This is a genomic window from Nocardia sp. CDC519 (assembly GCF_059509835.1).
The window spans coordinates 1505422-1560588 of sequence record NZ_CM183377.1; the positions used below are offsets into that span (position 1 = coordinate 1505422).

Genomic DNA, 55167 nt, shown 5'->3' on the forward strand with positions numbered 1-55167 from the left:
GGGCAACTGGCATTGGAACGTGTGGGGCAGCCTGCTCTACTTCGTCGCCTTCGTCGCGATCGTGTTCGGTGCTTCGCTGTTCGCGGTGAACGAGCGCGACGCCTAGCCCGAATATATGGACTACCCGAGTAGCCCTCCCTCGCCACTCGGGTTGTGGGTAGCAGACCTTGTCGGGAGGTCCGCGGCCCCTCGCACCGTCCGCCACTGCCCGGCGGACGGTGCGGTACTTTCCGGCCCGGTGCGAACTTTCGCACCGGGCCGGCGCCGTTCACGGGCGTCACCGGTGCGGGGCGGCTGGGATACCCTCGGGGCGTGAGCAGAACACCTTCCGGCGGTGCGGTGTCCGGACCGGAACCGGAAGCGAACGGCGCCGATCCCGGCGCGGTCGACTCCCCGGCGGAAGCCGGGCCCTCCCGTCGCCACCGGCCGCGCGCGATCGCGGCCCTGATGACGGCGGCCAATCAGCGCCCGGACGTGATCGGCGCGCTACGCAAGGCCCGCGAACAGCTCCCCGGCGATCCGTCCTTCGGTGATCCGCTCTCGGTCTCGGGTCCCGGCGGCCCGCGAGCGGTCGCGCGGGCTGCGGAGAAGTTCGTCGGTCCCCGTCCGAGTGCGGCCCGGGAGATCGGATTCGGCGCGCTTCAGGTCTGGCAGGCGGCGCTGGAGCGGGTGGGGCGCGGCCGGGGCAGCCAGGAAGTCACCGTCATGTTCACCGACCTGGTGTCGTTCTCCCGATGGTCGCTGTCGGCCGGTGACGAGGCCACCCTCGAACTGCTGCGCCGGGTGGCAAAGGCCATCGAGCCGCCCATCGCCCAACGGGGCGGTCAGGTGGTGAAACGCATGGGTGACGGCGTCATGGCCGTGTTCCCCACCGCTGACGCGGCGGTGAAGGCGGCCGTGGCGGCCAAACGGGCGCTGGCCGAGGTGAGCGTGGACGGCTATACCCCGCAGATGCGGATCGGCCTGCACACCGGCACACCGAGGGAGATCGGCGGCGACTGGCTCGGCGTCGACGTCACCATCGCGGCACGGGTGATGGAAGCGGGCGGCAACGGCCGCACCATGCTGTCGGAGGCCACCCTGCGCTCGGTTTCGCCGGGGGTGCTCGAAGAACTCGGGTACACGGTGAAGCCGTATCGGCGGGGGATGTTCGCCGCGCCGTTGAGCGGTGTGCCCGAAGACCTACGCATCTTCCGGCTCACCTCTGTTTGATCATTCGCGGCCGGGAACTTCGGGGCTCGCCGTTCAGATGAGCCAGACGACCGCGCCCACCGCCGCCAGTACCGCGCACACGCCAAGGGCGATGGCCAGTGGACGTGCTGTCTTCCAGGTCGTGTACGCCCCGCCGATGAGGAATCCGGCGAGAGCGAAGAGAAAGACCACGGCGACATTGGAGGACATGACGCCGATTGTGCCGTCTGTGGGCCGCGCGCCCGCAGTCGGGCCGTCCCGGCCGGGCTGTCGTCGGCCTCGGTACGGACCGGCTGCCTCGGGTGGGCCGTGATGCCGGCGGCGGCTTGTCTGCCGCCTGGCGGCGGCGTCTGCCGCTGTGCCCTCCCGCTACCGCCGGCCTTCTCGCCTGCGACGATGCGCCGCGGACGATAGCTCTCAATTAACAAGCACGCAAGCTTGATTTTTTCCTGACTGCCTGTGATGCTGGTGCCGTACGCGGATTCCGGGCGCCGTGGCGGTGGCCCGCGATCGCCGCGACGGCCCGACCCAGCGCGACAGGAGGCATACCGCTGATGAGTAGGCTGGCCGACGATCCGGACGTCATCCGGATCGGCAACTGTTCCGGGTTCTACGGCGACCGGTTGAGCGCGATGCGCGAGATGCTCGAAGGCGGCCCGCTCGACGTGCTGACCGGCGACTATCTCGCCGAACTGACCATGCTGATCCTCGGCCGGGACCGGATGAAGGATCCGAGCCTCGGCTACGCGAAGACCTTCGTCAAGCAGATCGAGGAATGCCTCGCACTGGCGCTGGAACGCAATGTCCAGATCGTCACCAATGCGGGTGGGCTCAACCCGGCCGGCCTGGCCGAGAAACTGCGCAAGGTCGCCGCCGAGCTGGGCCTGGATGCCAAGATCGCGCATGTCGAGGGCGACGATCTGTCCGGTCGCGCCGCCGAACTCGAGCTGGGCTCCCCGCTCACCGCCAACGCCTACCTCGGCGCGTGGGGCATCGTGGAATGCCTGAATTCCGGTGCCGACATCGTCGTCACCGGGCGGGTCACCGACGCCTCGGTGATCGTCGGCCCGGCCGCCGCGCACTTCGGCTGGGAACGCACCGACTACGACCGGCTCGCGGGCGCGGTGGTGGCGGGGCACGTCATCGAATGCAGCACCCAGGCCACCGGCGGCAACTACGCCTTCTTCACCGAACTCGAAGACCTCGGCCGCCCCGGATTCCCGATCGCCGAGATCCGCCGCGACGGCAGCAGCGTCATCACCAAGCATCCGGGCACCGGCGGCGCGGTCACCGTCGACACGGTTCAGGCCCAGCTCATGTACGAAATCCAGGGCGCGCGCTACGCCGGACCCGACGTGACCACCCGGCTCGACACCATTCGCGTGGAGCAGGAGGGCACCGACCGGGTGCTGATCAGCGGCGTGACCGGCGAAGCGCCGCCGCCGCAGTTGAAGGTCTCGCTCAATACGCTCGGCGGGTTCCGCAATGAGATGGAGTTCGTGCTCACCGGGCTCGATATCGAAGCGAAAGCCGAACTGGCGCAACGTCAGCTGGAATCCTGGCTGACCGTGCGCCCCGCCGAACTCGACTGGACCCTCGCCCGCCTGGACCGTCCGGACGCCGACACCGAGGAACAGGCCAGCGCCATGCTGCGCTGCGTGGTGCGCGATCCGGATCCGAACAAGGTGGGCCGGGCCTTCTCCAGCGTCGCCGTCGAGCTGGCACTGGCCAGCTACCCGGGCTGTAGCTTCACCACCCTGCCGGGCAACGGTTCGCCCTACGGCGTGTACACGCCGGGCTTCGTCGACGCGAGCGAGGTGCCACATATCGCCGTGCTGGCCGACGGCACCCGGGTCGATATCGCCCAGGCCTCCGACACCCGCGCGCTCGAGCCGGTGCCGACCCCGCAGCTTCCGGAACCCTTCACCGGCAACGACACTCGGCGCGCCCCGCTGGGCAGCATCGCGCTGGCCCGCAGCGGCGACAAGGGCGGCGACGCCAATATCGGCGTGTGGGTGCGCACCGGCGAGCAGTGGCGCTGGCTGGTGCACACGCTCACCGTCGAGCGGCTGCGTGAGCTGCTGCCGGAAACCGCCTCGCTCGAGGTCACCAGGCATGTGCTGCCGAACCTGCGGGCGCTGAATTTCATCATCTCCGGCCTGCTCGGCAAGGGCGTGGCCTACCAGGCCCGTTTCGATCCGCAGGCCAAGGGGCTCGGCGAATGGCTGCGCTCCCGTCATGTCGATATTCCGACCGAGTTGCTAGAGGGTGCCCGATGAGCGTCTGGGATACGCCGGAACGAAAAGAGTTGCGCGCCACCGTGCGCCGGTTCGTCGAGCGGGAGATCCTGCCCGACCTCGACGCCTGGGAGCGCGGCGGCGAACTCCCGCGCGAACTGCACAAGAAGGCGGGCGAACTCGGCTTGCTCGGCCTCGAGTTCCCGGAATCCGCGGGTGGGTCCGGCGGTGATGCGATCGAAACGGTCATTCTCTGCGAGGAGTTCCACCAGGCGGGCGCCTCCGGCGGCGCCTGGGCATCCTTGATGACCTGCGGTATCGCGGTTCCGCACATCATCGGGTCCGGCAATACCGAACAGATCGAGCGCTGGGTGAAGCCGACGCTGGCCGGCGACCTGATCGGTTCGCTGGCGATCACCGAACCGGGCGGCGGCTCCGATGTCGGGCACCTCACCACCTCGGCGGTCCGCGACGGCGACCACTACGTCATCAACGGCGCCAAGACCTTCATCACTTCGGCCTGCCGCGCCGATTTCGTGGTCACCGCGGTGCGCACCGGCGGGCCGGGCGCGGGTGGGGTTTCGCTGATCATCGTGCCCACCGATACGCCGGGCTTCACGGTGGCGCGCAGGCTGGAGAAGATGGGCTGGCTGGCCTCCGACACCGCCGAACTGTCCTATCAGGATGTGCGGGTGCCGGTGGACAACCTGGTGGGCGCGGAGAACACCGGATTCGCCCAGATCGCCACGGCGTTCGTCAGCGAGCGGGTCGGCCTCGCGGTGCAGGCGTACGCGCAGGCGCAGCGCGCGCTGGACCTGACCCTCGAATGGTGCCGCAACCGTGAGACCTTCGGCCGTCCGCTGATCAGCCGCCAATCGGTACAGATGACGCTCACCGAGATGCACCGCCGCGTCGACCTGGCCCGGGTGTACACCCGCGCACTGGTCGAGCGGCACACCGCGGGGGAGCAGAACCTGATCGCGGAGGTGTGCCACGCCAAGAACACCGCCGTCGAGACCGCCGAATGGGTGGCCAACCAGGGCGTGCAGCTGCACGGCGGCATGGGCTACATGCGCGAATCCGAGATCGAACGCATCTACCGCGATGTCCGCATCCTCGGCATCGGCGGTGGCACCAACGAGATCCTGACCATGCTGGCGTCGAAAGTATTGGGGTACCAGTCATGACGACCTTCCGATCCACCCTCGACCCGTCGTCGCCGGAATACACCGCGGCCGCGGAGGCGATGACGGGCAAGCTCGCCGAGCTGGAGGCCGAATTCGCCAAGGCCATCGCCGGTGGCGGCCCGGACAAGGTGGCAAGGCATCACAAGCGCGGCAAGCTCACCGCGCGTGAGCGCATCGAATTGCTGCTCGATGAGGATTCGCCGTTCCTGGAGCTGTGCCCGCTGGCCGCCTGGGGCAGCGAATTCCAGGTGGGTGCGTCGACCATCGCCGGTATCGGTGTGGTCGAGGGCGTCGAATGCATGATCGTGGCGCCGGATCCGACGGTGCGCGGCGGTACCTCGAACCCGTGGACGTTGCGTAAGACGTTGCGAATCAACGAGATCGTCAAGCAGAACCGGCTGCCGGTGATCTCGCTGGTGGAGTCCGGCGGTGCCGATCTGCCCACCCAGAAGGAAGTGTTCATTCCGGGTGGTGCGATGTTCCGCGATCTCACCCAGGCCTCGGCGGCGGGCATTCCCACCATCTCGCTGGTGTTCGGCAATTCCACGGCGGGTGGCGCCTACATCCCCGGCATGTCCGATTACGTGGTGATGGTCAAGGAGGGTGCCAAGGTGTTCCTCGGCGGCCCGCCGCTGGTGAAGATGGCCACCGGTGAGGAATCCGACGACGAATCCCTCGGTGGTGCCGAAATGCACGCCCGCGTCTCGGGTCTGGCCGATTACTTCGCCGCCGACGAGCAGGACGCCATCCGGCTCGGCCGCGCCATCGTGCGCAGGCTGAACTGGAAGAAGCAGGGCCCGCAGCCGCGCGCGGAGGTGATCTCGCCGCTGTACGACCCGGAGGAACTGCTCGGGATCGTGCCATCGGATCTGAAGATCCCGTTCGATCCGCGCGAGGTGATCGCCCGCATCGTCGACGGCTCCGATTTCGACGAGTTCAAGCCGATGTACGGATCGAGCCTGGTCACCGGCTGGGCCGAACTGCACGGCTACCCGATCGGCATCCTCGCCAACGCGCGCGGTGTGCTGTTCTCCGAGGAATCGCAGAAGGCCACCCAGTTCATCCAGCTGGCCAACCGGTCCAATACGCCACTGTTGTTCCTGCACAACACCACCGGCTACATGGTCGGCAAGGAGTATGAGCAGGGCGGCATCATCAAGCACGGCTCGATGATGATCAACGCGGTGTCGAATTCGAAGGTGCCGCACATCTCGCTGCTGATCGGCGCCTCCTACGGTGCGGGCCATTACGGCATGTGCGGGCGCGCGTTCAATCCGCGTTTCCTGTTCGCCTGGCCGAGTGCCAAGTCCGCCGTGATGGGCGGTGCGCAGCTGGCGGGCGTCATCACCATCGTGCAGCGCGCCGCCGCCGAGGCGAAGGGCCTGACCTTCGACGAGGACGGCGCCGCCGCGATGAGCGCGATGGTGGAGGCGCAGATCGAGGCCGAATCGCTGCCGATGTTCCTGTCCGGCCGGATCTACGACGACGGCATCATCGATCCGCGCGATACCCGCACCGTGCTGGGAATGGCGTTGTCGGCCATTCACACAGCCCCGATCCAGGGCGCCGAGGGCTTCGGCGTCTTCCGAATGTGAGGCGCTCGGCGATGACAACTCCGATTACCAATGTCCTGGTCGCCAATCGCGGTGAGATCGCGCGCCGGGTGTTCGCCACCTGCCGTCGCATGGGCATCGCCACCACCGCGGTCTACTCCGATGCCGACGCCGACTCCCCGCATGTGGCCGAGGCCGACGCCGCGATCCGGCTGCCCGGCAATACCCCCGGTGAGACCTATCTGCGCGGTGAGCTGATCATCGAGGCGGCACTGTCCGCCGGAGCCGACGCGATTCATCCTGGCTACGGATTCCTTTCCGAGAACGCCGTATTCGCGCGTTCGGTGCTGGATGCGGGCCTGGTGTGGATCGGTCCGCCGGTGGCCGCCATCGAGCAGATGGGCTCGAAGGTCGAATCCAAGAAGATGATGGACGCCGCCGGTGTTCCGGTATTGGCCGAACTGGATCCGGCCGAGGTCACCGAGGATCAGCTGCCGGTGCTGATCAAGGCCTCGGCCGGTGGTGGTGGCCGGGGCATGCGCGTGGTGCGTGAGCTGAGCGAGCTGCCCGGCCAGATCGAGGCGGCGCGGCGCGAGGCCGAATCGGCGTTCGGCGATCCGACGGTGTTCTGCGAGCGGTACCTGGAGACCGGGCGGCATATCGAGGTCCAAATCATGTCCGATACCGCCGGCACCACCTGGGCCGTCGGCGAGCGCGAATGCTCGATTCAGCGTCGTCATCAGAAGGTCGTGGAGGAAGCGCCGTCGCCGCTGGTCGAGAAGATCGACGCGCTGCGAGCTCAGGCGGCAGCGGAGCGTAACCACGCAGGGGCCGTGAGCGGCGCAGATGGACGCAGCATGCGGGACCGGCTCTTCGAAGCCGCGCGCTTGGCCGCCGAGGCGATCGGCTACGAGGGAGCCGGCACCGTCGAATTCCTGGCCGACGAGAAGGGCGATTTCTTCTTCCTGGAGATGAACACCCGTCTCCAGGTGGAGCATCCGGTCACCGAGCAGACCACCGGACTCGACCTGGTGCGGTTGCAGTTGCAGGTGGCGTCGGGGCTGCCGCTGCCGCCGGTGCAGCCTGCCAAGCGCGGGCATTCCATCGAGGTACGGCTCTACGCCGAGGACCCGTCCCATGATTGGCAGCCGCAGAGCGGGCCGGTGCACAAGCTCGACATCCCGTTCACCGCAGGTGAATTCACCGTCCTGGAACAGCCGGGTGTGCGACTCGATACCGGCGTGGTGGACGGTTCGGTGGTCGGCGTGCACTACGACCCGATGCTGGCCAAGGTCATCTCCTACGCCGAGACCCGCGCCGAGGCCGCACATCTGCTGGCCACCGCCCTGCAGCGGGCGAAGGTGCACGGCCTGGTCACCAACCGTGACCTGCTGGTACGGGTGCTGCGGCATCCGGCCTTCCTTGCCGGTGACACCGACACCGCATTCTTCGATACGCACGGTCTCGAGGCGCTGTCGGCGCCGCTGGTCAGCGAGGCCGACGAGGCGTTGTCCATCGTGGCGGCTGCGCTGGCCGATTCCGCGGCCAACCGTCGCGCCGCCCGCGTGGACGGCGGAATCCCCAGTGGCTGGCGCAATCTCGCCTCTGCTCCGCAGACCAAGTCATATGAGAGTCGCGTCAGCGGTACCCACGAGGTGCGCTACCGGTTCACCCGTACCGGTGTGCAGATCGAGGGCCATGAGGGTCTCGAGCTGATCGACCTGTCGCCCGAACGGGTGGTGCTCGGGGTTCCCGGTGAGCGCGGGCCGGTGCGCAGGCAGTTCGAGGTCTCCCGGTACGGCGATCTGGTCTGCGTCGACTCTCCGCTCGGCCCGGTCGCCGTGCGCAGGCTGCCGCGCTTCACCGACCCGGCCGATCAGGTGGCCGCCGGTTCGCTGCTCGCGCCCATGCCCGGCAGCGTGATCCGGCTCGGCGCCGCCGTCGGCGATCAGGTCGAACACGGGCAGCCGATCCTGTGGCTGGAAGCGATGAAGATGGAACACACCATCGTCGCCCCGGCCACCGGCGTCCTCACCGAACTCAATGTGACCGTCGGCCAGCAGGTCGAGGTCGGCGCGGTGCTCGCCGTGGTGGACGAGCCCTCGGAAGATCCGTCATGACCGGGTCAGGCCCGGAGGCGGCAGCGAAGCGTAACCACGTAGGGCCCCCGGTCATGACCAATTGGACACAGGAGTAGGGAATGAGCTTCATCGAATCCGACGAGCGCAAGGAACTGCGGGCCGCCGTCGCCGCACTCGCCTCGAAGTACAACTACCGCGACTACGTGCTTCCCAAGGCACGCGCCAACGAGCCGCTGGACGAACTGTGGGCCGAGGCGGGCAAGCTCGGCTTCCTCGGCGTCAACCTGCCCGAGGAGTACGGCGGCGGTGGTGCGGGCATGTACGAGCTCGCGCTGGTGATGGAGGAGCTGGCCGCTCAGGGCGCGGGCCTGCTGCTCATGGTGGTTTCCCCGGCCATCTGCGGCACCATCATCACCAAGTACGGCACCGACGAGCAGAAGGCGGCCTGGCTGCCGAAGCTGTCCGATGGCAGCGGCAAGATGGTCTTCGGCATCACCGAACCGGACGCGGGGTCCAACTCGCATCAGATCACCACCACCGCCCGCCGCGACGGCGACGACTGGATCCTCAACGGCCGCAAGATCTTCATCTCCGGCGTCGATCAGGCCGAGGCCGTGCTCATCGTCTCGCGTACCGAGGACCACAAGACCGGCAAGCTCAAGCCGGCGCTGTTCATCGTCCCCACCGACGCTCCCGGCTTCCAGAAGACGCCGCAGGAGATGGACATCATCGAGCCGGATCACCAGTTCACGCTGTTCCTCGACGACGTCCGCCTGCCCGCGAGCGCCCTGGTCGGTAAGGAGGACGCCGCACTCATGCAGCTGTTCGCCGGGCTGAACCCGGAGCGCATCATGGGTGCCGCGATGGCCGTCGGCATGGGCCGCTACGCCATCGACCGAGCGGTCGAGTACGCCAAGGAACGCACCGTCTGGAAGACGCCGATCGGCGCGCACCAGGGCATCGCGCATCCACTGGCGCAGGTGAAGATCGAGCTCGAACAGGCCAAACTGATGATGCAGAAGGCCGCCACCCTCTACGACGCCGGCGATGAGATGGGCGCCGCCGAGGCCGCCAACATGGCCAAGTACGCGGCGGGCGAAGCGAGTATCAAGGCTCTCGACCAGGCCATCCAGACCCACGGTGGCGCCGGTCTGACCAGCGAATACGGCCTGGCCGCCATGCTCGGCGCGGCACGCATCGCGCGGATCGCGCCGGTGAGCCGGGAAATGATCCTCAACTTCGTCGCCCAGCATTCGCTGGGTCTGCCGAAGTCCTACTGAGCCGAGCAATCATGACCGAGACAACCGATGCGCCGTTCGTGCGCTACGAGGTGGCCGACGGGTTCGCCACGCTGACCTTCGATTCACCGCACAACCGGAACGCGCTGTCGTCCAAGCTGGTTCGCGAACTGCTGGCCGGGATCGAGCGCGCAGTCGACGATTCCGCCGTGCGCGGCATCGTCCTCACCCACACCGGCACTACCTTCTGTGCCGGCGCGGATCTGAGCGAGGCCGCGAACTCCGATCCCGCCACCGCGGCCGATCAGCGCACCCGCCAGATGATCGACGTGCTGCGCGGACTGGTGGCCGCGCCGAAGCCGGTGATCGCGCAGATCGACGGCAATGTGCGGGCGGGCGGCATGGGCATCATTGCCGCCTGCGATCTGGTGGTGGCCGGTCCGTCCAGCAGTTTCGCGCTCACCGAGGTGCGGATCGGCATGGCGCCGTTCATGATCTCGTTGACTCTGCTGCCGCGGCTGAACCAGCGTGCGGCCAGTCGCTACTACCTCACCGGTGAGAAATTCGACACTGCGGTGGCGCAGGAGATCGGGCTCGTCACCATTGCCGCCGACGATGCCGCGGCCGAGGTCAAGCGGTTGTGCGGGGAGCTGCGCAAGGGCTCACCGCAGGGGCTGGCGGAATCGAAGAAGCTGGTCAATGCCGCATTGCTGGCCGGGTTCGATGCCGAAGCCGAGGAACTCGCGCAGCGCTCCGGCAGCTTCTTCGGCACCCCCGAGGTGATCGAAGGCATGACGGCCTTCCTGCAGAAGCGCCCACCCAGCTGGGCACAATAGGCCCATGGCGACACCCCACGAACCGAAGCAGGACCGCAGCCGGGCCACCCGGCAGCGGCTGCTCGAGGCGACCATCGACTGTCTGGCCGAGATGGGCTGGGCGGCCGCGACGGTGGCCGTCGTCGCCGAGCGCGCCGGGGTGTCGCGTGGGGCCGCCCAGCACCACTTCCCCACCAGGGAAGACCTGATCACCGCGGCGCTGGAGTACATGTTCGACACCAGGACCGAGCAGGCCAAGGCGGAGGCGGCGACCGTTGCCGCCACCGCCGTCGGTGTCGGGCGCACCGAGGCCGTGGTGGCGGGTCTGGTGGAGTCCTACACCAGCCCGCTGTTCAAAGCGGCCCTGCAGGTGTGGACCCACGCCGCCGCCGACCCGGCACTGCGCGAACGCATCGTCCCGCTGGAGGCGCGGTTCGGCCGGGTCTCGCACCGCCGTGCGGTCGAGGCGCTCGGCGTCGACGATGCGGATCCGGTGGCCCACCACCTGGTCCAGGCCACCCTGGACATGGCTCGTGGCCTCGGGCTCGCCGACGTGCTGACCGATGACTCCGCGCGCCGTAAGCAGATCGTCCACCAGTGGGCGGTGACGCTGCACGCGGCGCTGGAGAACGGGCGTGCGGTGTAGGCACCTGCCGAGCCGCCGGGTTCGGCGCGTCGGTTCGTCCGGTGCTCAGATCAGATACGGCACCAAGGCTTTCCGCTCACGCGGATAGTCGGCGAACTTCTCCCGGTACCACCGGTGCGTCGCCAACGCACGCGGCACCAGATTGCCCGCGGTGATCAGGAAGATGACCACACCGGCCAGCGACCACGTGAGCAGTGCGAAACCCGCCCAGGCCACCAGTTCGCCCAGATAGGCCGGGCTGCTCACGAACCGGAATCCGCCACCGAACGGGATGCGGTATTCGGTCGCGCCCGGATCGTTCTTGTCCCGCAGATTCCGCACGATCCATTCCGATCGGACCAACAGCGAGAACCCCGCGAGATAGACCACGACGCCGATCAGGAAGCGCGGATCGGTCAGCCATTGCGTCCCGTACTGGTCGAGATAGTCGTGGCTGAAGAAGGAACCGTTCAGGTAGCCGTGCACGGCCGTGACGAAAACGCCGGCCGACAGCACGGAAATGTTGAAACTGCTGCGCTTGCCGGGCACCTGCCGGATCGACAGCGGGAAGAACCAGCCGCGGTTGGCATAGTGCAACAGCCAGATTCCGGCCAGGACCAGCGGAACGGGCTCGAAGCGGTCCGGCCCGGTCAGGTAGAACACGGCGAAGACGATGGTGGCGGGAATCTCCATCAACCACCAGCCGAGCTTCGGGTTGAGATTGAAGCCGATATTCGCCGAAGCGAAGCGCCCGTACGGGCTCTGCACGAACAGCCCGCCCACGATGACGAACGCCGCGAAGACGAAGGCGATTGTCAGCACCGTGTCGTAAACGGTGTTTCCGGTGTACCAATCCATCGAGATCCTCGGTGTCGAGACGAAGCGGGGCCGGCCTCGGCCGACACCAACAAAGTAGAACACGTTCTAGTTTGTGTCGATACCCGGATCGCACGCCGCGCGGCGTCCGTGCCGTTCCGTTCGGTGCTGCGCTCCGGTCATCCGCCGGCGGAGCACGCGGCGTCGCCGCTCGACGGGCGCATTGTGACGCGTCGGAACGGGCGCCGCGCGACTGTTGCGATACTGCACAATTTTGGGTAACCGCACGTCCACGGCTGTTAACGTCGGCGGCGGAGGTGGCAGATGAGCGGGGAACTCGATGTCGACGTTCTCATCGTCGGTTCCGGGTTCGGTGGCAGCGTGTCGGCGCTGCGGCTGACGGAGAAGGGCTATCGGGTCGCGGTGCTCGAGGCGGGGCGGCGTTTCGCCGACCACGAGTTCGCGGCGACGAACTGGGATATGCGCAAATATCTCTGGGCGCCCAAGCTCGGCTGCTACGGCATTCAGCGCATTCACCGGCTGCGCGACTGTTTCATCCTGGCCGGCGCCGGAGTGGGCGGGGGATCGTTGAACTACGCGAACACCCTGTACAAACCAGGTCCCGCATTCTTCGCCGATCGGCAGTGGGCCGATATCACCGACTGGGACGACGAGCTGAGCCCGTTCTACGAGCAGGCGGCGCGAATGCTCGGGGTGGTGCGCAACCCGCATATGACGCCCGCCGACGACGTCATCCGGGCGGTGGCCACGGACATGGGCGTCGGCGAGACGTTCGTGCCCACGCCTGTCGGTGTGTATTTCGGCGAGCCGGGCAAAACCGTGCCCGACCCCTATTTCGGCGGAGTGGGACCGGACCGCACCGGCTGTATCGAATGCGGCGAATGCATGAGCGGCTGCCGGCACGGCGCCAAGAACACGCTGGTCAAGAATTACCTCGGCCTCGCCGAAAAGGCTGGGGCGCAAGTGCATCCGATGACGACGGTCACCGCGATCCGCCCCCAGCCCGACGGCACCTGGCTCGTCGACACCCACCGCACCGGTTCCTGGACCCGGCGCGGGAAGCGCACCTTCCGCGCCGGTCGGGTGGTGCTGGCCGCCGGCACCTGGGGCACCCAGCGGCTGCTGTTCACGATGCGCGACACCGGCGTCATGCCGAACCTTTCGAAGCGGCTCGGCGTGCTGACCCGCACCAATTCCGAGGCCATTCTCGGCGCCGGCCGCACCGAGGTCGACCCGAATATGGACATCACTCGCGGCGTCGCCATCACCTCGTCGTTCCATCCCACCCCCGATACGCACGTCGAACCCGTGCGCTACGGCAAGGGCTCCAATGCGATGGGCCTGTTGCAGACCTATCTCATCGACGGCGGCCACCGGATCCCGCCATGGGTGCGGGTGCTGCCGGTGGCATTGAAGCAGCCGATCCGCACCGTCCGCCTGCTGCGCACCCGGCAGTGGAGCGAGCGCACGCTGATTCTGCTGGTCATGCAGTCACTCGACAACTCGATCACCACCTACACCAAGCGCGGGTTGTTCGGCCGCAAATTCGCCAGCAAACAAGGCTACGGCGAGCCAAACCCCACCTGGATTCCCGCAGGTCACGAGGCCACCCGCCGCGTCGCCGAGAAGCTCGGCGCCACCGCTGGCAGCACCTGGCCCGACCTGTTCGACGTCCCGATGACCGCCCATTTCATCGGCGGCTGCGCCATCGGCGCCGACCCCGACCACGGCGTCATCGACTCCTACCACCGCGTCTACGGCTACCCCACGTTGAGCATCGTCGACGGCGCCGCCATCTCCGCCAACCTCGGCGTCAACCCGTCGCTGACCATCGTCGCCCAAGCCGAACGCGCTGCCGCCCTCTGGCCGAACAAGGGCGAACAAGACACCCGCCCACCCATGGGCACCCCCCACCGCCGCATCCCCCCGATCCCACCCCGCCACCCGATCGTCCCACCCCACGCCCCGGCCGCGCTGCGCCTGCCGATCGTTGGGTTCGGGCCGCAGCCCACCCCGAAACCCGGCGCGGTCGGCGCGTGATCCATCGGTGGTCGACCGGTGTGGATCCATCGAATTCCGCACCGCGACTGCGTGTTCGGTCGCTGGCTCGGGGGATACGGTTGAACGATGGAGCTCGAGTGCTTGATCTGCGCCAAGCATCGGGGTGCGGGCCGACTGGTCGGCCCGATCCTCTACACCGATGACCTGGTGGTGGTCAGCCACCGGCCCCTCACCGAAGGCGCACCGGTCCCGGGCTACCTGTTCGTCGAAAGCCGGCGGCACGCGCCGACGGTGGCCGATCTGACCGATACCGAGGCCGCGGCAATCGGCTGGGCGGTTCGCCGCTGCGCGCACGCGTTGCGCCACGAACTCGAACCCGAATTCGTCTTCTCGGCGATCGCCGGACGCAGCGTGGACCACTTCCATCAGCACGTATTCGCCAGGCCGACGGGTACGCCCGCGACGATCCACTGGTTCGACGTCGATTCCTGGTCCGATGGTCCCCGGATCGACGCGGCCGGACTCACTCGTCTCGCCGCCCGCCTATCAGCCCACTTCGTGGATCCGACCGGCGACGCCCGCTAGGCGTATCGCCCGAGTCACGGCTTCCTCTGCCGCCACCCGCTTCTCGAGTGGGTGAAACTCGAGCCACCGTCCAGGGCACTCATCGGGTTCCCTCCAACTCCCTGGATTCGATCGATGCCGATCCAGGGGTTGCGTGAACTACCGTCGATGTGAATACTTAGGCATGTGCCTAAGTATTCACGGGATGAGCCGGACGGGAGCCTGGACAGTGTGTTCCGGGCGCTGACCGATCCGACTCGTCGGGCGATCGTGGAGCGGCTGGCGCAGGGGCCCGCTTCGGTTTCGGATCTGGCCGCGCCGTTCGAGGTCGCCATGCCGACGATCGTGCAGCACCTCAAGGCGCTGGAAGCCGGGCTGATCGTCAGCTCGGCGAAGATCGGGCGGGTGCGGACCTACCAGCTGGTTCCCGGTGCCTTCGGGCCCGCGATCGACTGGATGCGGCGGCAGCGTCCGCCGGCCGAGCGCCGGGTGGACCGGCTCGAGGCATTGCTCACCGAATCAACGACCACCACCGAAGGAGAACGACCATGACCGACACTGTGACCCGTTCCATCAACCACGCCCAGTTCACCATCGAGCGCGAGGTGCCCGTCGCCCCCGCCGTCGCCTTCCAGGCCTTTGCCGACCCCACCATCAAGAGCAAATGGTTCGGCAATGAAGAAGGCTGGGAGCAGGGTGAGGTCTCGGTCGATTTCCGGGTCGGCGGCCAGGAGATCAACGAGGGCACCTTCGAGAAGAAGATGACCTCGCGTTTCGTGGCCACCTACACCGACATCGTCGATAACGAACGCATCGTCTACACCTACGACATGTGGGTCAACGGCCAGCACATCTCCACATCCGTCGCCACCTGGGAATTCGAGCCCACCGCGACCGGAACCAAGTTCACGCTCGTCGAATTCGGCGCTCACCTGGACGGTTTCGACACCGGAGCCCAGCGCGAGGAGGGCACCCGCACCATCGTCGACGCCCTCGTCGAATACCTCACCGCGCAGGCCTAACGCCGCGGGGTCGACCGCGACGGCCGGTCGATTCCGGCCCCGGCCGGAATTCGAGGTGACGGCTACTGCTGCTCGGGGAGAAACGCGGGGTTGAACGCGACCTCCCACAAATGGTCGTCGCGGTCCTGGAAATAGCCCGCATACCCGCCCCAGAAGGTGTCCCGCGCCGATTTGACGATCCGGGCTCCGGCCCCGGCCGCCGCCGCCATCACCTGGTCCACCTCGGCGCGGCTGCCGACATTGTGGCCGATGGTGAACTCGGTCGGGCTGCGATCCGACCGGTCGATGCCGGCATCGTGGGCGATATCGGCGCGAGCGTACAGCGCCAGTTTCAGCCCGGGCTGAAGGTCGAAGAACGCGACCGATCCATGCGGGAACTCGGTGCCGACGATCCCCTCGGTGACGAGGCCGAGCCCATCTCGATAGAATTCAACCGATTTTCGCAGGTCATCCACACCGATGGTGAGGACGCTGATTCGTGGCTGCACTGCTGAACTCCTTCGTCGACTCGGTGCGATCCCGGTACCGGCCCGGACCGCTCGAATTCGATCCTGCTTGCCCTCGGCTCTCCGGTATTGAACGTTTCGGCCACTGCCGATGAGGGCGGAACTCGCCGGCGCGGTCGGCATCTACCGGGAACAGCCGATGTCCATCGGACCTTTCGGCTGGGCCTGGGTCCACCGGATGCCGGATCAGCGATCTGTTCCGGTGCTGATCACCCCGGACGCCACCATCGATGTGCAGTGGATCGATGGCGGGCTGCGGGTCGCGGGGCCCGACCGGGAACCGCAGACCGAGGTCCTCGCCGCTGGTGCGACCGTCTGCGGTCTGCGGTTCCGGCCCGCTACCGCGTCGGCCTGGCTGGGCGTCCCGGCATCGGAACTGATGGGGCAGCGCGTCGATCTCGCTGAGTTCTTGGGTGCCCGGGCTCGGCGCCTCGCGGGCCGGGTCGACGCGACCTCGGCCGAGGCGACGATAGCGTCACTCGCCCGGCTGCTGGCGGTCGAAAGAGATTCGCGGACAACAGATCCTGCGATGCTCGCCGCCTACCGGCTGATCGAGCGCGGCACCCCGCCGCAGGCGCAACTGATCCCGTTTCTCGGCCGCGCACTCGCCCTCAGCGAACGCACGTTGCGCCGGCGCTTCGACGAGAGCTTCGGCTACGGACCCAAGACCCTCGTCCGCATTCTGCGTTTCCAGCGGTTTCGCCGCCTCGCCGCAGCCGCACCCGGCACGAGCATTGCCGAACTCGCAGCGGCCGCAGGCTATTCGGACCAGCCGCACCTGATCCGGGAATCCAGGAAGCTGACCGCGTACACGCCCGCCGAGCTGGTGGCCGTTCGCCCGGCCGCCGGCTAGGCGAACAGTGTCGGCTCGAGGGTGGAATCGAGCACCCACTGCCGGTACCCCGGATGCGCCTGCACCACCGGAACGGCGAGCACCTGTGGTGTCTCGTCGGCGTGCTGGGCGTCGGCGCGTTCGATGATCGCGCTCACCAGTGAACGCCGGGTGTGCAGGATCACCAGGTTCTCGCCGTTGGCGTGCACGGCGTCGTTCCAGCGGTAGATCGACCGCACACCGGAGATGATATTGCCGCAGGCGGCCAGCCGGTCGGTGATCAGGCTCCGCGTGAATTCGGCCAGCCATTCCGGATCGTTCGCGGTGATCGAGACATCAACGATTTCCTCGGACATGAGGGCATTGTCTCGCAGCGGCCCCGAGGGCGCTGACGCTGTGCCGGTCGGGACATTCTCACTCGGTCTCCGATCGGGGGTCTTGCTCCATTTGTAACCGAAAAAGGTTGCACATATAACTGAAACACGGCTAGGCTGAGTGTGCTACCAGCAGCAACAGCGATTCGCATTCGGGAAGGAGGACTGATGGAGACCCTGCATCGCGATGGGCGAGCCACTGTGTCGGTCAGTCCGCGAGAGGTCGAGCAGGCACGCGAGGTGCTGGCCTCCGCTGACGGCGCCGCCGAAGCTCAGGCGGCGAGTGTCACACTGTCCACCGGTGACGGCCAATGCCTCAGGATGCCGCCCGAGCTGTCGGCGCTCGTCATGCAGATCGTCGAGCTGATCGGTCGCGGATCCACGGTCACCATCGGCACGATCCCGGACGAGGTGACAACAACCGCCGCCGCGCAAATGCTGCGCGTCTCGCGACCATCTCTGATGAAACTCGTTCGGGAGAACAAGATTCCAGCCCACAAGGTCGGTTCGCACACCAGGCTCTACAGCAGGGATGTCCTCGCATTCCGGCGGTCCCAATTGGAGCGCCAGAGTAGGGCGTTCGACGAACTCCGCGCCATGGAGGAAGAGTGGGGCGTGCTCGACTGAACCTGAGACCATCTGTACCCGTAGCCTGCTCGCCGACTTGTAGCATGTCGGCATGATCGGTGGGCGGGCGACGAGAGTGCTTGTGGACGCGAACATTCTGTACTCCCGCACTCTTCGAGATTGGCTCAGCCTGCTCTACCTACGCGGCGGCCACGAGATGTTCGAGGTCTTCTGGACCGAAGACATCATGGCCGAAACCCTCTACCACAGGCGAAGGAACAACCCATTTCTCGCTGAGGAGCAGGTGGGAGGTATCCGTCGCAAGATCGCCCAGACCTTTGGTGAGAACAGCCTGATCACTGGATACACCGTGGACAAGGGGCTGGACTATCCGGATTCGTTCGACGCCCACGTCCACTGTGCTGCCGTCCACGCCGACATCGACATCGTGCTGACCGCGAATGGTTGTGACTTCGAGGGCATCGACGACCTGATCTACGAGATACACAGTGCCGACGACTTCTTCCCGCTGATCGACGACCACAATCACCGACTTGTGCGGAAAGTGGTCTGTGAGCAGCTCGCCTACTGGGTTCCTCGCCGGGGGAAGGCACTGCCTCAAGCGATGCGTGAGGCAGGCGCGCCTGCGTTTGCCGAACGGATCAGGCAGCATCTGCAATCGGCGGATGCCGAGCGCGTACTCGCCTCTTTGTCCGCGGTGTGACGGCGGGTGGCTCCCTGACCGCTGGCGTCGGCCGGCGGTGAGTACGATCCCGGACGTGGTGAAACGCGGCGGCCGGGGGGTGGGGGAGGTTCCGGGGCGACGGGTGGACGCGCGGACGCAGCGCTGGGCCGAGCATCGGGTGAAGGTGCGGGCGGAATTCGTCGACGCGGCGTTTCGGGCGCTGGGGGATGTCGGGCCCGAGGTCAGCATGGGGGAGATCGCCAAGGCGGCGGGGGCGGCAAAGCCCAAGCTGTATCGGCATTTCGCGGATAAGGCGGATCTGTACGACGCCATCGTGGATCGGATGCGGGACCTGCTGTGGGAGCGGATCGTCGAGGGCGTCGATCTCACCAATGACCCTGTGCGCGAACTGATTCGGCGTGGAGCGCACGAATACGTGGCGGTCGTGACGCAGCATCCGAACGTTTTCCGGTTCATTCTGAACGGGCATTTCGCCCAGCGCCGAGACAGTGCAGCGCAGTCACCGCGTTCGCTGCTATCGGCGCGGCAGGCGGCCGGGCAGGTGGCCGATCTGTTCATGGGAACGGTGCACGAACGTCCGATCGACCCGAATGGTGTCGAGCTGGTGATCTATTCGGTTTTCGGTGCGGTGGCCTCGGCCACCGACTGGTGGCTCGGCGCCAACCTCCGCGAGGATCCGATGCCGGTGGAGCGTTTCGTCGCTTACCTCACCGAGATGGTCTCGGCCCTGGCCCGCGCGGATGCCAGGCTCAGCGGTTTCACCATCGATGCCGATCAGCCATTGCACCTCGCTTTCACCGCGGAGTGAGCGAATCCGCCCCGCGGCTGGACCAACTGTGCCGCGTGCACTCGAACCACGCTGTTCTCGCTGTGCCGCGCCGTTGAGGCCAGCGGTGCTTCGCGACGACCTCAGTATGCGCCGACCCACCGACAAAAACGGGTCACGACAGGCCCGTGGACTCCAAACGCCACAGCGGTGACACCGGGCCATGGCCTTTGCCCAGGTCGTAGGAGGCGGCCAGGCAGCGGCGGGTCCATTCCTTGGCGAATTCGAACGCGTCCGGCACCGAGTGGCCGTGCGCGAGCGCGCAGGCGAGGGCCGCGGCGAGGGTGTCGCCGCCGCCGTGGTCGTTGCCGGTGTGGATGCGGGGTGCGGTGAATTCGAGGAACTGCTCGCCGTCGAAGAGCAGGTCGGTGCTGTTCTCCGAGGAGCGCAGATGCCCGCCCTTGACCACGACCCAGCGCGGCCCGAAGGCGTGCAGGGCCTCGGCGGCCCGGCGTGCACTCGCCTCATCGGTGACCTCGACGCCGCTGATCAGGCGCACTTCGTCGAGGTTCGGCGTGACGATGGTGGCAATCGGGAACAGTGTGTTGCGCACCGCGTCCAGTGCCTCTTCGTGCAGCAGCGGATCACCGTGCATCGAGGCCGCCACCGGGTCAACCACCAGCGGAATCTCCCCGTCCCGCCCGATACCTACCTCCCGGCAGACCTCCGCTACCGCCTCGATGATCGCCGTCGACGCCAGCATTCCGGTCTTCGCCGCGCCCACTCCGATATCCCCGACCACCGACCGCACCTGATCGGCGACGATCTGCGGCGGAATCTCGTGGAACCCGCTCACCCCCACCGAGTTCTGCACCGTCACCGCTGCCACCGCCACACATGCGTGCACCCCGCACATCGCCATGGTCCGCGAATCCGCCTGAATCCCGGCCCCACCACCCGAGTCCGTTCCGGCGATAGTGAGCGCCCGAACCGGCGTCCGACCACTGGGTACCAAGGGCAGCAATTCCACCCGCCCACCTTATCGGGGTGCCGGTCGGCGGTTTCGCACGTCACCCCGAGCCGGACGGGCGGTGCAGTCGGCGTCGTCGTCGAGCCATCAGGGAGGACTGCGACCAGACCTCGAGCCCGGCTATTCGGACTTGCCCGCCTCGATCGGCTCAACCAGCGTCAGCACCACCAGCGGTAGCGGCTTCGACACCTTCGATTGGTAGTCGGCCAACAGTGGGTTCTCGCGGAGCGCCCAGGCTGCGAATTCGTCGTAGCGTTCGCCGGTGAGCGCTTCGGCGGTGGCTCGGTAGGTGGTGGGGCCGAGTTCGACTGTTACCTCGGGGTTCGCCCGGACATTGTGATACCAGGCGGGGTAGCGGTCTTCGATGAAGGAGCTGACATAGAGGGTGTCGTCGCGGTAGAGGGCGCCGAGGACGACGGTGTGGGGGCGGCCGGATTTGGCGCCGGTGGTGGTGAGGATGAGCAGGGTGGAGCCGGCGTAATCGCCGCCGACCGCGCCGCCGTTCTCCCGGAACTCGCGGATGATGTCGTCGTTCCAGGTGGCGACCTCCTCGGGCGAGTACTCCCGATTCCAGGGGGCGTCGGGATCGTCGTAGGAAATGGTCTTGCTGGTATCTGGGGTGCTACCGGATTCAGCCATGCCGGCAGTATGGCAGTGGGTACCGACAGAAACGGCGGACCGGAATCAGCGCACGGTGTGCTCGATCAGGCGGCGGGCCGCGCGGTCGGTGCGGTCGGCATCGCCGGTGATGAGCCGGTCCTGCAGGATGCCGCGCAGCCCGGAAATCAGCAGGGTGGCAACGACTTCCGGGTCGTCGATGGTGTCGACGCGGCGCAGGCCCGCGGACAGGCTCTGCACGAAGACGCCGATGGCCTCCTCGGCGTAACCGGCGTACGGACCGTGGGGCGCGCACGCCGCGCCGAGCACCTGCATCATCACCTTGACGCTGGTGACGCCCTCGCCCGCGCTGTTCGCGACCCAGAAATCCCACAGCCGCTCCCGCAGTGCGGCCGCATCGGTGATGTCTGCGAACAGGGCGGCGATATCGGGTCGTTGTGTCGCCAGCGCCTGGACCAGCAGATTCTCCTTGGTCTCGAAGTAGTAGATGAGCATCCGTGAACTGGTGCCCAGCTCGGCGGCGAGCGGGCGAAGGGACAGGTCGGCGAGGCCGTGCTCGGCGATATACCGCACCACGGCGGCCAGGAGCTCGGTGCGTTTGGCGTGGTCGAGAGGGCGGGCCATGGGTTGACTGTAGCGATTGGTGCAGGTATCCATGTCATCGTGAATGTAACAGTCGCTTCGGAAACTCCGGTGACGACGGACGGCGTGGTCATGACGGCGTACGCGGCCACCACCTCGCTGGCCGCCGATATGGACGCGACCTGGTCGGAGCTGCTGCGCGGCCGCACCGGCATCGGCCCGCTGGACGACGACTTCGCCGAAGGCCTTCCGGTCCGGATCGGCGGCAAACTGGCCGAGAATCCGGCGGGCGAGCTGACCAGGGTCGAGCAGCGCAGGCATTCGTATGTGGAACAGCTGGCGCTGGTACTCGGCCGCCGGGTGTGGCGGGCGGCCGGCGCGCCGGAGGTGGACGGCGAGCGGCTCGCGGTCGTCATCGGTACCGGCCTCGGTGGTGGTGACGCCCTGATCGACGCGGTCGACGCGATGCGCGCGGGCGGTTATCGGAAGGTGGCGCCGATGACCGTCCCGATGGTCATGCCGAACGGTCCGGCCGCCGCGGTGAGTCTCGAAATCGGCGCCAGGGCAGGGGTTTACGCTCCGGTCTCAGCATGTTCGTCGGGGTCGGAGGCGATCGCGCATGCCTGGCGGCTGATCCGTACCGGCGAGGCCGACGTGGTCGTCGCGGGCGGCGTCGAAGGCCATATCCATGCGGTGCCGATCGCGAGTTTCGCCATGATGCGGGCCATGAGCACCCGCAACGACGAGCCCGAACGCGCGTCGCGGCCGTTCGACCGGGATCGTGACGGTTTCGTCTTCGGTGAGGCGGGAGCGCTGGTCGTGCTCGAATCCGAGCGCCACGCCCGGGCCAGGGGTGCGCGCCCGCACGCCAGGGTGCTCGGTGCGGGCATCACCTCCGACGCCTACCACATCGTCGCCTCCGAACCGGAGGGCAACGGTGCCGCACGCGCGATGCGGAAGGCGATCAGCACCGCGGGACTGACGGATTCGGATATCCAGCATGTCAACGCGCACGCCACGTCGACGTCGATCGGCGACGCCTCCGAGGCCAATGCCATCACCGCGGTCACGCCGACGGCGTCGATCTACGCTCCGAAATCGGCCCTCGGGCACTCCATCGGCGCGGTCGGTGCGTTGGAAACCATCATCACCGCCCTGACGCTGCGCGAACAGGTCGTGCCGCCGACGCTCAATCTGGAGAATCCGGACGTCGACCTCGATATCGTCGCCGGCGCGGCGCGTCCGCAGCGGATCGACTACGCGCTGACCAATTCGTTCGGTTTCGGCGGGCACAATGTTGCGCTCGCGCTCGGCCGGGCCTGAGGTTCTGAAGCCCAGCGATCATGAGCGGGAGTGAGACGCCCGCTTATGTTTGCGAGATCGCAGACCATGGAACGTCTCGATCGCTGCGGGTGTACTGGTTTCACCAACGAAACAACAGCTTTCGAGAATTCAGGAGAACACCATGCGAATCGCGATCTTCGGAGCCACCGGAACCCTCGGCCGCCACGTCCTCGAACGGGCCTTGCGGCAGGGCCACGAGGTCACCGTCCTCACGCGCGACGCGAGCCGGGTGAGCACCACCCACGACAACCTGCGGGTGCTCGAGGGTGATGTGCTCGACCCGGCCGCCGTCGAGGGCGCCGTCGCGGGTCAGGACGCGGTGCTGATCTCACTCGGCAACGGCCGCAAGGGGGTGGTGCGGGCCGAGGGGACGCGCACCGTCATCGAGGCGATGCGCCGCAACGGCGTCAAGCGGTTGATCTGCCAGTCCACCCTCGGTGTCGGCGACAGCAGGCCCAACCTGAACTTCCTGTGGAAGTACATCCTGTTCGGCCTGGTGCTGCGGCCGGCCTACAACGACCACGTCCGCCAGGAGGAGTATGTGCGCGCCAGCGATCTCGACTGGACGATCGTGCGCCCGAGCGCGTTCACCGATGGGCCCGCGACCGGCACCTATCGGCAGGGCTTCGCCGGCGACGAAGCCGGGCTGTCGCTGAAGATCTCACGCGCCGACATTGCCGATTTCATGCTGGATCAGCTCACCGACCGCACCTATCTGCATCGGGCGGTCGGCATCTCGAACTGATGCTCACCGGCCGGTGCGCGGTTGCCAGCGCCAGGCGAACTCTCCCGGCTGCGGTGCGGGACCGGGTAGTTCGCCTGCGGCGGCCATGCCCTCGACCAGCAGGGCGAGTACTCGTCGACGCAATTGTCTGGTGCGTTCGGGTTCGGGGGTGCCGACGGCAGCGCAGGCGTCGAGCACCAATCCCAGGTCGAGGTCGGTCACCTCGGGGCGAAGCCGGCCGGTGGCGTGGGCCCGCCGGACCAGTTCCGACGTCAGCTCACCGGAGCGCTGCACGTCGGGCACGATCGAATCGTCCGGCGTGAACGTTCCCGCCAGACGCACGGTGAGGGAGTGGACATCGGCGTCCACCACTCGCTCCAGGAAACCGACGAGACCGCGCCAGCCATCCGAATCCTCCAGTGCCGCTTCGGCTTCAGTGTTGTAACGGCGCAGGCCGTCGTAACAGAGGGTGCGCAGCAGCACGTCCTTGCTCGGATAGCGGCGATAGAGCGCGCTGATGCCGACGCCGGCGCGTTCGGCGACGGCCGAGATCGGGGCGGCGGCATCGGCGAGGAACACCGCCCGGGCCGCGTCGAGGATGATGCTGTCATTGCGGGCGGCCTGGGCCTTGCGGCCGGGCAACCCCTTCTGAGCTGGTGCGTCGGATGTTTTCGGCATGGCTTCAGGCTAGCACTTGAAACGGAATGATCCGTTCTGTTACGGTGTGAACAGAACGAACCATTCCGTTCCAATCCCGAGGAGCTCGCCATGACCGTCCGTCCCTTCACTGTCGACATCCCGCAGGCCCGCCTCGACGACCTGACCGAGCGGTTGCAGCGCGCCCTGTGGCCGGACGAGCTGCCCGGCGTCGGCGATTCCTATGGCGTGCCGGGCGATCGGGTGCGCGGGCTCGCCGAATACTGGCTCGACGAGTTCGACTGGCGGGCGGTGGAGGCGCGGCTCAATGCCTACCCTCAGTTCATCGCCGACATCGACGGTGAGAGCATCCACTTCCTGCACGTCCGGTCCGAGCGCGAGGACGCGCTGCCGGTGATCCTCACCCATGGCTGGCCGGGTTCGGTGCTGGAATACCTCGACGTCATCGAGCTGCTGACCGCGCCGGAATCGCCCGACGCACCCGCCTTCCACGTGGTGATCCCATCGCTGCCCGGGTTCGGTTTCTCCGGCCCGACCCGCAGCACCGGATGGAACGTGCAGCGCACGGCCAAGGCGTGGGTGGAGCTGATGACCCAGCTGGGCTATGAGCGGTTCGGGGCGATCGGCAACGATGGCGGCTCGATGATCTCGCCGGAGATCGGCCGGATCGCGCCAGATCGGGTGGTAGGCGTGCACGTCACCCAGCTGTTCTCGTTCCCGTCGGGCGATCCGGCCGAGTTCGAGGGCATTTCCGCTGACGACCTGGCTGCGCTCGAACATCTGAAGTGGTTCCAGGACAACAAGATGGGATTCAACGTCTTCTGCAGCCAGCAGCCGCAGACCCTGGCGTACGCGCTGGCGGATTCCCCGCTCGGGCTGCTCGGATGGAATGCGCAGCTGTTCGGCGAGAGCCTGGACAAGGAGTTCGTGATCGCGAACATCGCGCTGTACTGGCTGACCGGCACCGGCCCCACCTCGATTCGCTTCTACTACGAGCAGGCCCATGCGAGCGAGCAGCCCGCGAAGCCGACTACGACGCCGACCGCGCTGGCCATGTTCACGGGCGATTTCCAGTCGATGCGGCGATTCGCCGAACGCGACCACAGCAATATCGTCAGCTGGAATTCCTACGATGTCGTTTCGGTCGTCGGCGGACCCAATGACGCCGCAGGGCATTTCGCCGCACACGAGGCGCCGGCGGTCTTGACCGGCGATATCCGGCAGTTCTTCGAGAAGCTGAGCTGACATCCTCGCGCACCGGCCCAGGTCCCGCCGGCGGACCTGGGCCGTCGCCGTGCGGGAGGCGGCTCAGGCGTGTTCGTGGAGTTCGCCCCAGGCGGGGAACGGGTCGGGGTAGCTCGCCCAGGCCTGCGGGCCCGCATCCATTTCGGCGTCGGTGAGCAGCGCGCGGTCGAGCAGGGCCCGAATATGGTCGCGATTGAGCTTTATGCCGATGAAGACGATCTCCTGCCCGGCCGGGATCTCGAGCGAGGACCACCACGCGGCCGGTTCGAACACCAGATTCGGCCCGGCTTGCGACCAGATGGCGGCAAGGTCGGATCGACTCGCGATCCAGCAGAAACCCTTGCTGCGCAGCAGGCCGCGCAGTTGTTCCAACGCCTCGGACAACCGCTGCGGATGGAATGGGCGTTCGGCGGTGTAGGTGAGGCTGCTGATGCCGTATTCCTCGGTCTCCGGGACGTGACCGCCCGCCAACTCCTCCGCCCAGCCCTCGGTGGAGGCTGCTGCGACGGGGTCGTAGCGGCCGGTGTTCAATACTTCGCTCAGCTCGACCACGCCGTGGCGGGTTCGTAAGACCTTGGCGCGCGGATTCATTCGCCGCACCGCCGCCTCCACGGCTCCGGCCGCGCTCTCGCTCACCAGGTCGGTTTTGTTGATCAGCAGCACATCCGCGAATTCCACCTGATCTGCCAGCAGATCGGCGATTCCGCGTTCATCGCCCTCGCCCGCTTGCATATTCCGTTCGGCCAGCGCCTGGCCGCGGGCGATCTCGGCCAGGAAGGTCGAGGCGTCGACCACCGTCACCATGGTGTCGAGCCGGGCGACGGGTCCGAGGCTGAACCCGTCCTCGAACTCCCAGTCGAAGGTGGCGGCGACCGGCATCGGCTCGGAAATGCCCGTCGACTCGATGACGAGTTGATCGAACCGCCCCTCCCCGGCCAGCCGGGCCACCGCCTCGATGAGGTCTTCGCGCAGGGTGCAGCAGATGCAGCCATTGGTCAGCTCGACCAGCTTCTCCTCGGTGCGATCGAGATGCCCCTGCCCGGCGACCAGCGCGGCGTCGATATTCACCTCGCTCATGTCATTGACGATCACCGCGACCCGGCGACCCTCCCGGTTGGCCAGGATGTGGTTGAGCAGGGTGGTCTTGCCCGCGCCGAGGAATCCGGACAGGACGGTGACGGGTAGTTGCGCTGTGGTCATCCGCTAATGATAACCATTGTCATTAACGAGCGGTCACGCGCTATCCGCGCAGGGTGTCGAAGACGTGCTGGATCTGGGGGCCGACGACCGTGTCGACGTCGGCTCGGGCGGCAGCTGCGGCGGACCGTACGGTTGCGGCGGGTACTGATACTGCGCCGGCGCGGGACCGAGCCCGGGGTGCGGTGGGTTCGCGGGCGGTGGATTCCCGGCGGGCCCCTCGGACGGCGGATTCTTCTGCGGCGGACAGTAAGTCATCGGAGCGTGACTCTACGGGGACGAAACGGCCGACCGGCCGCGCGATCGATTCACCCTGAGTACAACCCTGTCGGCGGGCCCGCGCCGGCCCGCATCATGCACGAATGCTTATGGAGAGGCGCACCGAGCGGGCCGAGCAGCGGGTTCCGCTGTATCGACGTCCGGGGTTCCTGCGTGCACTGGCTCCGATCGCGCTGCTGGTGATCTGGCAGATCGCCAGTAGCAGTGGGTGGGTGTCGGCGAAGAAACTTCCCGCGCCGTCGGTGGTGCTCGACGCCGGGCTGGAGCTGTATCGGTCCGGGCAACTGGGCGAGGCGCTGCTGGTGTCGGGCGAGCGGGCGCTGTACGGATTCCTGCTCGGCGCGGTGCTCGCGCTGGTGCTCGGCATTCTCGCGGGAATCAGCACGACCGGTGAATACGTGCTGGATCCGCCATTGCAGATGGTGCGAACCATCCCGCTGTTCGGGCTGATCCCGCTGTTCATCATCTGGTTCGGGATCGGCGAGGAACCGAAGATCTACCTGATCGCCCTCGGTGTGTTCTGCCCGCTGTACCTGAATACCTTCGCCGGTATTCGTCAGCTGGATCCGAAGCTGCTGGAGCTGAGCCGCACCCTGCAACTGTCGCTGTCCGAACGCCTGCGGTTGCTCATCGTGCCCGGTGCGTTGCCGCAGATCCTGGTCGGTGCGCGGCAGAGTCTCGGCATCGCCTGGCTGTCGCTGATCGTGGCCGAGCAGATCAACGCGAGCGCCGGCCTCGGCTTCGTGATCAACAATGCCCGCGAATTCCTGCGCACCGACATCGTGATCTTCGGGCTGCTCATCTACAGCCTGCTCGGGCTCGCCACCGATGCGATCGTGCGCGCGCTCGAACAACGTGCGCTGCGCTGGCGTCCGTCCGTCGACCGAGGAGTCCAACCATGACCGTCACCCAGCAAGTGGCCGCGCGTGCGGCGGCTCGAATCAGTGGCCTGGACAAGAGCTTCGGCGGGCGCAGCGTGCTCGATGGCGTCGACGTCGAGATCGCCGCCGGTGAGATCGTCGCGTTGGTCGGGCGCAGCGGCTCCGGGAAGTCGACGCTGCTGCGGATCATCGGCGGCCTCGAACAGGCCGATCGCGGAACAGTGACGGTGCAGGCGCAGCCGACGATCGTCTTCCAGGAGGCGCGGCTCATTCCGTGGCTTCCGGTCGTGCGCAATGTCGCGCTCGGGCGGCCGAGCCCGCGTAATCGCCGGGCCGACGAGAAGATCGCCCGGCAGCTGCTCGAGCAGGTGAATCTGCGCGAGCGCGCCGAGGCCTGGCCGCTCACCCTCTCCGGCGGTGAGGCCCAGCGCGTCGCCCTGGCCAGGGCATTGGTCGCGCACCCGACATTGCTGCTGCTCGACGAACCGTTCGGCGCCCTTGACGCGCTCACGCGCCTGGCCATGCACGATCTACTGCTGCGGTTGCAGGCCGAACGCGGATTCGGGGTGCTGCTGGTTACCCACGATGTCGCGGAGGCGGTCGCACTGGCCGATCGTGTGCTGGTGCTAGAGCACGGCCGCATCGCCGATGAGGTCCGCATCGATCTCGCCCGTCCGCGTCCGCATTCGTCGCCGGAGGCCGCCGAGCACGTCGCCCGGTTGCTGCGGCTACTCGGCGTCGACGCCTGATCCACCCGCTCCACTACGCAGGAAAGCAGTTCTGGTGAAACGACTCTCGATATTCCGGCTCGCAGGTGCGGCCATGGTGGCCGCCGCTGTCTTCGCCACCTCCGCATGCGGTGAGGAGGCCGCGCCCGCGCCGAGCGGGCCGGTGGACCTCAGTGCGGTGACCTTGAAAGTCGGGGATCAGAAGGCCATTTCGATCGAGGTGCTCTTGCGGGCCTCCGGCCAGCTGGAGAATCTGCCGTACAAGATCGAGTTCTCCACCTTCACAGCCGGCCCGCCGCTGATCGAGGCGGCCGGAGCCGGGGGCATCGATCTGGCGCAGACCGGCAATACCCCGGTGATCTTCGGTGCCGCCGCGAATGCCGATATCAAGATCGTCGGCGCGCTGGCGGCCACCGGTAAGGGCGATGCGATTCTCGTCGGCAAGGACTCGAAGGTCGCCTCGGTGGCCGATCTGAAGGGCAAGAAGGTCGCCGTCACCAAGGGCAGCTCGGCGAACGCGAACCTGCTGCTGCAACTCCAGAAAGCGGGCCTGAGCCTGGACGAGGTGGAACCGGTCTACCTGGCGCCCGCCGATGGCTACGCCTCGCTGACCCGCGGCGATGTCGACGCCTGGGCGGTCTGGGATCCCTACACCGCCATCGCGGAAAAGGAGGTCGGCGCCAAGTCCATCGCCTCCGCCGATCAGGCCGCCAACGGCTACAACTTCTGGGTCGCCTCGAACAAGGCCGTCGACGACCCAGGAAAGTCGGCTGCCATCCGCGACTTCTTCACCCGCTACGCCGCGGCCACCAAGTGGTCGTCGGACAACCTCGAGCTGTGGTCCACCAAGTACGCCGAACTGACCGCCATCCCCGTCGACGCCTCCCGCACCACCTGGACCCGCTCGATCAAAGAGCCGATCCCGCTGACCGACGAGGTGGTCGCCTCCGAACAGGAAATCGCCGACGCCTTCACCGAGGCAGGCGCCATCCCCGGCAAGGTCGCCTTCGCCGACTTCGTCGATCAGCGCTTCGAACAGTAGAAGCCGCCGTCGCGTGCGGCCATACGGAGCTCATGCCGCTCGGTGTATGTCAACTGGACAGGGACTTGTTCAGTGGATTCAACTGCACCGGAACTCGCATGCCCAGCTTCCACATCACCGCCGCTCGAGAATCCGGTCGCTCGTGCGCCTCCCGTCGCATGGCGACGAGGAAGGAGTCGGTGAACCGGTCGCGGGGGTGGATCCGCACGATGTCGGCCAGAAGTGCACGTGGCAGATCGCCGATCCGGCTGCCGGCGACATCGAGGTGCGCGGCGGCGTGCAACAGGTGCGCCTCCACCCCCTGCGCGGGATCCACTCTGACGTCCATGTGCAGGTCGATGGCCTCCTCGACGAGGTCGGCGAATTCAGCCGCGGCTCCCCACGTCAGCAGTTGCGCTCGCGCCACCGTCCCGCCGTGTGCGGCGAAACATGGTGACTGCTCCGGCGTGGGCCGATACCGATCGGTCAGCGCGATGTCGTGCAGCAGCGTTGCGACGTAGAGCAACTCTGGGTCGAAGCGGTGTCCGGCCATCTGTGCGAACGCTGTGCCGAAGTACCAGCAGCGCAGGCAGTGCTGCTGTAGTTCACCGCAGTAGACGGATTCGGCCAGCTCGAAGGCACGCCGGGTGAGTCTGCTGTCCGGTGGCGCCTCGGGCAGCTCCACCGCTGTCGAGCGGCCGCCGACGCCCAGCGTCGTCTTGATGACACCGGGCAGTCCGGCTAGTTGCGCGGTAGCGGCGCGTAGTGCGAAACCGATCTTCTGCTTGCGGTCCATCGCACCGCGCGGTCGAGACGGTCGTTCAGGCGCCTCCGATGCCGAACCACGCCGCGGTGCGGCGGGTTCTGTTCGGGGGAGATTCGCCTGGCGTATTTCCTGGCCGTCCATACCCACACCTATCCGCGTCTGATCGAGTCATTACCGATTGTCGGTATGGTAATGGACCGCGGGGTCCGGACAGCTGAGAAACAAACGCACGCCCTCGGCCGAATCCGGCCGGGGGCGTGCGTTTCTCGGTGCTGCTAGGAAACGACCGGCAGGTAGACCTTCTTGCCTGCGTCGGCGAACTCCGCGGACTTCTCCGCCATGCCCGCCTCGATGGCCTCCACATCGGTGAGGCCCTGCTTCTCGGCGTATTCGCGCACGTCGGCGGAGATGCGCATGGAGCAGAACTTCGGGCCGCACATGGAGCAGAAGTGCGCGGTCTTGGCCGGCTCGGCGGGCATGGTCTCGTCGTGGTATTCGCGGGCGGTGTCCGGATCCAGCGACAGGTTGAACTGGTCGACCCAGCGGAATTCGAAACGGGCCTTGGACAATTCGTCGTCACGCTGCTGGGCGCGGGGATGACCCTTGGCGAGGTCGGCGGCGTGCGCGGCGATCTTGTAGGTGATCACGCCGACCTTGACGTCATCGCGGTTGGGCAGGCCCAGATGCTCCTTGGGCGTGACGTAGCACAGCATCGCGGTGCCGGCCTGGGCGATGATCGCGGCGCCGATGGCCGAGGTGATGTGGTCGTAGGCCGGGGCGATATCGGTGGCCAGCGGGCCGAGAGTGTAGAACGGCGCCTCCTCGCACAGCTCCTCCTCCAGCCGCACGTTCTCCACGATCTTGTGCATCGGCACGTGGCCTGGGCCTTCGATCATCACCTGCACACCATGCGATTTCGCGATCTTGGTGAGCTCGCCGAGAGTGCGCAGCTCGGCGAACTGGGCCTCGTCGTTGGCGTCGGCGATGGAACCGGGGCGCAGGCCGTCACCGAGGGAGAAGGTGACGTCGTAGCGGGCCAGGATCTCGCACAGTTCCTCGAAGTGGGTGTAGAGGAACGACTCCTTGTGGTGGGCCAGACACCAGGCCGCCATGATCGAGCCGCCGCGCGAGACGATGCCGGTGACGCGCTTGGCCGTCAGCGGCACATACCGCAGCAGCACGCCCGCGTGCACCGTCATGTAGTCGACGCCCTGCTCGCACTGCTCGATGACGGTATCGCGGTAGATTTCCCAGGTCAGCTTGGTGGGATCGCCGTTGACCTTCTCCAGCGCCTGGTAGATCGGCACCGTACCCACCGGGACCGGCGAGTTGCGCATGATCCACTCGCGGGTCTCGTGGATGTTCTTGCCGGTGGACAGGTCCATGATGGTGTCGGCGCCCCAGCGGGTGGCCCACACCATCTTCTCCACCTCCTCGGCGATGGAGGAGGAGACGGCGGAGTTGCCGATATTGGCGTTGATCTTCACCGCGAACTTCTTGCCGATGATCATCGGCTCGCATTCGGGATGGCGGTGGTTGGCGGGGATCACCGCGCGGCCCGCGGCGACCTCGTCGCGCACCAGTTCCGGTGAAACCCCTTCGCGCGCGGCGATATAGCGCATTTCTGCGGTGATGATGCCCGCCCGCGCCCAGGCCAGCTGGGTGCGCGGGCCGTCGATCTGCGGCTTGGGCCATTCGTCGCGCAGCTTGGGCAGGCCGGCTTCGAGGTCGATGGTCGCGGTGTCGTCGGTGTACGGGCCCGAGGTGTCGTAGACGTCGAAGTGCGCGCCGGTGGTCAGATTGATCCGGCGCACCGGGATGCGCAAGGTCAGCCCGTCGGCCTCGACCTCTTCGTAGTGCTTGACGCTGCCCTCGATCGGGCCGGTGGTCACCGTGTCGACCCCTGCGGTGGTCGCGGAACGGCCGGTGGAACCCATATTTTTCCTCCCTACGCCGGCATTACCCGGTCAGGTTCATACGGTCGACGGCCCTGATCCGCCCGGCATCGGGCTAGCCGTCCTCTCAGCCCGCTGGTGCGAGCCCCCGTTGGCGTGATGCGTACCCGCCCGACCATACCCGCCCCGCTGCGCGCCCGGAGCAGACCTGGGCGCGGCATCCGAACTCACCGCCGGATACCGCACCGGGTGAGCAGATCAGGCGTTCTCGTAGGCGGCGCGCATCGCCCGCAGGTCGATCTTCTTCATCTTCAGCATCGCCGCGGTCGCGCGGTCGACCGCGGCCGGATCGCCGGTGAGCAATTCATCGGCTTCGGTGGGCCACACCTGCCACGGGACTCCGTACTTGTCGTAGAGCCAGCCGCATTCGATCTCCGTGCCGCCGCCGGCGAGCAGGGCGTCCCAGAGCCGATCGACCTCGTCCTGGCTGTCGCAATTGATCAGCAGCGACATCGCGTGGGTGTACTGGAACTCGCCGCCGCCGTTGATGGCGGTGAAGCGCTGACCGGCGAGTTCGAAGTCGACGGTCATGACCGCTCCCGGTTCGCCCATCCCGCTGTCGCTGAACCGCAGCACCCGGATGATCGTGGAGTCCGGGAACAGCGAACAGTAGAATTCGGCGGCTTCCTCGGCGTTGCCGTCGTACCAGAGGTTGGTGACGATCTTCTGCATGATCGGTGTCCTCCCGCTCGATGAACTGGGCTTATCGATTCAGACTGCGCGCTCGCGCGGAATTCATCGCGGTTTCCGCTGAACGGCGCAGCGGCGGCCGGCTGATCGGGCAGATCGAGACAGGAGGCCCGCCACCGTGCCGGCGGAGTCATTCGTGCGCGGGCAGGATCCGTCCGGTGACTTCGCCGAGTCCGAGGCGGGTACCGTCGGCCGCCGGTGCGGTGGCGGTGATGGTGACCTCGTCACCGTCGAGCAGGAAGGTGCGTTCGGCGCCGTCCAGGCTGATCGGCTCGGTGCCGCCCCAGGACAGTTCCATGAACGAACCACATTCTCCGGCGGCGGGGCCGGAGATGGTGCCGGAGGCGTAGAGATCGCCGGGGCGGGTGGCGGCGCCGTTGACGGTGAGATGCGCCAGCATCTGGGCCGGTGACCAGTACATCCGGGCATACGGCGGATGCGACACCGGAACGCCGTTCCAGTGCACGGCCAGCTCGATATCGAGGCCCCATGGTTCGGTTTCGCGCAGGTAGGGCAGGGGCGCCGGGTCCTGCGGCGGTGGCGATATCCGGGCCGATTCCAGGGCCGCGAGCGGGGTGATCCACGCGCTCATCGACGTCGCGAAGGATTTCCCGAGGAAGGGCCCGAGTGGCTGATATTCCCAGGCCTGGATATCGCGGGCGGACCAGTCGTTGATCAGCGCGACGCCGAAGACATGCTCGGCGAAGGCGGCGGTACTGATCGAGCTGCCGAGTGGGGAACCGACGCCGACCACGAACCCGAGCTCGGCCTCGATATCCAGCCGCCGCGAAGGCCCGAAATCCGGTGTGGCCGAATCGGTTCGCCGTTGGCCGCGCGGACGCGCGATATCGGTGCCGGACACCACGACCGTTCCGGCCCTGCCGTGATACCCGACCGGCAGGTGCCGCCAATTCGGTAGTAGCGGTTCGGATCCCGGGCGCAGCAGCTTTCCCAGATTCGTGGCGTGGTCGATGCTGGCGTAGAAATCGACGTAGTCGCCGATCCGCACCGGAAGCGCCAGCCGCGCCGCGGCCAGCGGGCAGACCGCATCGGCGGAGAGTTCGCCCTCGACCAGTTCGCGCACCCGCTCCCGCACCTGCGCCCACCGCTGCGGGCCCTGCGCCAGAAAGGCATTGAGATCGGGCCGGGCGAAGACGGGATCGTCCAGGGCGAGGGCCAGATCGATGACGTGATCGCCCACCCGCACCCCCACGCGGTATTCGTCGCCCCCCGGGGCGAACACCCCGTACGGCAGATGCTCGGGCCCGAACGGTGCATCCGGCGCGACCTCGATGCGCGTCTTCACCGCGGGCCCCGCCCGGACCAGGTCCACGCGTAACCGGGATCTTCGCAGGCCAGCGCGCCCTCGCCGAGTTCGAGCGGGCGGAAGGTGTCGACCATCACGGCCAGCTCGTCGAAGAATTCCACTCCGATGCTCGCCTCGTACGCACCGGGCTGCGGACCGTGCGCGTAGCCGCCCGGATGCACCGAGATCGAGCCCTGCCCGATGCCCGAGCCGCGCCTGGCCTCGTAGTTCCCGCCGCAGTAGAACATGATCTCGTCGGAATCGACATTGGAATGGTAGTAGGGCACCGGGATCGACAGCGGGTGATAGTCGACCTTGCGCGGCACGAAATTGCAGACCACGAAGTTGGTGCCCTCGAAGGCTTGATGCACCGGCGGCGGCTGATGCACCCGTCCGGTGATCGGTTCGAAATCGCTGATATTGAAGGTGAACGGATACAGGCAGCCATCCCAGCCCACCACATCGAACGGGTGGGTGGCGTACACCATTCTGGTGCCGGCGATCTGTGCACCCGGCCGGTGCTTGACCAGCACTTCGATGTCGGTGCCGACGGCGAGCAGCGGTTCGGCCGGGCCGTGTAGATCGCGTTCGCAGTACGGCGAATTCTCCAGCAGCTGACCGTATTTCGACAGATAGCGCTTCGGAGGCGCGATGTGACTCGACGCCTCGATCACATAGGTGCGCAACGGGTCGGGCCCGATCGGCAGCCACCGGTGGGTGGTGGCCCGCGGGATCAGCACCTGATCGCCCTGCCGGGCGGGCAGCGCGCCGAAGACCGTCTCCACCACGGCGGCGCCGGATTCCACATAGACCAGCTCGTCGCCGATGGCATTGCGGTACAGCGGAGAGGCGGTGCCCGCGACGACGTAGGACAGGCGGACGTCGGCATTGGCGAGCAGCAATCGGCGTCCGGTGACCACGTCGATCTCGGCCCAGCTGTCGCCGGGGAACAGCTCGTGCAGCCGCAGATGCCGGTGGTGCAGCGGATGATTGGGGGTCGTCGACTGATCGGGCAGCTCCCATACCGTCGTCTCGACGATCGCCGGCGGCAGCCCGCGGTGATACAGCAGCGAGGAGTCGCCGGAGAAGCCCTCCTCACCCATGAGCTCCTCGTAGAACAGGCGCCCCTGATCGTCGCGATGCTGGGTATGCCGCTTCGGCGGCACCGACCCCACCTGCCGATAGAAAGCCATGACCACACCTCCCGCCGAACGGACGGACAGCCGGTTCCATCGTATGCCGCGACCACTGGTGTCAGGGGCGGCTCGCGATGGGAGGTGCTCGCGACCCGGCTCAGGCGTTGCGCAGCGCCCGGTAGACCGCGGCGCCGACGAACGCGCCCAGTTCCTCGGGAGTCCACTGCCCGTCATCGGCGAGCAGGCTGCGCACCGCGCCCTCACCGGCCGAGATCCACTGCTCGACCAGGACCGGGAGCTTACGGTCGGCGTCCTCGATGCCCCAGGCCCGCAGCGTCGGGCGCAGCAGCCGGGTGCAGCGCTGCACGACGAGCGCGCGGCCACGGCCGAACGAACCAGCGACGGCCGGGTCCGGGTTGCCGTAGAGCAGCAGCCACGATTCCGGCCGGGCCGCGACCACTTCGAGCAGGGCGCGGAAGCCCTCGACGAAGACGGGTTCGCCGGCGTCGACGTCCCGTTCGCGCAATGCGCCGAACACCCCGTCGGCGACGTAGCCCTCCTCGCGTCGGATCAACTCCTCGATCAGCGCCACCCGATCGGGAAAGCACGCGTACACCACTGGACGGGTGACGTTCATCCGCTCGGCGACCGCGGCGATGGTGACGGCCGCGATGCCCTGTTCGATGGCGATGGCCAAGGCGGCGTCGAGCACCTGCGGCCTGCGCCGTTGCGGCCCGAGATGCTGCGCACGCGGCCGCACCGCGGATTCGGTACTCATGCGCCAACGGTATCAGTGCCGCGACCGGTCGCCGCAGCCTCGGACTGCGCGCTACCGGCGTGCTCAGCCGGTGAACTCGGCGATCACCGGCGCGTGGTCGCTGGCGCCCTTGCCCTTGCGCTCCTCACGATCGACCACCGCGTCGGTGGCGGTGGCCGCGAGCGCGGGGGAGGCGAGGACGAAATCGATGCGCATGCCCTCTTTGCGTGGGAAACGCAGCTGGGTGTAGTCCCAGTAGGTGTAGACGCCCGGGCCGGGCGCGAAGGGGCGCATGACGTCGGCGAAGCCGGTGTCGAGCACCGCGGCGAACGCGTCGCGTTCGGGTTGCGAGGTGTGCGTCTTGCCCGCGAAGAACTCCGGAGACCAGACGTCGTCGTCGGTGGGAGCGATATTCCAGTCGCCGACCAGCGCGATCTTGGCCTGCGGGTCCTCGGCGAGCCAGCGGGCGGCGTTATCGCGCAGGGTTGCCAGCCATTCCAGCTTGTAGGCGTAGTGCGGGTCGTCGAGTGCGCGGCCGTTGGGCACGTACAAGCTCCACACCCGCACTCCGTCGCAGGTGGCGCCGATGGCGCGCGATTCCACCACCGGGGTGGCGATCAGCGATTCGCCCGCGTTCTTGTCGAAGCCGGGCTGGTCGGGGAACGCCAACTCCACATCGGCCAGCCCGACTCTGGACGCGATGGCCACCCCGTTCCACTGGTTGATGCCCAGATGCGCCACCTCGTAGCCGAGCGCGTCGAAGCGGTCGTAGGGGAACTGGTCATCGCGGCATTTGGTTTCCTGGATGGCCAGCACGTCGATGTCCTGGCGGTCGAGGAAGGCCGCGACTCGGTCGATCCGGGAGCGGATCGAGTTGACGTTCCAGGTCGCGAGGCGCACGGGGTTCCTTGTCGAAGAGAGGTGAATGAACGGCCTGATCCCGTTCTACCGGACCACCGGGATGCGGGGGCCGGGGGCGGCGTAGCGGTAGTGATGGTGGTCGAGGAAGCCGAGCTCCCGGTACAGCGCGAGCGCGCCCGCGTTGTCGGCCTCCACCTGCACGTAGGCGTGGGTGGCGCCGCGGTCGCGACCCCAGCGGATCAGCTCGGCGCACACCAGCGAGGCCAAGCCGTGCCTGCGATGCTGAGCCGCCGTCGCCACGCAGGTCAGCCCGATCCAATGCCTGCCGTCCGGGGCGACGGTGAGCGCGCCACGGCCGATCGCGATGGGCTGGGGCAGTCCGAGCGAGGCGAAGCGGACCTCACCCGCCCGAACCGAGGTGAGTACATCGAGATCGGGCAGCGGTGCGGCAGGATCGCCGGGTTCCTCCCCGCGGCGGCGATGCAGGTCAAGCCACGCCGCATCGGGGGCGGGGGCGATGCGCACCATCGACGGACCACGCGGCAGCACGAAGTTGTCCAGATCGATCCCGAGCACCGCCGTCTCGCCCCAGGTGTGCCAGCCCGACGGCGGTGGCGCCAGCCGGTCGGGCAGTTGCAGCCGCAACGGCAGGCCACGCTCGGCCATCCAGGCACCGATCCGCTGCAGCGCGTCGGCCGAAACCAGCGGTGGTCCATCGGAATTGCCCAGGGGGACAGCGGAGTTCGCGCGGTCGGTGTAGCCGTTACCGGCGCGCACCAGCCAGCCGTCGATCCAGGCGTGCTCGGCGCCGGGCCAGCCGTCGGCCGCCGCGGCCTCCAGCGCGCGGATCTCGCGGGTACGGATCGGCCTGGGGCCCAGCGCTTTCAACGCGACGACGCGATCGGTCGACACCGACACCACCTGGCCGTCGGCGCCGCGCACCGTCGGCGGGTCGAGTGAGACCAACTCGCCGATCACATCCGTCATCGGCTGCGGGTAGCCCTCCGGCAGCAGATACCGCATGACCACCCGGCGACCGAGCGGAATACCTGCGGAATCAGTCATGCCCGAACGGATCCGGCACGGTGCCGGGTAGCCAGCTCAAACCCGGTGTGCCCCAGCCATTGCGCTTGATCGCCTTCTTGGCGGCGCGAGCATTGCGGCCGATCAGCACGTCGACGTAGAGGAAGCCGTCGAGATGGCCGACCTCGTGCTGCAACATCCGGGCGAAGAAACCCTTGCCCTCGATCTCCACCGGTTGGCCGTGCTCGTCGATGCCGGTGACCTTGGCCCACTCGGCCCGGCCGGTCGGGAACTGCTCGCCGGGCACCGACAGGCAGCCCTCTTCGTCGTCATCGGGATCGGGCATGGTCTCGGGGATCTCGGAGGTCTCCAGCACCGGGTTGATCACCGCGCCGCGACGCCGGGTGACGGTGCCGTCGGCGGCCTGATCCGGGCAGTCGTAGACGAACAGCCGCAGCGGCTTCCCCACCTGGTTAGCGGCCAGGCCTACGCCGTTGGCCGCGTCGAGCGTCTCGTACATGTCCGCGATCAGCCCGGCCAGCTCCTCCGGCGACTGAGTCACCCGCTCGGTCGGGTTGTGCAGAACGGGATCGCCGACGATGACGATAGGGAGGATTGCCATGCGCCCAATTTTGCCGCCTCGTCCTCGCGCGGTGCGCGCCGCCCCTCGGCGGGTCCGTTCGGAAGCCGGGAAACGCGCGCGGCCCGCCGTCGCGACGCGTAACCGCTGGTACCGGACACGCCGTCGGACAGACCGCACGATCGGCTATCCCCATGGTTGAATGATCGGCGACGTACAAGCATCATTTCGTCCGACGGTGACTCGGCGAGGGAGCAAGATGGACGGCGCAGCAGCGCGGGACCTTTCCGCAATCCAGGACAGCCCTTCTACGAGCGACGAGGTCACGGCCACTCAGCAGGCCGATGACGACGGCCTGAGCCGCCGCGAACACGACATCCTGGCCTTCGAACGCCAATGGTGGAAATACGCGGGTGCCAAGGAAGAAGCCATCCGCGAGCTGTTCTCGATGTCGCCCACCCGGTACTACCAGGTGCTCAACGCGCTCGTAGACCGCCCGGAGGCGCTGGCCGCCGACCCGATGCTGGTCAAACGGCTGCGCAGGCTTCGGGCCAGCAGGCGCAAAGCTCGTGACGCGCGCAAGCTCGGATTCCAGGTGTGACGGACTAGGCTCGAACAGGTGAGTTACCCGAAACCCACTTCCGGCGGGATCCCGCTGCGAGCGCTGGCGATGGTGCTGATCGCACTGGCCATCGTCTTCGCCGGTCTGGGCGCGATGTCGTTGTCGAGCGCGGACTCCGAGACCGAGACGGCCGCCGAGACCAGCGCGCCGGCAACGACCACCTCGGTCGCGGTGGCTCCGCAGGCCACCTCCGCGCGCACCACCACCGCGAAACCGACCACGACGACGGCGGCCCCGACCACCACCACCTCCACCACCCCGGTGCTGGATCAGTCGACGCCGATCCGGGTGCTCAACAACAGTCTGGTCGCCGGATTGGCCTCCCGGACGGTGAACCAGCTGAAGGCCAACGGCTGGACCAACGCGTCCGCCGGCAACTACGCGGGCTCCACGATCCCCGCGACCACCGTCTATTACGGCAACGCCGCCGGCGACAAGGCGGCAGCCGACGCCGTCGCGGCGATTCTGGGCGCCGGTGTGGCACCGATGATTCCTGGTTTGGGCGGCGGTTCCGCCGGCGTGGTCGTCGTGGTGACGGGTAACTGATCAAGAGTCCGACACGGCCCGAGGATCGAGCGACACGGCGGGCGTGGCATCATCTTGACCGATAAAACAACGTGTCCACCCAGCTTTACTCGTAAACTCGGTACTCGTAAAGGAGTTCCCCGATGGCACCGTCCACAACTCGTCGCCCGTCCTGGCGGACCGTGACCCCGGTGCTGGCGATCGCCGTCTTCGGCCTCACCGCCTGCACGAACAGCCAGGAATCGAGTGACGTCCAGGGAACCACCCCGCCGGTGTGGACGAGTTCACCCGCTCCGGCCGGTGCCGAGAGCGGTCACGGCGGTGGCCACGGCAGCACCGGCGCCGGCGGGCACGGTGAAACCCCGGCCGCCGGCGGTACCAAGGTCGAGCTGAAGGACGCCGCGGGCACCACCGTCGGCACCGCCGACATCGCCGAGGCGGGCAGCTTCCTGAAGATCAGCATCGAGGCGCACGGCCTGCGCCCCGGTTTCCACGGCCTGCACATCCACCAGGTCGGCAAGTGTGAGCCCAATTCGGTGGCACCCACCGGTGGTTCGGCGGGCGACTTCCTCTCCGCCGGTGGCCACCTGCAGGTCGGCGCCGCCAACGCGCATCCGGCCAGCGGCGACCTGACCTCGCTGCAGGTGCGTGAGGACGGCAACGCCACCCTGGTCACCACCACCGACAAGGTGAGCATGTCCGATATCCGCGGTAAGGCGCTGATCATCCACGCCGATTCGGACAACTTCGCCAATATCCCCAGCCGCTACAGCCATCCCGGCGGGACCGGCCCGGATCAGGCGACCCTCGCGACCGGCGACGCGGGCGGCCGGGTCGCCTGCGGCGTGATCCAGTAGGAGCGTGCCGGCATGGGTGGGGCTGGGATCGAGAGGGTTGTCTTCCACGGTTCGCCCCGCCCGACCATCGGCGTCGAATGGGAGATCGCGCTCGTCGACAAGGTGACGCGCGATCTGTCCAATACCGCTGCGGCGGTCTTCGATTCGGTCGGTGATCTGCGCGCCCACGACGGCACCCCGCAGGTCACCAAGGAGCTGCTGCGCAACACCGTCGAACTCGTCACCGGCGTGCACAACAGCGTCGGCGAGGCGATGGACGACCTGAGCGCGACCATGAACACGGTGCGCCGTGCCGCGGATCCGCTCGGCGTCGACCTGTTCTGCGCCGGCACCCATCCGTTCGCGCAGTGGTCGGCCCAGCAGCTCACCCGCTCACCGCACTACGACGAGCTGATCGAGCGCACCCAGTGGTGGGGCAGGCAGATGCTCATCTGGGGCGTGCATGTGCACGTCGGAGTGTCGCACCAGGACAAGGTCTTTCCGATCCTGAACTCGCTGCTGCTGTCGTATCCGCATCTGCTCGCGCTGTCGGCGTCCTCGCCGATGTGGTCGGGATCCGATACCGGTTATGCCAGCAATCGCGCTCTCATGTTCCAGCAGCTGCCCACCGCGGGGCTGCCGTTCCAGTTCGAGAACTGGACCCAGTTCGAGTATTTCGTGCACGATCAGTTCAAAACCGGTGTGTTCGAACAGCTCGGCGGCATGCACTGGGATATCCGGCCTGCACCCAAATGGGGCACGATCGAGGTGCGCGTCTGCGATGGCATCTCCACCCGCGCCGAGCTGGCCGCGATGGCGGCGTTCATCCACTGCCTCATCGTCGACCTGGACCGGCGGGTGGACAACGGCGAACAACTGCCGACCCTGCCGCCGTGGCATGTGCAGGAGAACAAATGGCGGGCCGCGCGCTACGGGCTCGACGCCATCGTCATCGTGGACGCCGACAGTAATGAGCGACTCGTCACAGATGACCTCGATGAGCTATTGAACCGTTTGGAGCCGACGGCCAAACTGCTCGGCTGTGCCGACGAGCTCGCCTCGGTGGCCGAAATCCCCGTCCGCGGCGCCTCCTACCAGCGTCAGCGCAAGGTGGCGGCGGCCGCACAGGGCGATCTTGTCGCGGTGGTCGACGCGCTGGTCAAGGAACTCGACCAGTAACGGCGCGGGCCGTGGTCGCCTGACGTTCCCTCGGCCAGGGGGATGACGTTCACCTGCCGTTTAACATGGTCGATGTGCTAGTCGAAGATCCGAACTCCAGAGTTGGCGCCGCGGCCCGATTGTCCATGCCGCGTACTCGGATTCGGGTCCTCGCACTCGGCACCGCGATCGCCGCCGTGCCTGTCTTGTTGATCGCCCTCCAGGTGGTGGCGTCCACGCAGGGGTTCGAAGGTCCGCTGGAGAGTCTGTGGCGTGATTACGCGGGCACGCCGAAGTCGATGACGGTGCCGTGGGCCGGCCTGGTGCTGGCGCTGGTCGGGTTGCCGGCGCGGCGGCGGATCATCGCGCTGTGCGCGGCGGTCGGCATCGACGTCGTCTGCGCGGGTGCGCGCATGCTGGCCGGTGAGCCGTTCACGGTGGGCAATGGCCCGGTGATCGTGCTGACCGCGATCGCGGTGCTGGCCCTGGTGCGCTGGGACGGCGTCGAACGGCGCAATGCCCTGCACGCGGCGGCTCTCGGCGCGCTGCTGATCCTGGCCACCAAGGTCGGTGACGTCTGGCTGCACGTCACGATCCTCACCCAGCCGCAGGTGCTCGACGAATACGTGATGCTCGCCGATCACGCGCTCGGCGACCCGTCCTGGGTGATGGGGCGGGTGCTGGAGACCCTCGGCCCCTCGGTCGAGGCGGTGCTGCACTGGGTGTACATCGAACTGCCCGCCGCGGCGATCGTGGTGGCGGTGTGGCAGCTGCGCGGGGTGGTGTCGACCGGACGCTGGCCCGGCCACTACCTGGTGCGGACGTTCTTGGTGCTCGGCCTGGTCGGCCCGCTGATCTATGTGCTGTTCCCGGTGGTGGGCCCGATGTTCGCCTTCGGCGCCGACGGCGCCGGATTCCAGCTCGGCAACTATTGGCCGCAGGTGGTGCCGCCGATCGACCGCAATCCCTCGGCGCTGGATTTCGACTCGGTGACCCCGCGCAACTGCATGCCGTCGATGCACACCGCATGGGCGCTCGCGGTGTTCCTGCACACCCGTCGGGCTGCCGACGGCAGCCTGGCCCCGCGCTGGCTGCGCTGGGGTGGCATGTTCTGGCTGCTGTGCACGCTGGCCGCGACGCTCGGCTTCGGCTACCACTACGGCGTCGACCTGGTGGCGGGCGCGGTGCTGTGCCTGACCGTGGAGTCGGCGCTGCGCGAGCCCGAGCGGGGGTGGGGTTGGTTCCGCATCCGGCTGGTCGCAGGCGGTGCGTTCGTGCTGGCCGCGCTGCTGATCTCCTACCGCTACCTGGCCGTGCCGATGGCGGAGTATCCGGTGCTCGCGGGCACCATCGTGCTGGCGCTGCTGGCGGCGGTGGCGGCGGCGTTCCACGGGACGTGGTTCGCCCGTCGGCAGAAGGCGCGGGCCGAGGACCTGGAATCGGTCGGAGCCTCGGCCGAGTAGGCGCGGCACGGGTTCGTTCCCACCCGGTCGAGCGCTGTTCGACGGCGCGGAGCGCGATGAGCCGAGTAGCCGGCCCCCGAGCTCGGTTCCCCGGCCCTGGTCGAGCGCTGTTCGATCGCGCGAAATTCGACGCGATGAGCCGAGTAGCCGGCCCGCCGCTCAGTTCCCCGGCCGCTGGTCCAACTCGTTGCCCAGTTCGTTGACGGCGAGCAACCCGTCGCGGTGCCGTTGCTCGCGGTAGGCCGTGCGGCCGATCAGATGCGCGATCACCGGTGCGGTGAGCAGGGTGAACAGGCCGACGAGCACGAGCATCCAGGCGTCCGGGCTGTCGTAGACCCGGATGATGGTGCCGACCAGCACCAGGTTCAGACCGATGACCTGCGGTTTGGTGGCCGCGTGCATGCGCATCAGGGTGTCGGGGAACCGGACGATGCCGATGGCCGCGGTGAAGGCCAGGCCCGCGCCGAGCACGATCAGGATGCCGGAGATCCAGTCCAGGATGGCGATCATCGGTCGTCCCGCACGCGGAATCGGGAGACGGCGGCCGAGCCGAGGAACCCGACCAGCGCCAGCGCCACGATGGCGGGCACCACGGTGGTGTCGCGGCTGTAGGCGGCCCACACCGCGAGCCCGCAGATGGCCATCGCCACCAGCGAGTCGATGCCGACCACCCGGTCAAGGGTGCTCGGCCCGGCCAGGGTGCGGTAGGCGGTGATCACCGCGGCCGCCACCAACAGGATCGCGGCCGTCACGGCGACGACGATCATGCGCTCACCTCCGGTACCGAACGGGCCGCCGGACGCTGGAAGCTGGCGATCAGCAGCCGCTCCAACCGGCGGGTGGTGCTGTAGAACTTGTCCACCGCCTTATCGCTGCCCACATCCATGACGTGCACGTACACCACGCAGCGTTCGCGATCGAGTTCCAGCACCATGGTGCCGGGAATGAGATTGAGCAGATTGGTACACAGCACGAGCACCAGATCCGATTTGAAGCTGAAGTACACCCGCAGCACGCCCGAGATCGGCGGCGGCGCCGGCCGCACCGCGAACCAGGCCACCTGCACACTCGATTCGAGCGCGTAATAGATGCTCACCGCGATCAGCTGGATCAGCGGTACCGGGCGCACCCAGCCGGTGACGGGTACCCGCGGCAGCGGCAGCGTCACCATGATCAGCGCGCCGACCACCAGCCCGGCCAGCACATTGGCCACGCTGAGCCGGCCCCACAGCGCCACCCACACGGCGGCCAGCCAGCACAGGACGGCGATCCGGATCACGGTTTCCCGGCTCATCGCGGCTCCGATCCGAGCACGGCGGTGATGTAGACGCCGCGGTCGCGTAGGTCGTCGGCGGCCCGGTCGGCGATGTTCAGGATCGGCCCGGCCCAGACCGTGAGCGCGATCCCCACCCCGACCAGGGCGGCGGTCGAGGTCACCATCAGGGCGGGCATCCGGCCGGGATCGGCGCGCTCGTCGTAGAGCGTGTCGGTGGAATCCTCCACCAGGGTCGGCAGCGTGGCGGCGGCCAGATGGCCTTCGGTGGCCTCGGCGCGCGGCCGCCAGAACGCCTTGCTCCACACCCGCGCCACCACATACAGGGTGAGCAGGCTGGTGACCACCGAACCGGCGACCAGCGTCCAGGCCAGCACGCTGCCGTTCTGCGCGCCCGCCTGGAGCAGGGCGACCTTGCCGACGAAGCCGGAGAACGGCGGAATCCCACCGAGATTCAGCGCGGGGACCAGGAACAAGATCGCCAGCAGCGGACTCGCCGCGGCCAGCCCGCCGAGCCTGCGCAGCGACGCCGAGCCCGCCTGCCGTTCGATCAGGCCGACCACCAGGAACAACGCCGTCTGCACCAGAATGTGGTGGGCGATGTAGTACACCGCGCCCGACAGGCCCATCCGGCTGGCCAAGCCGACCCCGAAGACCATGTAGCCGATGTGGCTGACCAGCGTGAACGACAGCAGTCGGCGGATATCGCTCTGCGCGATCGCACCGAGAATGCCGACGAGCATGGTCAGCAGGCCCGCGATGAGCAGCACATTATCGAAGCCGCCGTCGGGGAAGATCAGCGTGTAGGTGCGGATGATCGAATACACACCGACCTTGGTGAGCAGGCCGGCGAAGACCGCGGTCACCGGCGCGGGCGCGGTCGGATAGGAGTCGGGCAACCAGCTCGACAGCGGGAACACCGCCGCCTTGATGCCGAAGGCCACCAGCAGCACCGCGTACACCGCATTGCGGATGCCGACCGGCACCTCGTCCATCCGCAGCGCCAGCTGGGCCATGTTCAACGTGCCGGTGGCGCCGTAGGTCAAGGCGATGCCGGTCAGGAAGATCAGCGACGACAGCATCGAGACCATCACATAGGACACGCCCGCACGGATGCGTTCCTCGGTGGCGCCGAGGGTGAGCAGCACGAACGAGGCGACCAGCAGGATCTCGAAACCGACGAACAGGTTGAACAGATCGCCTGCCAGGAACGTCATCGACACGCCGGCGCTCAGCACCAGATACGTGGGCCAGAAGATCGAGGTGGGTTGCTCGGAATCGGCATCGCGAATGTTCTGGCCCGCGCCGTAGATGGCGACCGCGAGCAACACGATCGACGACACCAGCTCCATGGCGGCCGCGAGCCGGTCCACCACCAGGGTGATGCCGATCGGCGTCTCCCAGGCGCCGACCTGCAAGGCGGTGGTGCCATCCCGGTCGGCCAGGAACAGCAGCAGGCCGCAGACCACCACCGCCACCGACAGCGCGATCAGCGCGACCAGGCGCTGGGTGCGCGGACGCCGGCCGAACACCAGCGTCGTCGCGGCCGCGAGCATCGGGATCAGCACCGGCAGCGGCGTCAGCACCGGCAGCAGGTCGGACGACAGCATCATTCCTCGGGATCCTCCTGCTCGCGCGTGGCCGCGATCCCGACATCCTCCGGGTCGTTCTCGACATCATCGGTGGTGGTCAGGGTGTAGGAGCGGTAGGCGAGGGCGAGCACGAAGGCGGCAAGGCCCATGGTGATCACGATCGCCGTCAGCACCATGGCCTGGGCCAGCGGGTCGGCCATCTCCTCATGGGCGTCATCGGTGGCGCCGCTGATCGGCGGTTTCCCGTCCCCGCCCGCCATAGTGAGCACCAGCAGGTTCACCGCATTGCCGAACAGGATCATGCCGAGCAGCATCTTCGACACCGCCCGCTCGAGGATCAGATACACCCCGCAGGCCACCAGCACGCCGACGACGATCAGCAGCGTCAGGTTCACACTCACGCTGTGCCCTCCTGCGCATGCCCGGGGCGCCCTCCGTGGTTACGCAAGCTGCCTCCTCCGTGCGCTGACCCGGTCATGCGGTGCCCTCCTGCGCATGCCCGGGGCGCCCTCCGTGGTTACGCAAGCTGCCTCCTCCGGGCGCTGACCCGGTCATGCGGTCGCCTCCCGCACCTCGGCCGGTTCCGGCGATTCGGACAGCTCGCGGTCCAGCCGCGCGCCGAGGCTGCGCAGCACGTCGAGCACCAGTCCGACCACGATGAGATACACGCCGAGATCGAAGAACAGCGAGGTCACCAGCTTGACGTGGCCGAGCAGCGGCAGCGTGACCTCCAGAATCGCCGACGACAACGGTGGTGCGCCGAAGATCAGCGAGGTGGTCGCGGTGCCCGCCGCCAGCGCCAGCCCGGCACCGAGCAGATGCCCCGCTTCCACCGGCAGCGCCTCACCGAGTTCGTAGGGTCCACCGGCCAGGTACCGCAGCACCAGTGCGAGTCCGGCGGTGAGACCGCCGGCGAACCCGCCGCCGGGGGCATTGTGGCCGGAGAAGATGAAGTAGACCGACAGCACCATCATGGTCGGGAAGACCAGGCGGGTGGTGATCTGCATGACCATCGAGCGTTCGCGGCGGTCGACCAGCCGGCCCGCGGGCAGCCAGCTCACCAGCCCCGGCCGGTAGTTGGGCGCGTCCACCGCGCGCGGCGCACTGCCGAAACGCCTGCTGCGGAAGACCAGCGAGGCCACACCGGTGGCCGCCACGACCAGCACCGAGATCTCGCCGAGGGTGTCCCAGGCGCGGATGTCGACCAGCAGCACGTTCACCGCGTTCTTGCCGCCGCCGAATTCGTAGGCCGCGCCGGGAATGCGATGCCAGATCGGTTCGGCGCTGCGGGCCGCGACGGCGAACGCGCCGAGCACGGTGACGGTGGCGCCGACGCAGGCCGCGAGCACCGCCCGCCGGACGTTGAATCCGGCGGTGCGCGAGCCGGAGATCTCGGCCGGGAAGGCGCGCAGCACCAGCACGAACACCACCAGCGTCAGCGTTTCCACCAGGAACTGGGTGAGCGCGAGATCGGGCGCGCCGTGCAGCGCGAAGATCACCCCGCACCCGTAGCCGGTGACGCCGACGACCAGCACGCTGGCCAGCCTGTTGCGCAGCACCGTCGCGCCGAGCGCCATCGCCACCATGATCGCGCCGATGGCCAGCTGCAACGGTGAATCCCACAGCCGCAGCTGCACCCCGGTGCGGGTGCCCATGGCCAGCACCACCGACGGCAGGATGATCAGCGTGCCGAGGATGATCGCCTGGCTGACCGGCAGCGAACCACGCTGCACCGAGCCCGTCATCCGCAGCGAGAGCTTGTCCATACCGCGCAGGGTGGCGTCGTAGGCGCGGTCGGCGTTGCCCAGCAGCGGTCGTGGAGATTCCCCGATCCGGCCGCGGAAAGTGAAGATCACCAGGCCCGCCGCGACGATCACGATGGTCAGCGCGAGGACGTCGGTGAAGCCGTGCCACAGCAGCAGATGCGTGCCGAGCACCCCGGGGATGGAGCGCGCGTACGGGCTGATCAGCTTGTCCAGGCCGGGTGCGGCCAGGCCCGCGGCCAGGCTGCCCGCGGCCAGTACGGCCGGCGCGCCGAGCAGTAGGACGCCGGGGCGATGCCAGTCCGGTTCGGTGACGCCGGGCTTGTCGCCGAACGCGCCCCAGAGGAAGCGGGCGCTGTAGGCGACCGTCAGCATCGAGCCGAGCGTCACCACCACGGTCAACAGGATGCGGGCCGGATCACTGAGGATGTCGGCGTGCAAGGTGGCATCGAGGGCGCCCTCCTTGGCCACGAACCCGACCATCAGCGGGATTCCCGCCATGCTCAGCGCGGCCGCCACCGCCACCGCGTACAGCACCGGTGCACGTCGCCCGAGGCCGGTGAGCGCACGCAGATCACGGGTGCCCGCCCCGTGATCGACGATGCCGACCACCATGAACAGGCAGGCCTTGAACAGCGCGTGCGCCACGATCAGCGCGAGCCCGGCCAGCGCGGCATCGGGCGTGCCGATGCCGACCATCAGGATGAGGAACCCGAGCTGGCTGACGGTGCCGAACGCCAGCACCAATTTCAGGTCGCTGACCTGCAACGCGCGCACCCCGGCGAGCAGCATCGAAGCGCCGCCGAGCACCAGCACGATCGGATGCCAGACCGGGTTGGTCGCGAATACCGGCGCCAGCCGCGCCACCAGATACACACCGGCCTTCACCATGGCGGCGGCATGGAGATAGGCGCTGACCGGGGTGGGCGCGGCCATGGCGCCGGGCAACCAGAAATGCAGCGGAACGATGGCCGACTTGCTGAGCGCCCCGACCAGGATCAGCATCACCGCGACGTTCACCGCGAGACCACTTGGCGGCTGTTCGGCGGCGAGCAGATCCGACAGCAGATAACTGCCGGTGCTCATCCCGAGGATGATGATGCCGACCAGCATCGCCAGCCCGCCCGCCGCCGTCACCAGCAGCGCCTGGATCGCCGCGCGCCGGCTCTGCGCCTGTTCGGAGTTGTGGCCGACCAACAGGAACGACAGGACGGTCGTGGTCTCCCAGAAGACGAACAGCAACACCATATTGTCGCTGGTGACCAGACCGAACATGGCGCCGGCGAAGCCGACCATCTGCGCGGCGAAAATGCCGAGCTTCGGTTCGGAGTCGTCGAAGTAGCGTCCGCAATAGAAAAGGATCAGCGACCCGATCCCGAGCACCAGCGCACACATGACCGCCGCCAGCGAATCGAAGCGCAGATCGATGTTCATCTCGATGCTCGGCGCCCAGCTGACCCGCGACCGCACCGTCTCGTTCCAGTTCGCGGCGACCCAGCCGAGGCTGCCGAGCGGAACGAGGGCGAGCAGATAGAACGCATTGCGACCGATCGCCCGAACGCACAGCGGCGCCACCAGAGCGGCCAGGGCATGGGCGAGCAGAATTCCGAGCAAACTTCACTCCGTCGGGTCGGTGCGGCGGGGTGCTGCGCTCCCATCCTACGTGGGTGGATAGTAGGACTTGTGTCCAGGTGGCTATGTGCTCCGCCATATTCGGCCGAACCGGCTATACCTCCGCAGATCTTTCGGCCGTGGTGAGGAGAGCCGGAAAACCGGTCGGACCCGGGTGCGGCGCCGCCCTCAGCGGTCGCCGGCCCTGGCGTCGGCGTAGCGGCGCAACGATTCGACCTGGTCGGGGTCGAGCGAGGGCCGCACCACCGAACGCGCCGCGGCCAGATCGGCGGCGGTGACGTCGGCCGCGGCCACATCGCGGCGCATCGCGGCCAGCGCCGCTTCACGCAGCAGCGCGGCGCAGTCGGCGGCCGAATACCCGTCGAGGTCCTCGGCCAGCGCCGCCAGATCGACGTCGGCGGCCAGCGGCACCGACCGTCCCGCCGTCGTCAGGATCGCCAGCCGGGCCTGCGCGTCCGGCGGCGGAACGAACACCAGCCGCTCCAAGCGGCCGGGCCGCAGCAGCGCGGGATCGATCAGCTCGGGCCGGTTCGTGGCCCCGAGCACCACCACCTCACGCAGCGGTTCGACGCCGTCGAGCTCGGTGAGCAGCGCCGCGACCACCCGGTCGCCGACGCCGGAGTCCGAGCTCTGCCCGCGGCGCGGCGCCAGCGCGTCGACCTCGTCGAGGAAGATCAGCGACGGCGCCGAATCCCGCGCCCGCTGGAACAGCTCACGCACCGCGCGTTCGGACGAGCCGACCCACTTGTCCATCAGCTCCGCACCCTTGACCGCGTGCACGCTGAGCTGGCCCGTCCCGGCGAGCGCACGGACCAGATAGGTCTTGCCGCAGCCGGGCGGACCGTAGAGCAGCACCCCGCGCGGCGGTTCGATACCGAGGCGGGCGAAGGAATCCGGATGCCGCAGCGGCCACAGCACGGTCTCGGTGAGGGCCTGTTTGGTCTCGGCCATATCGCCGACGTCGTCGAGGCCGAGGCTGCCGATGGCCAGTTCCTCCATCCCGGAACGCGACAGCGGCCGGATCACCTCGAGCGCCCCGACCAGGTCTTGCTGGCACAGCTGCGGTTCGGCCTGATCGCGATTGGCCCGCGAGGCCGCGCGCAGCGCCGCCTCCCGGCACAGCGCGGCCAGATCCGACACCACGAAACCGGGTGTCTTCGCGGCGATCTCGTCGAGTTTCAGATCACCCGTCGGGACCTTGCGCAGTAGTTGTTCCAGCAGCGACCGGCGCACCGCGGCCGTCGGCAGCGTCAGCGCGATCTCGCGATCGCACAGGTCGGGGGCGCGCAGCCGGGGATCGAGCGCGGACGGATGCGCGGTGGTGGCCAGGAAAGCGACGCACGGTTCGGCGATGGCCGCGCGCAGTTGATCCAGGATCAGCGTGGCCACCGGGTCGGCGGTCGCGGGCAGCAGCGCATCGATATCGGTGATGAGCAGGATGCCGCCCTGCCCGGAACTCACCTTGGCCACCGCCTGCGCCACCTCACGCAGCCGTGCCCCGCTCTCGGCGGCGCCGACGGCGGGGCCATCCAGTTCGATGATGCGCCGCGGTGCGGTGACCGCTCTGGCCAGCGTCGCCTTGCCGACGCCCGCCGGACCGGTGATCAGCACACCCAGATGTGGGGATGCGCCAAGGGTTTTCAGCAGTTCGGGCTCATCGAGGGCCAGCGTCAGCCATTCGGTGAGCTTGGCCGCCTGGGTGTGTGCGCCCACCAGATCCTCGACCGGGATCGGGGCGGGGCGGGCGGCGGCGACGGTGCCGGTCGGATCGGCGGTCATGCTCGCGGAGGAGTCCTCCCGGGCAGAGCCGGTGGCGGGCCTGCCGTTACCGCCCACCGGTGCGATGGCTCCAGGCCCCCAGTCCACGGCGGTATTGGGTTGCACGCTCACCGGGCCCGGCGAGGGATCGGTGGCGGTGACGGTGAGCAGTTCGGTGGTCCAGGCGATGCCGAAGGTGCGCGAGAGCGCCTGACTCGCGGCCGAGGCGGGCAGATCCGGGCCGAGATCACGCGGCAGCAACGAGACCGTATCGCCGACGGTGACGATCTTGCCGAGCAGCGCCTGCCGCAGCGTCGCCGCCGGAATCGACCCGGTGGCGTGCGCCGAGCCGCTCACCGAGATCCGCCGACCGCCGTGGACGGTCGCGGGTGAGACCACCACGGTCGCGCTGTCCCGCAGGCCGGCATTGGACAACGTGACGTCGTCGAGCAGGGCCACCCCGGCGGGCGTGCCCGCGGGCGCGAGACCGGCCACCGCGGCCGTGCGCCTGGAACCGACGAGCGTGATCCCATCCCATTCCCGCAGCCCGAGGGCGGTGAGCACCTCGGCATGCAACCGCACGACGCCGCGGCGGGCATCGGCGGCAGAGGGATTCAGACGCGCGGTAAGAGCCAAATCAGCCATCGCTGACCATTCTGCATCTGATTCGCGCCGCCTGCGGCGTCGCGGACGGCGCTACTCAGGGTTCGACGATGCCCGCGGCTTCGGCGACCGGAGTGTTCGCCATCTCGTCGGACAGGCAGACCAGCTTGGCGGTGCCGAGGGCGACGTTGGGGCTGCCCGCGAACGGGCTTTCCGGGTGTTCGGCCAGGATCGCCTCGATCAGCGCCTTCTCCGCGGCGATGTCGAGCTGGCGGAATTCGGCGCAGGTGGTCTGCGAAGCGGTTCCGGACGTGCTGCCCCCGGTGCGCGTCGTGGTGGGCGCCGAGGAGGTCTCGCTGGACTCCGAGGTGGTGGTCGCGCGGGCCGAGGTGGTGGTCGAGGCGCTCGAGGTATCGGTTGTGCCCTTGCGCAGCCCGCTCGCCTCGGTGGACTCGTCCGGACCGCAGCCGGCCAGGACCAACGCCAAGGCGCCGATGGACAGAATCGTCGCAGGAATTCGCTTCATATCGTGGGTTCCCCGGTGATCAGCGGCGCCGGAGCCTCCGGCGCGTCCGATGCAGCGTACCGGGTAGGGACGGTTCTTCGACATGGGTGCCTCACAGGATCGAGCGCCCGCCGGGCGCGCGGACAGGTGCGTGGCCCACTGTCGGCGATGGGCCTTGCCGCCGCCTTATCGATCGCTGAACGCTCCCGTCGCCGCAGCTCAGCGGTGGATCAGCGATTGCCAGTCGGCGGGCACTCGCGCCCGCGGGCCCGGCGCACCCTGATCCTCTGGATGATGATGCGGCGGCGCCAGCTCCGGCCCGCCGCTGAACATCTCCTCGGTGCGGAAATCCCAGTACCAGTCCTCGCCCGGCTCATAGCTCTGGATGAACGGGTGGCCGGTCGCCGCGGCATGCTTGCTCGCGTGTTGTTGCGGTGAACTGTCGCAGCAGCCGATATGTCCGCACTGCGCGCAGCGGCGCAGATGCACCCACCAGCCCGCGGCGGCCTCGCATTCCACGCAGCCGGGCCCGCTCGGCGGAACGGCCGGATCAATGCCCTCGGGTAGCTCGGTCATGCCGGATCTCCTGTCGATTCCAGATTCGCCGGTTCGTCCTCTTTCCGGTGCAGCGGCAGCCAGACGGTGAATGTGGTGTCACCCGGGCGGGATTCGAGCCGGATGTCGCCGTGATGTTTGTTGACCACGATCCGGAACGAGATGTCGAGGCCGAGCCCGGTGCCCTCACCGACCGGCTTGGTGGTGAAGAACGGCTCGAAGATGCGGTCGCGGACCTCGGTGGGCACCCCGGGGCCGGTGTCGTTGATCTGGACGACGGCGCAGTCGTTGTCGTGGCGGGTGCGGATGGTCAGCGTGCCTGCCCCGTCCATCGCGTACACGGCATTGTCGATCAGATTGGTCCAGACCTGATTCAGCTCGGCGGCGTAGCAGGGCACCGGCGGTAGCGCACGGTCGTAATCCTTGACCACCTGGATCGAATCGCCGATCTTGCGGTTGAGCATCACCAGCGTGCTGTCGAGCAGTTCGTGCAGATCGACCACCTGGAACGGGGCCCGATCCATCTGCGAATACTGCTTGGCCGCGCCGACCAGGGTGGAGATGCGCGCGGTGGAGTCGGCGATCTCGTTCATCAGCAGTTCGGTCTCGATGGTGTAGTTCAGCCAGCGGATGGCGCCTTCGAGCACCTGCGGGGTGCAGTCCTCGAGCGTCGCGGCCACCCGGTCCAGCCAGTCGGCGTCGAAACCGGCCTGCACGAAGTTCGGCGCGAGATCCCAGCCGTCGGCGATGCCGTGCTCGTCGAGCCATTCGCCGAGCACGTCCTCGCGGTCGGCGGCCTCGAGCGGCGTCAGCTCGGGCGCCTTGGCGACCTGGGCCGCGGCCTCCTCCTGCAAGCGCACCAGTGATTCCAGCGAGGCGGTGTCGAACTTGCCCTGTGCCATCATGGCGAGCTTGTGCCGCATGCCGGCGATGCGCTCGCGCAGGCCGGAGGTGGCGCGCACCGCGGCGGCGGCCGGATTGTTCAGTTCGTGGGTCAGCCCGGCCGACAGCGAGCCGAGCGCAAGCAGGCGTTCCCGCTGGGCGATGCGGGCGTTGTTGTTGCGCTGGCCGAAGAACGCGCCCTCCAGCAGATGCACCGCCATCGGGAACCATTCGTGCATCATCCGCGCGAAGGTGGTGGCATCGAGCACGAAGAACCGCGACGGCCGGGTGACGTACATCGACCCGCCGTAGTGCTGATCGGCGCGCTCGCCCAGATAGGCCGCCCACGCCCCGGCGTAGGAGCCGCGATGGTCGGTGCGCACCATCTCGATCTCCTGGCCGCCCGACAGCTTGGTCAACCGCACCTCGCCGTCCATCAGCACGTAGAAACAGGTCGCCGGTTCACCTTCGCGATAGACCGGTCCCGGCTCGATGCGTTCGATCCGGCCGTCGGCGCACAACCACGCCAGCTGCTCGTCGTTCAGTTTCTCGAACAGGAACAGCGTCCGCAGTTCCGTGGGGTCGCAGATCATTTCGGAGCCCATGGCCGCCTCCTACGCCAGGTACCGGTGGACGAGCATGACCGCCATCGCGCCCTCACCGACGGCGGAGGCGACCCGCTTGGCCGATTCGGCGTGGACGTCGCCGGCCACGAACACCCCTGGCACGCTGGTCTCGAGGTGATGCGGCGGCCGCGGCAGTTCCCAGCCGGCCGGACGCGAGCCTTCGACCAGCAGATCGGGGCCCGCGAGTACGTAGCCGTCGTCGTCGCGCGCCACCACGCCGTCGAGCCAGTCGGTCTGCGGTGCCGCGCCGATGAACAGGAACAGCCGCTCGGTGGCGGCCTTCTCCTCGGCCCCGGTCTCGTTGTCGCGCAAGACGATCGTGTGCAGGTGATCGTCGCCGTCCACGCCGACCACCTCGGTGCGGGTGTGCACGCGGATATTGGGCGTCTGCGCGATCTGCTGGATCAGGTAGAAGGACATGGATTTCTCCAGCGAATCCGCCCGCACCACCAGATGCACCGTGCGCGCGTTGCGGGACAGGAACATCGCGGCCTGACCTGCCGAGTTCGCACCGCCGACGATGTAGACGTCGTGTTCGGCGCATTCGGCCGCTTCGGTCATCGCCGAGCCGTAATACACACCGCGCCCGGTGAATTCGTCCACCCCGGGCGCCGGATGGCGCCGATAGTCCACTCCGGTCGCGATGATGACGGTGTGCCCGCACAGCCGTCCGCCGTCGGCGAAGCGCACGGTGCGCGCCGACCCGTTGACCTCGAGTCCGACCACTTCGCGGGTGGTGATCACCTCGGCGCCGAACTTGGCGGCCTGCCGTCGCGCGCGGTCGGCCAGTTGCGCACCGGACAGGCCGTCCGGGAAGCCGAGGTAGTTCTCGATCCGGGAACTCTGCCCGGCCTGCCCGCCGGTGGCGGTGCGTTCCACCAGCACCGTGCGC

At 68.0% G+C, this 55167-nt stretch carries 57 protein-coding genes (2 of these 57 cut by a window edge); 28 read left to right on the forward strand and 29 right to left on the reverse strand.

The window, feature by feature from the left end:
• A protein-coding gene (locus tag AC5W7N_RS06740; protein ID WP_195020872.1) for an ABC transporter permease crosses the window boundary here: on the forward strand, window positions 1-106 show its final stretch. It extends 653 nt beyond the left edge of the window; 106 of the gene's 759 nt are visible here — the last part of the coding sequence; its start codon lies beyond the left edge, outside the window; its stop codon occupies window positions 104-106.
• A gap of 233 nt (window positions 107-339) precedes the next feature.
• Window positions 340-1212 carry an adenylate/guanylate cyclase domain-containing protein gene (locus AC5W7N_RS06745; protein WP_194992124.1) on the forward strand — a complete coding sequence of 291 codons (873 nt, stop codon included), beginning with the start codon at window positions 340-342 and terminating at the stop codon, window positions 1210-1212.
• A gap of 33 nt (window positions 1213-1245) precedes the next feature.
• On the opposite strand, the gene AC5W7N_RS06750 is transcribed toward AC5W7N_RS06745, so the two are convergent.
• Window positions 1246-1401, reverse strand: coding sequence for a CG2302 family histidine operon protein (locus AC5W7N_RS06750; protein WP_194992121.1), 156 nt, complete (start codon window positions 1399-1401; stop codon window positions 1246-1248).
• A gap of 344 nt (window positions 1402-1745) precedes the next feature.
• Here AC5W7N_RS06750 and AC5W7N_RS06755 point away from each other — a divergent pair, with 344 nt between their 5' ends.
• The 7 genes from AC5W7N_RS06755 (at window position 1746) to AC5W7N_RS06785 (ending at window position 10948) form a co-directional block, all read left to right on the forward strand.
• On the forward strand, window positions 1746-3470 hold the full coding sequence (locus tag AC5W7N_RS06755) for an acyclic terpene utilization AtuA family protein (protein WP_195020191.1): 1725 nt from the start codon (window positions 1746-1748) through the stop codon (window positions 3468-3470).
• Window positions 3467-4615: an acyl-CoA dehydrogenase family protein gene (locus AC5W7N_RS06760; protein WP_195020190.1), complete on the forward strand. Its 1149-nt coding sequence runs from the start codon at window positions 3467-3469 to the stop codon at window positions 4613-4615. The genes AC5W7N_RS06755 and AC5W7N_RS06760 overlap by 4 nt, the downstream gene beginning before the upstream one ends.
• Complete coding sequence (locus AC5W7N_RS06765; RefSeq protein ID WP_163817370.1) at window positions 4612-6210, forward strand: acyl-CoA carboxylase subunit beta; 1599 nt, start codon at window positions 4612-4614, stop codon at window positions 6208-6210. Before AC5W7N_RS06760 ends, AC5W7N_RS06765 begins: the two co-directional genes overlap by 4 nt.
• Window positions 6211-6221: 11 nt before the next feature.
• The gene (locus AC5W7N_RS06770; RefSeq protein WP_195020189.1) at window positions 6222-8288 is read left to right on the forward strand and encodes an acetyl/propionyl/methylcrotonyl-CoA carboxylase subunit alpha; all 2067 of its coding nucleotides are present in this window, start codon (window positions 6222-6224) and stop codon (window positions 8286-8288) included.
• A gap of 80 nt (window positions 8289-8368) precedes the next feature.
• Window positions 8369-9529, forward strand: a complete 1161-nt coding sequence (locus AC5W7N_RS06775) for an acyl-CoA dehydrogenase family protein (RefSeq protein WP_104362114.1) — start codon at window positions 8369-8371, stop codon at window positions 9527-9529.
• 11 nt (window positions 9530-9540) lie between these two features.
• Complete coding sequence (locus AC5W7N_RS06780) at window positions 9541-10323, forward strand: enoyl-CoA hydratase family protein (RefSeq protein WP_163817375.1); 783 nt, start codon at window positions 9541-9543, stop codon at window positions 10321-10323.
• A 4-nt stretch (window positions 10324-10327) separates the two neighbouring features.
• Complete coding sequence (locus AC5W7N_RS06785) at window positions 10328-10948, forward strand: TetR/AcrR family transcriptional regulator (RefSeq protein ID WP_163817377.1); 621 nt, start codon at window positions 10328-10330, stop codon at window positions 10946-10948.
• 45 nt (window positions 10949-10993) lie between these two features.
• Here the strand turns inward: AC5W7N_RS06785 and AC5W7N_RS06790 are convergent, their stop codons facing one another.
• Window positions 10994-11785: a phosphatidylethanolamine N-methyltransferase family domain-containing protein gene (locus tag AC5W7N_RS06790; RefSeq protein ID WP_194992277.1), complete on the reverse strand. Its 792-nt coding sequence runs from the start codon at window positions 11783-11785 to the stop codon at window positions 10994-10996.
• Between the two features lie 282 nt (window positions 11786-12067).
• Here AC5W7N_RS06790 and AC5W7N_RS06795 point away from each other — a divergent pair, with 282 nt between their 5' ends.
• The 4 genes from AC5W7N_RS06795 (at window position 12068) to AC5W7N_RS06810 (ending at window position 15351) form a co-directional block, all read left to right on the forward strand.
• Window positions 12068-13804 carry a GMC oxidoreductase gene (locus AC5W7N_RS06795; protein ID WP_194992276.1) on the forward strand — a complete coding sequence of 579 codons (1737 nt, stop codon included), beginning with the start codon at window positions 12068-12070 and terminating at the stop codon, window positions 13802-13804.
• 87 nt (window positions 13805-13891) lie between these two features.
• Window positions 13892-14350, forward strand: a complete 459-nt coding sequence (locus AC5W7N_RS06800; protein WP_495923413.1) for an HIT family protein — start codon at window positions 13892-13894, stop codon at window positions 14348-14350.
• 165 nt (window positions 14351-14515) lie between these two features.
• The gene (locus tag AC5W7N_RS06805; protein ID WP_163817897.1) at window positions 14516-14881 is read left to right on the forward strand and encodes an ArsR/SmtB family transcription factor; all 366 of its coding nucleotides are present in this window, start codon (window positions 14516-14518) and stop codon (window positions 14879-14881) included.
• Complete coding sequence (locus AC5W7N_RS06810; RefSeq protein ID WP_163817900.1) at window positions 14878-15351, forward strand: SRPBCC domain-containing protein; 474 nt, start codon at window positions 14878-14880, stop codon at window positions 15349-15351. The genes AC5W7N_RS06805 and AC5W7N_RS06810 overlap by 4 nt, the downstream gene beginning before the upstream one ends.
• Window positions 15352-15413: 62 nt before the next feature.
• Here the strand turns inward: AC5W7N_RS06810 and AC5W7N_RS06815 are convergent, their stop codons facing one another.
• Window positions 15414-15980: a VOC family protein gene (locus tag AC5W7N_RS06815; RefSeq protein WP_228815175.1), complete on the reverse strand. Its 567-nt coding sequence runs from the start codon at window positions 15978-15980 to the stop codon at window positions 15414-15416.
• Between the two features lie 16 nt (window positions 15981-15996).
• On the opposite strand from AC5W7N_RS06815, the gene AC5W7N_RS06820 reads away from it, so the two are divergent.
• Window positions 15997-16710: an AraC family transcriptional regulator gene (locus AC5W7N_RS06820; RefSeq protein ID WP_228815174.1), complete on the forward strand. Its 714-nt coding sequence runs from the start codon at window positions 15997-15999 to the stop codon at window positions 16708-16710.
• Here the strand turns inward: AC5W7N_RS06820 and cutA are convergent.
• Window positions 16707-17045: a divalent-cation tolerance protein CutA gene (gene cutA, locus AC5W7N_RS06825; protein ID WP_163817906.1), complete on the reverse strand. Its 339-nt coding sequence runs from the start codon at window positions 17043-17045 to the stop codon at window positions 16707-16709. The two genes, AC5W7N_RS06820 and cutA, sit on opposite strands and share 4 nt — an antisense overlap.
• A gap of 186 nt (window positions 17046-17231) precedes the next feature.
• Between cutA and AC5W7N_RS06830 the strand changes: the two genes are divergently transcribed.
• From AC5W7N_RS06830 to AC5W7N_RS06840, 3 genes are read left to right on the forward strand one after another with little or no spacing between them, the layout of a single operon-like run.
• Window positions 17232-17690, forward strand: coding sequence for a helix-turn-helix domain-containing protein (locus AC5W7N_RS06830; protein WP_195020186.1), 459 nt, complete (start codon window positions 17232-17234; stop codon window positions 17688-17690).
• Window positions 17691-17742: 52 nt separating this feature from the next.
• Window positions 17743-18354, forward strand: a complete 612-nt coding sequence (locus AC5W7N_RS06835) for a PIN domain-containing protein (protein ID WP_195020185.1) — start codon at window positions 17743-17745, stop codon at window positions 18352-18354.
• Window positions 18355-18409: 55 nt separating this feature from the next.
• Window positions 18410-19144 carry a TetR/AcrR family transcriptional regulator gene (locus AC5W7N_RS06840; protein ID WP_324197364.1) on the forward strand — a complete coding sequence of 245 codons (735 nt, stop codon included), beginning with the start codon at window positions 18410-18412 and terminating at the stop codon, window positions 19142-19144.
• Window positions 19145-19277: 133 nt separating this feature from the next.
• On the opposite strand, the gene thiD is transcribed toward AC5W7N_RS06840, so the two are convergent.
• From thiD to AC5W7N_RS06855, 3 genes are all read right to left on the reverse strand, one after another.
• Window positions 19278-20132, reverse strand: a complete 855-nt coding sequence (gene thiD, locus AC5W7N_RS06845; protein WP_194991623.1) for a bifunctional hydroxymethylpyrimidine kinase/phosphomethylpyrimidine kinase — start codon at window positions 20130-20132, stop codon at window positions 19278-19280.
• A 120-nt stretch (window positions 20133-20252) separates the two neighbouring features.
• The gene (locus AC5W7N_RS06850; protein ID WP_163810502.1) at window positions 20253-20771 is read right to left on the reverse strand and encodes a nitroreductase/quinone reductase family protein; all 519 of its coding nucleotides are present in this window, start codon (window positions 20769-20771) and stop codon (window positions 20253-20255) included.
• Window positions 20772-20816: 45 nt separating this feature from the next.
• Window positions 20817-21374 carry a TetR/AcrR family transcriptional regulator gene (locus AC5W7N_RS06855; protein ID WP_280213195.1) on the reverse strand — a complete coding sequence of 186 codons (558 nt, stop codon included), beginning with the start codon at window positions 21372-21374 and terminating at the stop codon, window positions 20817-20819.
• Window positions 21375-21464: 90 nt separating this feature from the next.
• Between AC5W7N_RS06855 and AC5W7N_RS06860 the strand changes: the two genes are divergently transcribed.
• Both AC5W7N_RS06860 and AC5W7N_RS06865 read left to right on the forward strand, forming a co-directional pair.
• Complete coding sequence (locus tag AC5W7N_RS06860) at window positions 21465-22655, forward strand: KasA/KasB family beta-ketoacyl-ACP synthase (RefSeq protein WP_495924049.1); 1191 nt, start codon at window positions 21465-21467, stop codon at window positions 22653-22655.
• Window positions 22656-22797: 142 nt separating this feature from the next.
• Window positions 22798-23421 (forward strand): NAD(P)-dependent oxidoreductase, encoded by a 624-nt coding sequence (locus AC5W7N_RS06865; RefSeq protein WP_163810495.1) that lies wholly within the window; start codon window positions 22798-22800, stop codon window positions 23419-23421.
• A gap of 3 nt (window positions 23422-23424) precedes the next feature.
• On the opposite strand, the gene AC5W7N_RS06870 is transcribed toward AC5W7N_RS06865, so the two are convergent.
• Window positions 23425-24078, reverse strand: coding sequence for a TetR/AcrR family transcriptional regulator (locus tag AC5W7N_RS06870; RefSeq protein WP_163810493.1), 654 nt, complete (start codon window positions 24076-24078; stop codon window positions 23425-23427).
• A 90-nt stretch (window positions 24079-24168) separates the two neighbouring features.
• Here AC5W7N_RS06870 and AC5W7N_RS06875 point away from each other — a divergent pair, with 90 nt between their 5' ends.
• Window positions 24169-25302: an epoxide hydrolase family protein gene (locus tag AC5W7N_RS06875; protein ID WP_495923414.1), complete on the forward strand. Its 1134-nt coding sequence runs from the start codon at window positions 24169-24171 to the stop codon at window positions 25300-25302.
• A gap of 63 nt (window positions 25303-25365) precedes the next feature.
• Here the strand turns inward: AC5W7N_RS06875 and AC5W7N_RS06880 are convergent, their stop codons facing one another.
• Window positions 25366-26502, reverse strand: a complete 1137-nt coding sequence (locus tag AC5W7N_RS06880) for a GTP-binding protein (protein ID WP_495923415.1) — start codon at window positions 26500-26502, stop codon at window positions 25366-25368.
• Window positions 26503-26861: 359 nt separating this feature from the next.
• On the opposite strand from AC5W7N_RS06880, the gene AC5W7N_RS06885 reads away from it, so the two are divergent.
• From AC5W7N_RS06885 to AC5W7N_RS06895, 3 genes are read left to right on the forward strand one after another with little or no spacing between them, the layout of a single operon-like run.
• Window positions 26862-27680, forward strand: coding sequence for an ABC transporter permease (locus AC5W7N_RS06885; RefSeq protein WP_228815173.1), 819 nt, complete (start codon window positions 26862-26864; stop codon window positions 27678-27680).
• Entirely contained in the window at window positions 27677-28408 is a 732-nt protein-coding gene (locus AC5W7N_RS06890; protein ID WP_163810486.1) for an ABC transporter ATP-binding protein, read from the forward strand. Before AC5W7N_RS06885 ends, AC5W7N_RS06890 begins: the two co-directional genes overlap by 4 nt.
• A 34-nt stretch (window positions 28409-28442) precedes the next feature.
• Window positions 28443-29429, forward strand: coding sequence for an ABC transporter substrate-binding protein (locus tag AC5W7N_RS06895; RefSeq protein WP_324197363.1), 987 nt, complete (start codon window positions 28443-28445; stop codon window positions 29427-29429).
• A 49-nt stretch (window positions 29430-29478) separates the two neighbouring features.
• Here the strand turns inward: AC5W7N_RS06895 and AC5W7N_RS06900 are convergent, their stop codons facing one another.
• The 9 genes from AC5W7N_RS06900 to AC5W7N_RS06940 form a co-directional block, all read right to left on the reverse strand.
• On the reverse strand, window positions 29479-30204 hold the full coding sequence (locus tag AC5W7N_RS06900) for an HD domain-containing protein (RefSeq protein ID WP_194991766.1): 726 nt from the start codon (window positions 30202-30204) through the stop codon (window positions 29479-29481).
• A gap of 245 nt (window positions 30205-30449) precedes the next feature.
• The gene (gene thiC, locus AC5W7N_RS06905; RefSeq protein ID WP_178127494.1) at window positions 30450-32111 is read right to left on the reverse strand and encodes a phosphomethylpyrimidine synthase ThiC; all 1662 of its coding nucleotides are present in this window, start codon (window positions 32109-32111) and stop codon (window positions 30450-30452) included.
• A gap of 216 nt (window positions 32112-32327) precedes the next feature.
• Window positions 32328-32801, reverse strand: coding sequence for a VOC family protein (locus tag AC5W7N_RS06910; protein WP_195020183.1), 474 nt, complete (start codon window positions 32799-32801; stop codon window positions 32328-32330).
• Window positions 32802-32949: 148 nt separating this feature from the next.
• The gene (gene fahA / locus AC5W7N_RS06915) at window positions 32950-34125 is read right to left on the reverse strand and encodes a fumarylacetoacetase (RefSeq protein WP_195020182.1); all 1176 of its coding nucleotides are present in this window, start codon (window positions 34123-34125) and stop codon (window positions 32950-32952) included.
• The gene (locus AC5W7N_RS06920; RefSeq protein ID WP_195020181.1) at window positions 34122-35318 is read right to left on the reverse strand and encodes a homogentisate 1,2-dioxygenase; all 1197 of its coding nucleotides are present in this window, start codon (window positions 35316-35318) and stop codon (window positions 34122-34124) included. Before AC5W7N_RS06920 ends, fahA begins: the two co-directional genes overlap by 4 nt.
• Window positions 35319-35418: 100 nt before the next feature.
• Complete coding sequence (locus AC5W7N_RS06925) at window positions 35419-36039, reverse strand: TetR/AcrR family transcriptional regulator (protein WP_163810473.1); 621 nt, start codon at window positions 36037-36039, stop codon at window positions 35419-35421.
• Between the two features lie 63 nt (window positions 36040-36102).
• A complete protein-coding gene (locus AC5W7N_RS06930; protein WP_195020180.1) occupies window positions 36103-36918 on the reverse strand; it encodes an exodeoxyribonuclease III in 816 nt (271 codons plus the stop codon).
• A gap of 45 nt (window positions 36919-36963) precedes the next feature.
• On the reverse strand, window positions 36964-37944 hold the full coding sequence (locus AC5W7N_RS06935; RefSeq protein WP_195020179.1) for an N-acetylglutamate synthase, CG3035 family: 981 nt from the start codon (window positions 37942-37944) through the stop codon (window positions 36964-36966).
• Window positions 37937-38524: a peptide deformylase gene (locus AC5W7N_RS06940; RefSeq protein WP_138449983.1), complete on the reverse strand. Its 588-nt coding sequence runs from the start codon at window positions 38522-38524 to the stop codon at window positions 37937-37939. The genes AC5W7N_RS06935 and AC5W7N_RS06940 overlap by 8 nt, the downstream gene beginning before the upstream one ends.
• A 217-nt stretch (window positions 38525-38741) precedes the next feature.
• Between AC5W7N_RS06940 and napA the strand changes: the two genes are divergently transcribed.
• The 5 genes from napA (at window position 38742) to AC5W7N_RS06965 (ending at window position 43086) form a co-directional block, all read left to right on the forward strand.
• A complete protein-coding gene (gene napA, locus AC5W7N_RS06945) occupies window positions 38742-39083 on the forward strand; it encodes a nucleoid-associated protein NapA (RefSeq protein ID WP_163810467.1) in 342 nt (113 codons plus the stop codon).
• Between the two features lie 18 nt (window positions 39084-39101).
• Window positions 39102-39650: a LytR C-terminal domain-containing protein gene (locus AC5W7N_RS06950; RefSeq protein ID WP_175585792.1), complete on the forward strand. Its 549-nt coding sequence runs from the start codon at window positions 39102-39104 to the stop codon at window positions 39648-39650.
• A gap of 122 nt (window positions 39651-39772) precedes the next feature.
• The gene (gene sodC, locus AC5W7N_RS06955) at window positions 39773-40486 is read left to right on the forward strand and encodes a superoxide dismutase[Cu-Zn] (RefSeq protein ID WP_163810465.1); all 714 of its coding nucleotides are present in this window, start codon (window positions 39773-39775) and stop codon (window positions 40484-40486) included.
• A gap of 12 nt (window positions 40487-40498) precedes the next feature.
• A complete protein-coding gene (locus AC5W7N_RS06960) occupies window positions 40499-41644 on the forward strand; it encodes a glutamate--cysteine ligase (RefSeq protein WP_104360719.1) in 1146 nt (381 codons plus the stop codon).
• A gap of 125 nt (window positions 41645-41769) precedes the next feature.
• Window positions 41770-43086, forward strand: coding sequence for a phosphatase PAP2 family protein (locus AC5W7N_RS06965; protein WP_195020870.1), 1317 nt, complete (start codon window positions 41770-41772; stop codon window positions 43084-43086).
• Window positions 43087-43245: 159 nt separating this feature from the next.
• Here AC5W7N_RS06965 and mnhG read toward each other — a convergent pair whose 3' ends face one another.
• The 11 genes from mnhG to AC5W7N_RS07020 all read right to left on the reverse strand — a co-directional run.
• Entirely contained in the window at window positions 43246-43596 is a 351-nt protein-coding gene (mnhG, locus tag AC5W7N_RS06970) for a monovalent cation/H(+) antiporter subunit G (RefSeq protein WP_195020178.1), read from the reverse strand.
• Complete coding sequence (locus AC5W7N_RS06975; protein WP_036540808.1) at window positions 43593-43853, reverse strand: monovalent cation/H+ antiporter complex subunit F; 261 nt, start codon at window positions 43851-43853, stop codon at window positions 43593-43595. The genes mnhG and AC5W7N_RS06975 overlap by 4 nt, the downstream gene beginning before the upstream one ends.
• Entirely contained in the window at window positions 43850-44380 is a 531-nt protein-coding gene (locus AC5W7N_RS06980) for a Na+/H+ antiporter subunit E (protein WP_194990612.1), read from the reverse strand. The genes AC5W7N_RS06975 and AC5W7N_RS06980 overlap by 4 nt, the downstream gene beginning before the upstream one ends.
• Window positions 44377-45972 carry a Na+/H+ antiporter subunit D gene (locus AC5W7N_RS06985; RefSeq protein ID WP_195020177.1) on the reverse strand — a complete coding sequence of 532 codons (1596 nt, stop codon included), beginning with the start codon at window positions 45970-45972 and terminating at the stop codon, window positions 44377-44379. Before AC5W7N_RS06985 ends, AC5W7N_RS06980 begins: the two co-directional genes overlap by 4 nt.
• Window positions 45969-46352 (reverse strand): Na(+)/H(+) antiporter subunit C, encoded by a 384-nt coding sequence (locus AC5W7N_RS06990; protein WP_163810457.1) that lies wholly within the window; start codon window positions 46350-46352, stop codon window positions 45969-45971. The genes AC5W7N_RS06985 and AC5W7N_RS06990 overlap by 4 nt, the downstream gene beginning before the upstream one ends.
• 150 nt (window positions 46353-46502) lie before the next feature.
• Window positions 46503-49328: a Na+/H+ antiporter subunit A gene (locus tag AC5W7N_RS06995; RefSeq protein ID WP_194990610.1), complete on the reverse strand. Its 2826-nt coding sequence runs from the start codon at window positions 49326-49328 to the stop codon at window positions 46503-46505.
• 186 nt (window positions 49329-49514) lie between these two features.
• Window positions 49515-51749 (reverse strand): AAA family ATPase, encoded by a 2235-nt coding sequence (locus tag AC5W7N_RS07000; protein WP_495923416.1) that lies wholly within the window; start codon window positions 51747-51749, stop codon window positions 49515-49517.
• A 55-nt stretch (window positions 51750-51804) separates the two neighbouring features.
• Window positions 51805-52233: a hypothetical protein gene (locus tag AC5W7N_RS07005; RefSeq protein ID WP_228806443.1), complete on the reverse strand. Its 429-nt coding sequence runs from the start codon at window positions 52231-52233 to the stop codon at window positions 51805-51807.
• Between the two features lie 198 nt (window positions 52234-52431).
• Window positions 52432-52788 carry a UBP-type zinc finger domain-containing protein gene (locus tag AC5W7N_RS07010; RefSeq protein WP_194990608.1) on the reverse strand — a complete coding sequence of 119 codons (357 nt, stop codon included), beginning with the start codon at window positions 52786-52788 and terminating at the stop codon, window positions 52432-52434.
• Complete coding sequence (locus AC5W7N_RS07015; RefSeq protein ID WP_163810449.1) at window positions 52785-54254, reverse strand: ATP-binding protein; 1470 nt, start codon at window positions 54252-54254, stop codon at window positions 52785-52787. Before AC5W7N_RS07015 ends, AC5W7N_RS07010 begins: the two co-directional genes overlap by 4 nt.
• Before the next feature lie 9 nt (window positions 54255-54263).
• Window positions 54264-55167, reverse strand: the 3' portion of a protein-coding gene (locus tag AC5W7N_RS07020) for an NAD(P)/FAD-dependent oxidoreductase (RefSeq protein ID WP_195006837.1). The gene runs 764 nt beyond the window's last position; only the last 904 of its 1668 coding nucleotides appear in the window; its start codon lies beyond the right edge, outside the window; the stop codon is at window positions 54264-54266.

What these genes read in the sequence shown, in the direction of transcription:
- AC5W7N_RS06750 (WP_194992121.1), bottom strand. Translation starts at nt 1,401, where the DNA reads ATGTCCTCCAATGTCGCCGTGGTCTTTCTCTTCGCTCTCGCCGGATTC.
- AC5W7N_RS06755 (WP_195020191.1), top strand. Translation starts at nt 1,746, where the DNA reads ATGAGTAGGCTGGCCGACGATCCGGACGTCATCCGGATCGGCAACTGT.
- AC5W7N_RS06760 (WP_195020190.1), top strand. Translation starts at nt 3,467, where the DNA reads ATGAGCGTCTGGGATACGCCGGAACGAAAAGAGTTGCGCGCCACCGTG.
- AC5W7N_RS06765 (WP_163817370.1), top strand. Translation starts at nt 4,612, where the DNA reads ATGACGACCTTCCGATCCACCCTCGACCCGTCGTCGCCGGAATACACC.
- AC5W7N_RS06770 (WP_195020189.1), top strand. Translation starts at nt 6,222, where the DNA reads ATGACAACTCCGATTACCAATGTCCTGGTCGCCAATCGCGGTGAGATC.
- AC5W7N_RS06775 (WP_104362114.1), top strand. Translation starts at nt 8,369, where the DNA reads ATGAGCTTCATCGAATCCGACGAGCGCAAGGAACTGCGGGCCGCCGTC.
- AC5W7N_RS06780 (WP_163817375.1), top strand. Translation starts at nt 9,541, where the DNA reads ATGACCGAGACAACCGATGCGCCGTTCGTGCGCTACGAGGTGGCCGAC.
- AC5W7N_RS06785 (WP_163817377.1), top strand. Translation starts at nt 10,328, where the DNA reads ATGGCGACACCCCACGAACCGAAGCAGGACCGCAGCCGGGCCACCCGG.
- AC5W7N_RS06790 (WP_194992277.1), bottom strand. Translation starts at nt 11,785, where the DNA reads ATGGATTGGTACACCGGAAACACCGTTTACGACACGGTGCTGACAATC.
- AC5W7N_RS06795 (WP_194992276.1), top strand. Translation starts at nt 12,068, where the DNA reads ATGAGCGGGGAACTCGATGTCGACGTTCTCATCGTCGGTTCCGGGTTC.
- AC5W7N_RS06800 (WP_495923413.1), top strand. Translation starts at nt 13,892, where the DNA reads ATGGAGCTCGAGTGCTTGATCTGCGCCAAGCATCGGGGTGCGGGCCGA.
- AC5W7N_RS06810 (WP_163817900.1), top strand. Translation starts at nt 14,878, where the DNA reads ATGACCGACACTGTGACCCGTTCCATCAACCACGCCCAGTTCACCATC.
- AC5W7N_RS06815 (WP_228815175.1), bottom strand. Translation starts at nt 15,980, where the DNA reads ATGCCGACCGCGCCGGCGAGTTCCGCCCTCATCGGCAGTGGCCGAAAC.
- AC5W7N_RS06820 (WP_228815174.1), top strand. Translation starts at nt 15,997, where the DNA reads ATGTCCATCGGACCTTTCGGCTGGGCCTGGGTCCACCGGATGCCGGAT.
- cutA (WP_163817906.1), bottom strand. Translation starts at nt 17,045, where the DNA reads ATGTCCGAGGAAATCGTTGATGTCTCGATCACCGCGAACGATCCGGAA.
- AC5W7N_RS06830 (WP_195020186.1), top strand. Translation starts at nt 17,232, where the DNA reads ATGGAGACCCTGCATCGCGATGGGCGAGCCACTGTGTCGGTCAGTCCG.
- AC5W7N_RS06835 (WP_195020185.1), top strand. Translation starts at nt 17,743, where the DNA reads ATGATCGGTGGGCGGGCGACGAGAGTGCTTGTGGACGCGAACATTCTG.
- AC5W7N_RS06850 (WP_163810502.1), bottom strand. Translation starts at nt 20,771, where the DNA reads ATGGCTGAATCCGGTAGCACCCCAGATACCAGCAAGACCATTTCCTAC.
- AC5W7N_RS06855 (WP_280213195.1), bottom strand. Translation starts at nt 21,374, where the DNA reads ATGGCCCGCCCTCTCGACCACGCCAAACGCACCGAGCTCCTGGCCGCC.
- AC5W7N_RS06860 (WP_495924049.1), top strand. Translation starts at nt 21,465, where the DNA reads ATGACGGCGTACGCGGCCACCACCTCGCTGGCCGCCGATATGGACGCG.
- AC5W7N_RS06865 (WP_163810495.1), top strand. Translation starts at nt 22,798, where the DNA reads ATGCGAATCGCGATCTTCGGAGCCACCGGAACCCTCGGCCGCCACGTC.
- AC5W7N_RS06870 (WP_163810493.1), bottom strand. Translation starts at nt 24,078, where the DNA reads ATGCCGAAAACATCCGACGCACCAGCTCAGAAGGGGTTGCCCGGCCGC.
- AC5W7N_RS06875 (WP_495923414.1), top strand. Translation starts at nt 24,169, where the DNA reads ATGACCGTCCGTCCCTTCACTGTCGACATCCCGCAGGCCCGCCTCGAC.
- AC5W7N_RS06880 (WP_495923415.1), bottom strand. Translation starts at nt 26,502, where the DNA reads ATGACCACAGCGCAACTACCCGTCACCGTCCTGTCCGGATTCCTCGGC.
- AC5W7N_RS06885 (WP_228815173.1), top strand. Translation starts at nt 26,862, where the DNA reads ATGCTTATGGAGAGGCGCACCGAGCGGGCCGAGCAGCGGGTTCCGCTG.
- AC5W7N_RS06890 (WP_163810486.1), top strand. Translation starts at nt 27,677, where the DNA reads ATGACCGTCACCCAGCAAGTGGCCGCGCGTGCGGCGGCTCGAATCAGT.
- AC5W7N_RS06900 (WP_194991766.1), bottom strand. Translation starts at nt 30,204, where the DNA reads ATGGACCGCAAGCAGAAGATCGGTTTCGCACTACGCGCCGCTACCGCG.
- thiC (WP_178127494.1), bottom strand. Translation starts at nt 32,111, where the DNA reads ATGGGTTCCACCGGCCGTTCCGCGACCACCGCAGGGGTCGACACGGTG.
- AC5W7N_RS06910 (WP_195020183.1), bottom strand. Translation starts at nt 32,801, where the DNA reads ATGCAGAAGATCGTCACCAACCTCTGGTACGACGGCAACGCCGAGGAA.
- AC5W7N_RS06920 (WP_195020181.1), bottom strand. Translation starts at nt 35,318, where the DNA reads ATGGCTTTCTATCGGCAGGTGGGGTCGGTGCCGCCGAAGCGGCATACC.
- AC5W7N_RS06925 (WP_163810473.1), bottom strand. Translation starts at nt 36,039, where the DNA reads ATGAGTACCGAATCCGCGGTGCGGCCGCGTGCGCAGCATCTCGGGCCG.
- AC5W7N_RS06935 (WP_195020179.1), bottom strand. Translation starts at nt 37,944, where the DNA reads ATGACTGATTCCGCAGGTATTCCGCTCGGTCGCCGGGTGGTCATGCGG.
- AC5W7N_RS06940 (WP_138449983.1), bottom strand. Translation starts at nt 38,524, where the DNA reads ATGGCAATCCTCCCTATCGTCATCGTCGGCGATCCCGTTCTGCACAAC.
- napA (WP_163810467.1), top strand. Translation starts at nt 38,742, where the DNA reads ATGGACGGCGCAGCAGCGCGGGACCTTTCCGCAATCCAGGACAGCCCT.
- sodC (WP_163810465.1), top strand. Translation starts at nt 39,773, where the DNA reads ATGGCACCGTCCACAACTCGTCGCCCGTCCTGGCGGACCGTGACCCCG.
- AC5W7N_RS06960 (WP_104360719.1), top strand. Translation starts at nt 40,499, where the DNA reads ATGGGTGGGGCTGGGATCGAGAGGGTTGTCTTCCACGGTTCGCCCCGC.
- AC5W7N_RS06965 (WP_195020870.1), top strand. Translation starts at nt 41,770, where the DNA reads ATGCCGCGTACTCGGATTCGGGTCCTCGCACTCGGCACCGCGATCGCC.
- mnhG (WP_195020178.1), bottom strand. Translation starts at nt 43,596, where the DNA reads ATGATCGCCATCCTGGACTGGATCTCCGGCATCCTGATCGTGCTCGGC.
- AC5W7N_RS06975 (WP_036540808.1), bottom strand. Translation starts at nt 43,853, where the DNA reads ATGATCGTCGTCGCCGTGACGGCCGCGATCCTGTTGGTGGCGGCCGCG.
- AC5W7N_RS06980 (WP_194990612.1), bottom strand. Translation starts at nt 44,380, where the DNA reads ATGAGCCGGGAAACCGTGATCCGGATCGCCGTCCTGTGCTGGCTGGCC.
- AC5W7N_RS06985 (WP_195020177.1), bottom strand. Translation starts at nt 45,972, where the DNA reads ATGATGCTGTCGTCCGACCTGCTGCCGGTGCTGACGCCGCTGCCGGTG.
- AC5W7N_RS07000 (WP_495923416.1), bottom strand. Translation starts at nt 51,749, where the DNA reads ATGGCTGATTTGGCTCTTACCGCGCGTCTGAATCCCTCTGCCGCCGAT.
- AC5W7N_RS07005 (WP_228806443.1), bottom strand. Translation starts at nt 52,233, where the DNA reads ATGAAGCGAATTCCTGCGACGATTCTGTCCATCGGCGCCTTGGCGTTG.
- AC5W7N_RS07010 (WP_194990608.1), bottom strand. Translation starts at nt 52,788, where the DNA reads ATGACCGAGCTACCCGAGGGCATTGATCCGGCCGTTCCGCCGAGCGGG.
- AC5W7N_RS07015 (WP_163810449.1), bottom strand. Translation starts at nt 54,254, where the DNA reads ATGGGCTCCGAAATGATCTGCGACCCCACGGAACTGCGGACGCTGTTC.